Origin of the sequence: Kutzneria kofuensis, from assembly GCF_014203355.1 — a bacterium.
GTDB lineage: Bacteria > Actinomycetota > Actinomycetes > Mycobacteriales > Pseudonocardiaceae > Kutzneria > Kutzneria kofuensis.
Genome location: NZ_JACHIR010000001.1, coordinates 7,604,421 through 7,662,091 on the forward strand (window position 1 = coordinate 7,604,421; position 57,671 = coordinate 7,662,091).

45 protein-coding genes (2 of these 45 cut by a window edge) are annotated in these 57,671 nt (G+C 71.0%); 19 read left to right on the forward strand and 26 right to left on the reverse strand.

Features of this window, described 5'->3' with window-relative positions; genetic code table 11:
* The 12 genes from BJ998_RS34765 to BJ998_RS34820 form a co-directional block, all read right to left on the reverse strand.
* On the reverse strand, window positions 1-814 hold the start of the coding sequence (locus tag BJ998_RS34765) for an FUSC family protein (RefSeq protein ID WP_312890470.1). The gene continues 1,022 nt to the left of window position 1, outside the view; the window shows 814 of its 1,836 coding nt (coding positions 1-814); it begins with the start codon at window positions 812-814; its stop codon lies beyond the left edge, outside the window.
* A gap of 164 nt (window positions 815-978) precedes the next feature.
* Window positions 979-1,695: a G1 family glutamic endopeptidase gene (locus tag BJ998_RS34770; RefSeq protein WP_184867538.1), complete on the reverse strand. Its 717-nt coding sequence runs from the start codon at window positions 1,693-1,695 to the stop codon at window positions 979-981.
* Between the two features lie 127 nt (window positions 1,696-1,822).
* Window positions 1,823-2,740, reverse strand: a complete 918-nt coding sequence (locus BJ998_RS34775; RefSeq protein ID WP_184867539.1) for a hypothetical protein — start codon at window positions 2,738-2,740, stop codon at window positions 1,823-1,825.
* Between the two features lie 73 nt (window positions 2,741-2,813).
* Window positions 2,814-3,539, reverse strand: a complete 726-nt coding sequence (locus BJ998_RS49310; protein ID WP_184867540.1) for a 4'-phosphopantetheinyl transferase family protein — start codon at window positions 3,537-3,539, stop codon at window positions 2,814-2,816.
* The gene (locus BJ998_RS49315) at window positions 3,536-6,523 is read right to left on the reverse strand and encodes a S41 family peptidase (protein WP_184867541.1); all 2,988 of its coding nucleotides are present in this window, start codon (window positions 6,521-6,523) and stop codon (window positions 3,536-3,538) included. Before BJ998_RS49315 ends, BJ998_RS49310 begins: the two co-directional genes overlap by 4 nt.
* Entirely contained in the window at window positions 6,520-7,095 is a 576-nt protein-coding gene (locus BJ998_RS34790) for a GNAT family N-acetyltransferase (protein ID WP_246489813.1), read from the reverse strand. Before BJ998_RS34790 ends, BJ998_RS49315 begins: the two co-directional genes overlap by 4 nt.
* The gene (locus BJ998_RS34795; RefSeq protein WP_184867543.1) at window positions 7,092-7,538 is read right to left on the reverse strand and encodes a GNAT family N-acetyltransferase; all 447 of its coding nucleotides are present in this window, start codon (window positions 7,536-7,538) and stop codon (window positions 7,092-7,094) included. The genes BJ998_RS34790 and BJ998_RS34795 overlap by 4 nt, the downstream gene beginning before the upstream one ends.
* A complete protein-coding gene (locus tag BJ998_RS34800) occupies window positions 7,531-7,986 on the reverse strand; it encodes a GNAT family N-acetyltransferase (RefSeq protein WP_184867544.1) in 456 nt (151 codons plus the stop codon). Before BJ998_RS34800 ends, BJ998_RS34795 begins: the two co-directional genes overlap by 8 nt.
* Window positions 7,983-8,477: a hypothetical protein gene (locus BJ998_RS34805; RefSeq protein WP_184867545.1), complete on the reverse strand. Its 495-nt coding sequence runs from the start codon at window positions 8,475-8,477 to the stop codon at window positions 7,983-7,985. The genes BJ998_RS34800 and BJ998_RS34805 overlap by 4 nt, the downstream gene beginning before the upstream one ends.
* On the reverse strand, window positions 8,464-9,543 hold the full coding sequence (locus tag BJ998_RS34810) for an acyl-CoA dehydrogenase family protein (RefSeq protein WP_184867546.1): 1,080 nt from the start codon (window positions 9,541-9,543) through the stop codon (window positions 8,464-8,466). Before BJ998_RS34810 ends, BJ998_RS34805 begins: the two co-directional genes overlap by 14 nt.
* Window positions 9,540-10,097, reverse strand: coding sequence for an acyl-CoA dehydrogenase family protein (locus tag BJ998_RS34815; protein WP_184867547.1), 558 nt, complete (start codon window positions 10,095-10,097; stop codon window positions 9,540-9,542). Before BJ998_RS34815 ends, BJ998_RS34810 begins: the two co-directional genes overlap by 4 nt.
* A 125-nt stretch (window positions 10,098-10,222) precedes the next feature.
* The gene (locus BJ998_RS34820; protein WP_184867548.1) at window positions 10,223-10,366 is read right to left on the reverse strand and encodes a hypothetical protein; all 144 of its coding nucleotides are present in this window, start codon (window positions 10,364-10,366) and stop codon (window positions 10,223-10,225) included.
* 221 nt (window positions 10,367-10,587) lie between these two features.
* Here BJ998_RS34820 and BJ998_RS34825 point away from each other — a divergent pair, with 221 nt between their 5' ends.
* Genes BJ998_RS34825 through BJ998_RS34870 form a run of 10 tightly spaced genes read left to right on the forward strand, consistent with a single transcriptional unit; the run spans window position 10,588 to window position 21,199 of the window.
* Window positions 10,588-13,428, forward strand: a complete 2,841-nt coding sequence (locus BJ998_RS34825) for a condensation domain-containing protein (protein ID WP_184867549.1) — start codon at window positions 10,588-10,590, stop codon at window positions 13,426-13,428.
* Complete coding sequence (locus BJ998_RS34830) at window positions 13,425-14,702, forward strand: type III PLP-dependent enzyme (RefSeq protein WP_184867550.1); 1,278 nt, start codon at window positions 13,425-13,427, stop codon at window positions 14,700-14,702. Before BJ998_RS34825 ends, BJ998_RS34830 begins: the two co-directional genes overlap by 4 nt.
* Entirely contained in the window at window positions 14,699-14,959 is a 261-nt protein-coding gene (locus BJ998_RS34835) for an acyl carrier protein (RefSeq protein ID WP_184867551.1), read from the forward strand. Before BJ998_RS34830 ends, BJ998_RS34835 begins: the two co-directional genes overlap by 4 nt.
* A gap of 4 nt (window positions 14,960-14,963) precedes the next feature.
* Complete coding sequence (locus BJ998_RS34840; RefSeq protein ID WP_184867552.1) at window positions 14,964-15,908, forward strand: 3-oxoacyl-[acyl-carrier-protein] synthase III C-terminal domain-containing protein; 945 nt, start codon at window positions 14,964-14,966, stop codon at window positions 15,906-15,908.
* Entirely contained in the window at window positions 15,905-16,498 is a 594-nt protein-coding gene (locus BJ998_RS34845; protein ID WP_184867553.1) for an acyl-CoA dehydrogenase family protein, read from the forward strand. Before BJ998_RS34840 ends, BJ998_RS34845 begins: the two co-directional genes overlap by 4 nt.
* Window positions 16,498-17,649 (forward strand): acyl-CoA dehydrogenase family protein, encoded by a 1,152-nt coding sequence (locus BJ998_RS34850; RefSeq protein ID WP_184867554.1) that lies wholly within the window; start codon window positions 16,498-16,500, stop codon window positions 17,647-17,649. The genes BJ998_RS34845 and BJ998_RS34850 overlap by 1 nt, the downstream gene beginning before the upstream one ends.
* Window positions 17,642-18,373, forward strand: coding sequence for a hypothetical protein (locus tag BJ998_RS34855; RefSeq protein ID WP_184867555.1), 732 nt, complete (start codon window positions 17,642-17,644; stop codon window positions 18,371-18,373). Before BJ998_RS34850 ends, BJ998_RS34855 begins: the two co-directional genes overlap by 8 nt.
* A complete protein-coding gene (acpS, locus tag BJ998_RS34860) occupies window positions 18,373-18,756 on the forward strand; it encodes a holo-ACP synthase (RefSeq protein WP_184867556.1) in 384 nt (127 codons plus the stop codon). The genes BJ998_RS34855 and acpS overlap by 1 nt, the downstream gene beginning before the upstream one ends.
* Window positions 18,753-20,246 carry an AMP-binding protein gene (locus BJ998_RS34865; protein WP_184867557.1) on the forward strand — a complete coding sequence of 498 codons (1,494 nt, stop codon included), beginning with the start codon at window positions 18,753-18,755 and terminating at the stop codon, window positions 20,244-20,246. Before acpS ends, BJ998_RS34865 begins: the two co-directional genes overlap by 4 nt.
* Complete coding sequence (locus tag BJ998_RS34870; RefSeq protein ID WP_184867558.1) at window positions 20,243-21,199, forward strand: 3-oxoacyl-[acyl-carrier-protein] synthase III C-terminal domain-containing protein; 957 nt, start codon at window positions 20,243-20,245, stop codon at window positions 21,197-21,199. The genes BJ998_RS34865 and BJ998_RS34870 overlap by 4 nt, the downstream gene beginning before the upstream one ends.
* A 129-nt stretch (window positions 21,200-21,328) precedes the next feature.
* Here BJ998_RS34870 and BJ998_RS34875 read toward each other — a convergent pair whose 3' ends face one another.
* Window positions 21,329-22,027, reverse strand: a complete 699-nt coding sequence (locus BJ998_RS34875; protein WP_184867559.1) for an alpha/beta fold hydrolase — start codon at window positions 22,025-22,027, stop codon at window positions 21,329-21,331.
* A 174-nt stretch (window positions 22,028-22,201) separates the two neighbouring features.
* Complete coding sequence (locus BJ998_RS34880; protein ID WP_184867560.1) at window positions 22,202-23,206, reverse strand: helix-turn-helix transcriptional regulator; 1,005 nt, start codon at window positions 23,204-23,206, stop codon at window positions 22,202-22,204.
* A 170-nt stretch (window positions 23,207-23,376) separates the two neighbouring features.
* Between BJ998_RS34880 and BJ998_RS34885 the strand changes: the two genes are divergently transcribed.
* The 4 genes from BJ998_RS34885 to BJ998_RS34900 are packed head-to-tail and all read left to right on the forward strand — an operon-like array spanning window position 23,377 to window position 26,710.
* On the forward strand, window positions 23,377-23,637 hold the full coding sequence (locus BJ998_RS34885; RefSeq protein ID WP_184867561.1) for a phosphopantetheine-binding protein: 261 nt from the start codon (window positions 23,377-23,379) through the stop codon (window positions 23,635-23,637).
* Window positions 23,630-25,120 (forward strand): acyl-CoA ligase (AMP-forming), exosortase A system-associated, encoded by a 1,491-nt coding sequence (locus BJ998_RS34890; protein WP_184867562.1) that lies wholly within the window; start codon window positions 23,630-23,632, stop codon window positions 25,118-25,120. Before BJ998_RS34885 ends, BJ998_RS34890 begins: the two co-directional genes overlap by 8 nt.
* The gene (locus tag BJ998_RS34895; RefSeq protein WP_184867563.1) at window positions 25,114-25,947 is read left to right on the forward strand and encodes an ABC transporter ATP-binding protein; all 834 of its coding nucleotides are present in this window, start codon (window positions 25,114-25,116) and stop codon (window positions 25,945-25,947) included. The genes BJ998_RS34890 and BJ998_RS34895 overlap by 7 nt, the downstream gene beginning before the upstream one ends.
* Complete coding sequence (locus tag BJ998_RS34900; protein WP_184867564.1) at window positions 25,937-26,710, forward strand: ABC transporter permease; 774 nt, start codon at window positions 25,937-25,939, stop codon at window positions 26,708-26,710. Before BJ998_RS34895 ends, BJ998_RS34900 begins: the two co-directional genes overlap by 11 nt.
* Window positions 26,711-26,879: 169 nt before the next feature.
* On the opposite strand, the gene BJ998_RS34905 is transcribed toward BJ998_RS34900, so the two are convergent.
* Genes BJ998_RS34905 through BJ998_RS34940 form a run of 8 tightly spaced genes read right to left on the reverse strand, consistent with a single transcriptional unit; the run spans window position 26,880 to window position 47,294 of the window.
* Entirely contained in the window at window positions 26,880-27,629 is a 750-nt protein-coding gene (locus BJ998_RS34905) for a thioesterase II family protein (protein WP_184867565.1), read from the reverse strand.
* On the reverse strand, window positions 27,626-28,696 hold the full coding sequence (locus tag BJ998_RS34910) for an HAD-IIIC family phosphatase (RefSeq protein WP_312890471.1): 1,071 nt from the start codon (window positions 28,694-28,696) through the stop codon (window positions 27,626-27,628). Before BJ998_RS34910 ends, BJ998_RS34905 begins: the two co-directional genes overlap by 4 nt.
* Window positions 28,693-29,826 carry an acyl-CoA dehydrogenase family protein gene (locus BJ998_RS34915; protein ID WP_184867566.1) on the reverse strand — a complete coding sequence of 378 codons (1,134 nt, stop codon included), beginning with the start codon at window positions 29,824-29,826 and terminating at the stop codon, window positions 28,693-28,695. Before BJ998_RS34915 ends, BJ998_RS34910 begins: the two co-directional genes overlap by 4 nt.
* Before the next feature lie 13 nt (window positions 29,827-29,839).
* Window positions 29,840-30,088, reverse strand: a complete 249-nt coding sequence (locus tag BJ998_RS34920) for an acyl carrier protein (RefSeq protein WP_184867567.1) — start codon at window positions 30,086-30,088, stop codon at window positions 29,840-29,842.
* Between the two features lie 11 nt (window positions 30,089-30,099).
* Entirely contained in the window at window positions 30,100-30,945 is an 846-nt protein-coding gene (locus BJ998_RS34925; protein WP_184867568.1) for a 3-hydroxyacyl-CoA dehydrogenase family protein, read from the reverse strand.
* Window positions 30,936-35,144: a type I polyketide synthase gene (locus BJ998_RS34930; RefSeq protein ID WP_184867569.1), complete on the reverse strand. Its 4,209-nt coding sequence runs from the start codon at window positions 35,142-35,144 to the stop codon at window positions 30,936-30,938. The genes BJ998_RS34925 and BJ998_RS34930 overlap by 10 nt, the downstream gene beginning before the upstream one ends.
* A 7-nt stretch (window positions 35,145-35,151) precedes the next feature.
* A complete protein-coding gene (locus BJ998_RS34935; protein WP_184867570.1) occupies window positions 35,152-39,606 on the reverse strand; it encodes a type I polyketide synthase in 4,455 nt (1,484 codons plus the stop codon).
* An 11-nt stretch (window positions 39,607-39,617) separates the two neighbouring features.
* On the reverse strand, window positions 39,618-47,294 hold the full coding sequence (locus tag BJ998_RS34940; protein ID WP_184867571.1) for a type I polyketide synthase: 7,677 nt from the start codon (window positions 47,292-47,294) through the stop codon (window positions 39,618-39,620).
* Window positions 47,295-47,567: 273 nt separating this feature from the next.
* On the opposite strand from BJ998_RS34940, the gene BJ998_RS34945 reads away from it, so the two are divergent.
* Genes BJ998_RS34945 through BJ998_RS34955 form a run of 3 tightly spaced genes read left to right on the forward strand, consistent with a single transcriptional unit; the run spans window position 47,568 to window position 51,963 of the window.
* Window positions 47,568-48,806 (forward strand): pyridoxal-dependent decarboxylase, exosortase A system-associated, encoded by a 1,239-nt coding sequence (locus tag BJ998_RS34945; RefSeq protein ID WP_184867572.1) that lies wholly within the window; start codon window positions 47,568-47,570, stop codon window positions 48,804-48,806.
* Window positions 48,794-51,043, forward strand: a complete 2,250-nt coding sequence (locus BJ998_RS34950) for an AfsR/SARP family transcriptional regulator (RefSeq protein ID WP_184867573.1) — start codon at window positions 48,794-48,796, stop codon at window positions 51,041-51,043. The genes BJ998_RS34945 and BJ998_RS34950 overlap by 13 nt, the downstream gene beginning before the upstream one ends.
* Before the next feature lie 14 nt (window positions 51,044-51,057).
* Complete coding sequence (locus BJ998_RS34955) at window positions 51,058-51,963, forward strand: TIGR03564 family F420-dependent LLM class oxidoreductase (RefSeq protein ID WP_184867574.1); 906 nt, start codon at window positions 51,058-51,060, stop codon at window positions 51,961-51,963.
* Here the strand turns inward: BJ998_RS34955 and BJ998_RS34960 are convergent.
* Both BJ998_RS34960 and BJ998_RS34965 read right to left on the reverse strand, forming a co-directional pair.
* The gene (locus BJ998_RS34960; protein ID WP_184867575.1) at window positions 51,960-52,601 is read right to left on the reverse strand and encodes a response regulator; all 642 of its coding nucleotides are present in this window, start codon (window positions 52,599-52,601) and stop codon (window positions 51,960-51,962) included. The genes BJ998_RS34955 and BJ998_RS34960 overlap by 4 nt on opposite strands.
* Window positions 52,589-53,887 carry a sensor histidine kinase gene (locus BJ998_RS34965; protein ID WP_184867576.1) on the reverse strand — a complete coding sequence of 433 codons (1,299 nt, stop codon included), beginning with the start codon at window positions 53,885-53,887 and terminating at the stop codon, window positions 52,589-52,591. Before BJ998_RS34965 ends, BJ998_RS34960 begins: the two co-directional genes overlap by 13 nt.
* Window positions 53,888-54,048: 161 nt before the next feature.
* On the opposite strand from BJ998_RS34965, the gene BJ998_RS34970 reads away from it, so the two are divergent.
* Window positions 54,049-54,243, forward strand: coding sequence for a PLD nuclease N-terminal domain-containing protein (locus BJ998_RS34970; RefSeq protein ID WP_184867577.1), 195 nt, complete (start codon window positions 54,049-54,051; stop codon window positions 54,241-54,243).
* A 4-nt stretch (window positions 54,244-54,247) separates the two neighbouring features.
* Here the strand turns inward: BJ998_RS34970 and BJ998_RS34975 are convergent, their stop codons facing one another.
* The gene (locus BJ998_RS34975; protein WP_184867578.1) at window positions 54,248-55,912 is read right to left on the reverse strand and encodes a hypothetical protein; all 1,665 of its coding nucleotides are present in this window, start codon (window positions 55,910-55,912) and stop codon (window positions 54,248-54,250) included.
* Window positions 55,913-55,982: 70 nt separating this feature from the next.
* Window positions 55,983-56,549 carry an LOG family protein gene (locus BJ998_RS34980; protein ID WP_184867579.1) on the reverse strand — a complete coding sequence of 189 codons (567 nt, stop codon included), beginning with the start codon at window positions 56,547-56,549 and terminating at the stop codon, window positions 55,983-55,985.
* 65 nt (window positions 56,550-56,614) lie between these two features.
* On the opposite strand from BJ998_RS34980, the gene BJ998_RS34985 reads away from it, so the two are divergent.
* Window positions 56,615-57,671, forward strand: the 5' portion of a protein-coding gene (locus tag BJ998_RS34985) for a M48 family metallopeptidase (RefSeq protein WP_312890472.1). Its footprint extends 83 nt past the window's final position; the window shows 1,057 of its 1,140 coding nt (coding positions 1-1,057); the start codon lies at window positions 56,615-56,617; the stop codon falls past the right edge of the window.

Here is a 57,671-nt window from a genome sequence, read left to right on the forward strand (position 1 = left end):
CCACGAGCCGCTCGGTCGCGCCGGGCAACGCAACCTTGGGGGGCTTGCGTTCCACCGGCGGCAGATCGTCCGGAGTGGACTTCGCCTTGACGGCCTCCGCCAGCGTCGCCATCTGGTCGTTCGCCGCTTGGATGACCTCGCCCAGCGCCGCCGACTGCTCGGCCGGCAGCGCCTGCAGACGTCCTTTGAGGACACCCATGGTGGCCCCGAACCGTGCCCCGGCGCTGAGAACACGGGATTGCCACACTCGGGGCCGGTCCGCCAGCCACACCCTGGCCGCCCGCTCCGCCGCGCCGGTGGTGCCCGTGAGGGCAGCCGCCAGCGCCACCCGAGTCGGCTTGTCCGGGTCGCTCGCGCCCATCAGCATGCGCAGGATGATCACCACTGCCACCGCGATCGCCGGCGCCGCGATGATCTGCCAGCCGCTCGTGCCGCCGGTGAGCTGATAGCCGTAGCCGAAGACCGAGGCCATGCCCAGGCCGAGGCCCACCGTCACGAAGCGCGTCCCGAACACCGGCAGCAGCGCCGCGACGAACACCACGACCACCAGCGCCGCGATCGCCGCGATGTGCGACACCTCGCCCAGCAGCCTCGGCAGCGCACCGCCGATGATCACCGCCGGGGCGAACGCCGCCAGCAACTTGAGATCCGCTCGCAGCGGGCCGCCGTTGGCCGCGATGAAACAGAACAGCGCCGTCAGGCCGGCCAGGATCGTCACGCCGCCCAGCCCCAGCACGGCCCCGACACCGGCCGCGCTGCCCACGACGATCACGATCACCACGAGCATGCCCGCGCCCTGCGCCAGTGCCTTCACCCGCCGGAATCTATCGGGGCCGGTGGGTTTCCGGAGCGACGCCCCACCGGCATGGAGCCGAGGGTGTACGTGAGTGGCTCACGTCGTCGCCGGAGCGAAGCGAGCCACTCACGTACCGGCGGGGGGCGGGCGAGGGGAGGCTGGGGCGGGGGTGTTGCGGGCGGTCAGCTCGCGGCGAGCCAGGTGTTGCTGAACTGGGTGCCGCCGCTGATCGCCGACGTGGTGTCGATGGTGCGGCCGTGGCGGACCATGTTGATGGCCTGCGGGCCGGCGGTGCTGAGCGGGCGGCCGTTGACGCTGACGTTGGTGTAGGTCACCGTGCCGAAGTTGGCCAGGGCGGAGGGGCCGTTGGGGTAGATGGGCGTCTCGGTGATGACCTCGGCCGACACGTCGCCGGCGCCGGAGCAGGCCCGCTTGTCGGGCTGCTCGGTCCAGCCCTGGGTCTCGTCCCGCAGGTACAGCCGGTAGGTGCCGTTGCCGTTGTCGGTGACGGTGGCGTCGATCTTGTCGCCGGCCCGCACGGGGTGGCCGTAGTCGATGATGTTGTAGCAGGGGTAGGTCTCCCACCAGCCGGTGTGGACGGCCCTGCCGTTGCGGCACAGCACATGCGTGCCGGTCTGCTCGACGTTGTCGTTGCCGTCGCCGTCGAGGCCGACCCAGAACACGACCTCGCCGCCGGTGCGGCAGTCGACCGACGGCTCGGTCCAGCTGGCGGAGACGGTGCTGTAGGTGCTGGAGTGCGCGGAATAGCCGCTCCAGTGGTCGTTGGTGCGGGTCGCGGTGGTGCCGTCGGAGTGGCCGGCGGGCGCGCCGACGGGGCCGGCGTGCGCGGGAACGAGCAGGGACGTGCCGAGAACCAGAGCGATCAGGGGTACGCGCATGGCAGGGAACTCCGTCCAAAGATGCAGGGGACACGGACGGTAAAGGCGCGGATCGAATCAGGACAAGCGCGGCTCCCGCATTGCGGGAAACAGTGTTTCGGGCACTCGGCTATTCTGTTCGAAACTGTTAGTCCCATTCCCAGCGCAGGCCGTGGATGCCCGGCTCGACGTCGAACAACGCCAGGTGGGCGTGCGGGGCGCCGCCGAGCATGAGCTCGCGGACATCGCGCCGGGTGTTCTCGATGGTGGGCCGCGTGGTGGCGTGACAGCGAACGGGCATGGCCGCCGGATGGAATTCAATCTCCAGCAGATAACTGCGGGTCGCGTACGGCAGCCGCCGGTCGTAGTCGGTCATCGGCTCGGGTTGTCCGCCGTGCTGGAGCGCGCATTCGATGACGGCCGTGTCGCCGCGGTCGATGACGCGGTCCAGCATCACCTCGGCGACGAGGAAGCCGGCGCCCTCGTCGATGCGGACCCGCCCCGGCCAGCCGCCGCGGGCGACGGTGAGCCTCGGCGTCCGGCCCAGCTCCCGGCCCTGGAAGATCACCAGCGCCCGGTCGACCCGATCCCGTTGCGCACGAATGACCTCGGTGATCGACAGCTGGATCGGGCGGCGGTGCTCGTCCAGCTGGAACCGGTCGTGCACGGACAGCAGGCACAGGCGTTCCTCGTCCAGCGAGCCCAGCTGCGCCATCACCCGGTCCAGCCGGTGCGCCTCGTTCCACAGTCGCCCGCGATCGATGCTGACGGCCACGTGCGCGCGGCGAGGACCCCTCGGCCGCGGCGGGGCCAGCAGCGCCGTCAGCGAACCGGCCGGCATGTCGAGGATGCCCTCCAGCAGCTTCACGGCCTTGATCGACTCGGCCCGTTCCGGCTGGCTGCGGCCCCGGCTCCAGTACGACAGCGTCACCGAGCTGACCACCACGCCCCGGTCGACCAGCTCGTGCTGCACCTGCTCCAACGTCAGGCCCCGCATCCGGATCGCCGTCCGCAACCCGTGCGCGAACGACCCCGACTCCAGCGCGGCGGCCAGCTGGCGGTCCATCCGCCGACGGTAGAGCCCCCGCGCCGCCCCCGACCAGGGCCGACCGTCGGATGTCGAACTCGGCGAGTCACGCTTACAGACACACCGAATGTCGGTTTCGGGCAGACAAGATCTCCAGGTCGTCGAGGGTGGCGGAGCGGACCTCCCGCAGCGGCACCGTCGTCGCCAGGGCGGCGAGATGCCCCGAAGGGGCGTGGATGTCGTGCAGGTGCACGGCGGCAGCAGGCCACCGCGGCACGGCGGTGGCGACGACGGAGCCGCTGACGTCGAGCCGCTTGGGTGGGGCGCGGAGGCCGAGGCCGGTGAGCTTCATGGCCGCTTCCTTGCGGGTCCACGCCGACACCAGCCACGGGGCGCGTTCCGCCAACGGCAGGGCATCGAAGTGACGGCGCTCCTCGCTGGTCAGGCACGCGCGGGCGAGGCCGTCGGGATCGGGGGCGGCGCGCAGGTCCTCGATGTCGACGCCGACGAGCCCGCTGCCGGTGACGGCCATGATCACCCAGTGTTCGGTGTGGGAGACCGAGTAGTCGATGCCGGCGTCACGGAAGCGGGGGCGGCCGTGCCGGGCACCGGTGTCGCAGTGGTTGCAGGTGCGGTCGGTGACGATGTCGGCGGGCGGGATCCCGAGGTAGTGCGAGCCGACAAGTCGTTGCGTGGCCCGGGAAGTGACGAACGTGTCGCCGGCCGGCGTGCTGGCCAGCTTGGCGGCGCGCTGCCGCTCCTCCTCGTCCAGCATGGCCAGCCAGCCGGCGCGGGGACGCACCGGCACCAGCCAGACATGGACCTCGCCCGGGTTCACGGCGTCAGCTGCGGGGTCGGGACGAGTGCCGCGACGGCCGCGGTGAGCTGGCGGTCCTCGTCGTCGACGGTGACGTCCGGCAGCACGCCCCGGTTCTCCAGCACCTGCCCGTCCAGCACGTACCGGAACTCGGGCTGGGTGGTGACGGTGCCGTCGACGAGCCCGTGCCGCGGCCACGTGGCGATCACACCGCCCCAGGTCCGCCGGCCGACGATCGGGCCGAGCCCGAGGGACCGGAAGCCCTGCGCGAAGATCTCGCCGTTGGAGCCGGTGTGCTCGTTCACCAGCAGCGCCATCGGCCCTCGTGGGGCCTCCGGCGGGTACGGCGTCGGCAAGCTCCACCGGCCGGTCTCAGTGCCGAAACGCCTGCGTGCCAACCGGTCCAGCAGCAACGGTGCGATCTGGCCGCCGCCGTTGAACCGGACGTCGACGATGAGCCCCTCGCACTCCAGCTCGGTCAGGAAGCCCCGCACGAACTCGGCGTAGCCGCCGGCGTTCATGTCGGGCACGTGCACGTACCCGAGCTGGCCGCCGGACATTTCCCTGACGGCAGCGCGGTTTCCGTCGACCCAGTCCCGGTAGCGGACGGCGGCTTCGCTGGCCAGCGCCTTCACCGTCACGGAACGGCTGACGCCGTCGCGGACGAGGGTCAGCTCGACTTCGCGATCGGCTTGGCCGACAAGGAGTTCGCCCGGGTTGGTCACCGGCTGGCCGTTGATCGCGACGAGCTGGTCGCCGACCCGGATGTCGGCGCCGAGACGGTTGCACGGCGAGGTCGCGCGCGGGTTCCACGGGTCGCCGCGCAGGATGTCGCCGATGCGCCAGGCGGAATCCCAGTCCACGCCGAGGAAACCCTGACCGTGGTTGGGAGTCGGCCGGTACTCGCCGCCTCGTTCGTACGTGTGCGAGGTCCCCAGCTCCGCCTGGAGTTCCCACAGCAGGTCCGACAGCTCCGCCCGGGTGGCGACCTTGTCCAGCAGCTTCGCGTACCGGTCGTGCATGGCGTCCCAGTCGACGCCGTTCATCGCCGCGTCCCAGAATCCCTCGCGCTGCAGCCGCCACGTCTCGCGGAACATCTGCCGCCACTCGGATTCCGGCTGCACGGCGACCTTGATCCGGGACAGGTCGATCTCCTGGGCTTCGTCGTCCTCGGCGATGTCCTCGGACTTCACCAGGTGCACGGCGCCCTCGTGGCGGTAGAGCAGGGTTTCGCCGCGGGCGTCGGTGCTCAGCTCGTCGACGGGGCTGAGCACGTCCAACTCGACCTCGCCGGTGGTCAGGTCGACGAGGGTGGCGATGCCGTCCGGTGTGGCCTCGGGCTGGTCGATGTCCGGCGCGGCGAGCGGCACCGAGTGCAGCAGTACCTTGGCGGGCAGGCCGACGATCTTGACGTATCGCCCTTCCGACACGGGAAGCGGCAGCACGCGGTGGTCGATGCCGGCGAAGTCGATCTCGACCTCAGCGAGGGGTTCCCGGACAGAGTGCTCGAAGGGCGGCGGCTCCTCGGTGCGCAGCGTGATCAGGTACGGCCGGCCGGCATAGGGAAAGCCGAGGTCGAACTGCACCTGGTCGTGGTCGACAGCCAGGTCCCGCTGTCCGACGAAGTACAGGTACCGTCCGCCGGGATCGAAGGCGGGCTTCGAGTCCCGCAGTACCGGCTCGGTGACCTGGACAGTGACGCCCTGTGCCGGTTCCGCGACCTTGATCGCCGAGGTGCGGGGCGTCAGCGGGAAGGTGTACGCCAGCCAGCGCCCGTCCGGCGACCACGCCAGGTCCTCGATCCGCTCGTGCGGGCTGTGGTCGAGCAGCCGTGGCTGTTTCTCGTCGACGTCGACGACCCACAGCTGCTGGCGGTTCGTGGCGAACGCGACCATGCCGCCACCGGGGGCGGCGGCGAGTTCGGTGATGGTGCCGACGGATCCGATGTGGACGGTGGTCTCGCCACCAGCGAGCACGACCAGCCGCTCCTCTGGCTCGGAGTCGCCGGCGACCGCGACCAAGCGGCCGTCGGAGAGCCAGTCCAGGAGCCGGTAGCGCACGCCATCCGCGGTGCCGTGCTGGCGAACCGGGCCGGTCCGCGGGGCCATGGTGTACGCCTTGCCGCGTACGCCCACGGCCACGGACTTGCCGTCATGGCTGAGACGGGCGTCTTCGAGGTGGGCCGAGGCCGACACGATCCGCCGGGCGCACTGCGACCGCGAGCCGATGACCTCGACGGGAAGGCGTTCGTCCAGCAGGAAAAGCTCGGCACCGGCGTGGTGCACCAGGCGCCGGCCGTCGGACGAGAGGTTGCGGGCGTAGTACTCGCGGTGATCGGTGTGCCGGTGCAGATCCGTGCCGTCCGGGCGGCACGAGTACACGTTGCCGACGCCCTCGTGATCGCTGATGAAGAAGATCCGTTCCCCGACCCAGCACGGGTTGGCCAGGTTGCCCGGCAGCGACAGCAACGGCGTCAAAGGTCCGTCCACCGTGGAGGAGGTCCACAACTCACCGGCGAGGCCACCACGATAACGCTTCCACCGCGCCGGATCCGCTGTGTTCCGGCCGACCACGACCCGCCCGTCCGGACCGAAGGCGATGGCGTCGGCCATGCCCGGCCGCAGGAGCCGGGGCAGCCCACCAGTAGGCGACACGGCGAACAAACGGAAGCCGAAACCCGCCGGCTGCGAGGCCGTCGAGGCGTAGATGATCTCGCCGGTGGCGGGGTGCCAGCCGACCGTCACGCACCGCGCCGCCTGGTACGTCAACCGACGCGAAGGCCCGCCGGTAGCAGGCATCACGTACAGCTCGGACGGCCCGTCGTCGGCGCCGATGAACGCCACCAGCGAGCCGTCCGGCGACAGCCGGGGGCGGCTGGCCTCCGACACGCCGGCGGTCAGCCGCCGCGCGCTCCCGCCGCCGACCGGCACCGACCACAGGTCGTCCTCACAGGTGAAGACGACGGTGTCGCCGGCGATCGTCGGGAAGCGCAGGTATCCGGTCACGACAACCCCTGCACTCCCGCTCGAACCCGGTCGGCGATCTCCTGCCGGCGGGCCCACTCCCGCTCCTTGCGACTACGCACATCTTCGCGGGTCACCGTCCAGTAGCACGCCGTGCGCCACTGGCCGACCGTGTAGGAGTCGTACTCCGCCCGAACCTGCGCGTTGGCCTCCAGCTCGCTGGCGGACAACATCATCGTGTTGTGCGACAACACCTGGTTGATGATCACGTCCATGTGCAGCTGCTCGCGCAGGTACTCGTGCGCCGCCTCCACCGCCTTGAAACCGAAACCGCTGCGGTAGCGGGGAAGCACCGCGAACGACAGCTCGCAGGTCTGGCTGCGCCAGTCGATGGACGTGATCCACGAGAAGCCGACCACCTGGCCCTTCGACCCGCACATGGTGAACAGCCGCTTGGTGTGGTGCTGCTCGGCGATGGTCCGCCGCATGCCGTCGGCCAGCGCGCGGTCGTCGGCCGACATCGCGAAGTCGTTCAGGTTGGTCTGGTACTTGTTCTCCCGCAGCAACTCCGTGCGGATCGGGATGTCCGCCTCGGTGAAGTGCCGGACCGTCATGAACGGCACGAGTCCGCCCTCCCCACGTAGACCAGGACGTCCTGCCAGTCGTAGTTCTGCCAGCGGTGTCGTGGCAGCACCCCCACCTGCTCGAAGCCGCAGGCCGTGAAGCCGGCGGCGGCCACGGCGCCGTCCGGCACCATCGCCACGAACGTCGTGCACCGCTGGTAGGTGGTCAGGAACTCCAGCAACGCCCGCAGCGGTTCCGGGTCCGCCGAGGTGCTGGCCACGTAGGCCTGACGCGGCTGATCGGCGTTGGGCGCGAAGCCGACCAGCGTCTCGCCGGCGCTGAACAGCTGAGCCTCCAACGCCTCCAGCTCGGCGGTCAGCAGGGCGTCGTTCTGGGTCACGGGATCGAGGCCGAGGAAGCCGCGGGCGGAGTCGGCCGAGGCACGCAGCTCGGCGACCGCAGCATCGGGGTCGAGGCGTTGGATCTCAGTCATTGCGCACCGCTCCCCAGATCTCCCGATCCACCGGCCGGCCGTCCAGCCACGTGCCCTCCGGCACGACCGCCTCCCGCCGGAACCCGACATCGGCCAGCAAGCCGGTCGGCGGGTCGAGCACCGGCGTCACCCAGCCGTAGACGCGGCTCAGATTGAGCGTCCGGAATCCGTGCTCCACCACGGTCTTCAGCAGCACGTCCAGGCCCTCGACGCTGTGCAGGCCGAGCTCGACGCGGGCGCGGCGGTGCACCCAGTCCAACGACGTGTACCGCACGAAGCCGAGACCGGGCGCGATGCAGAGCTCCTGGCTGGGGTCGGTGGGCGGGGGCACGCGGGTGGGGGAGGCGAGCGGGGGCCAGTCGGCAAGGGGCAGCCCGAGGAGCTCGCCCGCCAACCACGGGCCGGCGAGCAGGTCGGCGTCGCCGCTTCGGTATCCACGCAGTCTCATGAGATGGGCTCCCAGATCTGGGCGAACGACACGTATCCGTAGCGACGGCCCTCGTGCACTGTGACGGCGCCGAGCGTGCCCTCCTCGCGCAAGCCGGCGGAGCGGGCGAAGGCCAGGCCACGGGAGTCGAACTCGTCGAAACGCAGCGCCAACCGCACCACCTCGCGCCGCCAGCTGTTGGCGCGCAGCAGCTCCTGGAAGGCCGACTGCCACCAGGCCAACGGAGCCGAAGCCGTCAACCGCATCTGCATGCTGTAGTGGCAGGCGTTGTTGGCCTCGGACTCGACGGCGTAGAGGCCGACAACTGAGCCGTCGGCGAGCAGGACGTGCGTGTCCTCGTCGAGCAGGGAGAGTATCTCCCACTCCGGGCGGGTGTCCGGGTCGCCGGTGCGGAAGTAGAAGTCCGGTTCGGTGTACAGCGCCAGCACGGCGTCCCGGTCGGCGTCCGAGTAGGGCCGGCTCGACCAGCGCGGCAGCTCAGTTGTCGTCATGGCCCGTCCCGATGGTGAGGCGTTGGATGTTGCTGGTGCCGTCCATGAACTCGAAGGCGTGCACGTCCCGGCACCACTTCTCCAGCAGCGGGTGCTCAAGCAGGGCACCGGGTTCGAGCGCCGACTCGGCCCAGCGCGCGGTCTCGATCGCCAGGTGTGTGGCGTGCAGCTTGCCGACGGACGGCGCACGGCGGTCGTCCGGGTTGTTGTCGACATCGTGAGCACAGTCGAGCAGCAGTTCCCGGGCGGCTTCCAGCCTCGTCGCCATCAGCGTCTTCCACTGTGGACGGAGAGCGTGCACGTAATCGCTGATCGCCAGGGCAACGCCGAGGGCCTGCGCGCCGATCTGCAGCCGCATGACGTTGAACGTCCTACTGGCGCCCCAGATCCCGCGCCGCGAGGCCGGCAGATGCGCGCCCAGCAGCGCCTCTCGGTCAAGCTCCACGCCGTCGAACGTCATCTCGCCGAGCGCCGCGCCGCGCAGGCCGAACATCGTCAGCGCGCGGCCGGTGTAGCCGGGGCTCGGGTTGCGCACGATCACCGCGCGGATCGACAGCGGGGTAGGGCCGGTGCGCGCGAAGACCACGCCGATGCCGCCGCGATGAGCGTTGGCCACGTACTTCTTACCGCCATGCAGGCGGAAGTCCTTGTCCAGCCGGGTCTGCATGGCGGTGGCGTCGCTACCGCACCCGGGCTCGGTCATGCCGAAGAACGTCCACGGCCGCTCGTCGGCCAGCACACGGTAGAACGCCTCCTGCTGCGACGGGCTGCCCAGCGCGTCGACGGCCAGGCCGGCGAGCGAGGGGGCGCGGCAGATGTTGAGCACGCCGGCGTCGCCCCGGGAGAACTCGATGTTGGCGGCCGTGCGCGCGAGGCACGTCTCCGTGTACAGCTCGGCGCATTTGGGCAGGTCGGAACCGCGGAACCGGGGCGGCGTTGCGATGTCGCGGATGACGTCCAGCGCGGGGATGTCCGGCGTCGAACCGGTGTCGACGGCCAAGGCGTGTGGGCGCAGCTCGGCCGCCAGTTCGGCGGCGAGGCCCTGGAGTTCGTCCAGCGAAGTCATGCGGCACCGACCCAGCAGTTCGCGGTGAGCCGGGACAGGTGCACGCCGAACATCGCGCCACCATCGACGAAGCCACTGGCCCCCAGTAACTTCGCGAGCTCCCAGTCCGCTGCGGTCAAGCGGTTGTGCACGTCCCGGACGGCGTCCGGACAGTCGTCGGCGACGGCCAGCGTGCGGCGGGCAGCCTCGGCGGCGACATGTGCGTCGGCCAAGGCGCCTTGCACGAGTTGCTTGCCGATGGTCGGTTCGCCGCCGACGGTGCGCCCGGACAGATGCTCGACGACCCGCCCAGCGAGCCGCCGGGTCAGCCCGAGCCGAACCCCGGCCAGCCGCGCCGCGATCGCCGTCAGCTCCGGACCCGACCGCGGCTCCGTGCGCACGAAGCTGACGCCCTGCTCCTCGCGCAGCACAGTCGCGCCCGCCGGCACGGAAACAGAAGGCACCGCGGCCACCCGGCCGGGTGCGTTGTCGAGGCCCGCGCCGCTGAGTGCGAGGCCGGCGGAAAGGCCGTCGTCGTGGCCGGCCCGTTCGCATTCCGCGATGGTGTGGCGCATCGAGTTCCTCCGGACGCGAGTATTCGGGGGAATGCGCCGGAAGTGAACCGGCGCATTCCCCCGGAAAACGAGGCGAGACTCGGCGGTGCGACGAGCGGGAATCGCACCCGCCGCACCGCCGCACATCACGACTGCTTCACGGACTCCTTGACCGACCGCTTCACGGACTGCTTGACCGACTGCTTCACGCTCTGCTTGACCGACTGCTTGACGGACTGCTTCACGCTCTGCTTGACGGACTGCTTGACCGCGGCCTTGGTGTTCGGCATCGTGTTCGCGCCTCATTCCTTGGTGTGTTGATTGATTTCCCCGGCTTCGCCATCTTGCCGCTCCGTCGGGGCCCCAAAAGATTCGCGTGCCGGACCGGTCGGTGTCAACGGATCAGGCTGACAGCTATTTCCCGGAAACAACATGACAGCGCGGAACACTGCCGCGGCGCGAATTTCGGGGTCACTATCTGGCTACTTGGACGAGCGGTTCGGAGGTCACGATGGTCGCGAAGAGCGCGGACCTGTGCTGGGGGCAGCGGCACCACGTGCTGCACTACCTCCAGACGCCGGCCGATGCCCGGCACGACATGCACATCGCGATCAATCACCCGGTGCCGCCCGGCACCACGGTCGATCACGTGCGGTCCGCGCTGACCTACCTGGTGCGCCGACACGAGATCCTGCGGACTGTATACGATCTGCTGGCGACACCATGGCCGCAGCAGGTCGTGCAGCCGCCGTCGGCGCCGACCGTGCACGTGGCGGGGGACAAGCCGGCCGAGCTGATCAAGCGGCTCACCGAGGAACCGTTCGACATCAGCAGGGAATGGCCGATCCGCGCCGGCGTGATCGCCGACGGCGACGCCGTGCGCCGGCTGCACCTGGTGTTCAACCACCTGTCGCTGGACGACGTCAGCCTCGGCACGCTGACCGCCGAGCTGGACACGGTGCTGGCCGCGCGAATCGCGCGCCGCCCGATCCAGTTGCCGCCGGTCGTTCACCAGCCGGTCGACCTGGCCCGGCACGAGGCCACACTCTCCGCGGAGAGGTCGCTCGACCACTGGCGGCGCACCGCCTCCGAGCTGCCGAAGGACATCTACGCCAACCGCCGCACCGGCGCCGAGGGCTCGCACGCGGCATCCTTCACGGTGCCGTCGCTGCTGGCCACGGCCCGCGCGATCGCCAGCGAGCACAAGGTCTGGCCGTCGGCGGTGCACCTCGCCGCGTACGCGATGACCGTCGCCGCCTACACCGGTGAGCCGCGCATCGCCTTCCGGATGTACACCAGCCAGCGGGAATCCAGCGGCTACGAGAACGTGCTCGGCTGCGCCTCCTACCCGACGCTGGTGGTCATCGACACCGCCGGCAGCTTCGCCGAAGTGCTCGAGCGGGCCGCGGAACGCGTCGAGGAGGCGATGGCGTACGCGCACGTGCCGTACGACCTGGTCGTCGAGCTCGTCGCGCAGGCCGGCGAGCCGCGCGTCGAGTCGGAGCTGAACTTCCTGAACTACGCGCCCAGGTCCTGCCGCGCCAAGCGGGACCGCTTCGTCTGGAACGCGGAACCGGTCAACTGGGCCAAGTCCGGCTCCGACACCTACTTCCGCGTCTACGAGTGGTGCGACGGCACGACGCTGGCCCTGCAGGCGATGGCGGACGTGATGGGCCGCGACGACGTGGAGCGCTTCCTGCGCGGTTACGCCGCGCTGTTGCGGACCGGGCAGGCCCCGTCCTTCTCGGAGCGGCCCGGAAAGCCCGTGAGGACAACGGAAGCCGTCCGTCCCGAGCAAGGAGCGGAACGGGCGCTGGTCGAGGCCGTCGCCGAGGTCAACGGCCTGCACGAGGTGGACCCGACCGTCAGCTACCTGGCGGCCGGCGGCCGCGCGCTGCTGCTGCCGCGAACGGCACAGGCGTTGCGGGACAAGGGATGGGACGACGTGTCGCTCGGCCGGCTCGCCAGCGCGCGCCCCCTGCGGACGATCGCCGACGAACTGAGGAGAGCGATGAATTTCGTCGAACGACTGAAGAAGGACCTGACCGGCGACGAACACGCCCGCTTCGTGTTCGTGAACAACTTCGAGGTGGAGCGGAGCTGGGCGGTCGGCGAGCCGAAGCTGCCCGGCGCCGGCATCGCGTTCGCCGGCGCGACGGTGAACCGCATGGAGGAGATGGGCGCGCTGCTGGCCGACACCGGCGACGTGGTGGTGCTCAAGGCCGCGATGGACGACGAGTTCGCCGCCTACCTCGGCCGGCTCGGCGCCGCCGCCGGCCGCACGCTGTCGGCCGAGAACAGCAACCCCGAGCTGATGGTCACCGAGGACGCGCTCAACTCCCCGCTGCTGCTGGACGAGTTGCGCAAGCTGGCCGACGGCCGCACCTACCTGATGCCGCTGGGCATCTCCGCGGCCGAGGAGGAGCTGGCCAAGGAGACCGGGCTGCCGCTGGCCGGCACCACCGCCCAGACGTGCAAGGCGGTCAACGGCAAGATCTTCAGCCGCCAGCTGGTGGAGAACATCGGCATCAGAGAGGTTCCGGGTCGGATCGTGCGCACGGTCGGCGAGCTCCGCCCGGCGCTGACCGAGCTGCTGGCCGAAGGCGGCCGCGTTGTCGTCAAGGAATCCCTTGGCGTGTCGGGACGAGGCATGGTCGTCGTCTCCGACGAGCGCGGCGCGACCCGGCTGCTGCGGCTGATCGAGCGCCGCGGCCTGGACGCGCCGGCGAACCTCGTCGTCGAGACGTGGATCGAGCACGCGCAGGACCTCAACTACCAGTTCGTGGTGTCCCGCAAAGGGAACGTGCGCTTCGAGACCGTGAAGGCGGCTGTGCTCTCCGACGGCGTGCACCAGGGCCACCGGTTCCCGGTCGAGCTGCCGCCGGTCGCCGCCGCCGAGCTCCAGGAGGCCGTGCAGAAGATCGGCCGGGCGCTGCACGAGGAGGGCTACTTCGGCCTCGTCGGCGTGGACGCGATGCTCGCCACCGACGGCACGCTCTACCCGTGCCTGGAGATCAACGCCCGGTTCAACATGTCGACCTACCAGAGCCGGATCGCCGAGCGGTTCATCCCCGACGGCGCGCACGCCATCGCTGCCACCTTCGGGCTGCGCCCGTCCCGGGTGCACACCTTCACCGAGGTCGCCGAGGCGCTCGGTGACCTGTTGCTGGACGACGGCCGCACCACCGGCGTGCTGGTCAACAACTTCGCGACGCTCAACGCCGGCGCCACCGGCGGCAACTTCCACGGCCGGCTCTACGCCATTTGCGTCGCCGACAGCGCCGAGGCCGCGCTGGAACTGCGCCAGGAAGCCGAAGCACGCCTGCAGAGAATGGTGGGGAACCAGTCATGAGGATCCAGGGCATCGAGTACGAGGAGCTGGCGCAGCGGTTCGGCACGCCGCTCTACGTCTACGACGGTGACGTGCTCACCGACACGGTCACCGGGCTGCGCGACGCTTTGCACCCCAAGCTGGAGATCTTCTACTCGCTCAAGGCCAACCCGAACGTCAGCGTGTACGCCGCGCTGCGCGCCGGCGGCGCCCGCGCCGAGGTGTCGTCTCTGGTGGAGCTGCGCACGGCGTTGCAGGCCGGCACGGCGCCGGAGGACATCATCTTCCTCGGTCCCGGCAAGAGCGAGTGCGAGCTGCGGGCCTGCGTGGAGACCGGCGTCTACGCCATCGTCTGCGAGTCCTTCGACGAGCTCGACCACATCGAGCGGATCGCCGCGCAGTGGGGCGTCTACCAGCGGGTTCTGCTGCGGATCAACCCGACCTGCGCGATCAGCGGCTCGCGGCTGACGATGGGCGGCAAGCCCCGGCAGTTCGGCATCGACGAGGCGCAGGTGCTGGCCGCCGGCGACCTCACCGCCAAGTACCTGCACGCTGACGTCGCCGGCATCCAGGTGTACATGGGAACCCGGATCCTGGACGCGGACGTGGTCGGCAAGAACACCCGCTACATCCTCGACCTGGCCGAGCGGGTCGCCGAGACGTGCAACATCCGACTGGACACCGTGGACATCGGCGGCGGCCTCGGCGTGGCCTACTTCGACGGCGAGCAGGACATCGACGCCGTGGACGTGGCCACCGAGATCAACCCGCTGCTGGACAAGTTCGTCGGCGCGCACCCGGAGACCCGGCTGATCATGGAGTCCGGCCGTTTCCTGGCCGGCCGCGCCGGCGTCTACGTGATGGGCGTGCGGTACGTGAAGGAGTCGATGGGGGAGCGCTTCGCCATCGCGGACGGCGGCACCCACCACCACATGGCCGCGGTCGGCATCGGCTCGTTCGTCAAGCGCAACTTCCCGGCGGCGCTGCTGTCCAGCCGCGAGGACGTGGGCGAGCCGGAGTCGTGGAACGTCACCGGCCCGCTGTGCACGCCCAACGACTCGGTGCTCAAGCACGCCGACCTGCCGGCCCTGCGGCCCGGCGACCTGATCGGCATCCTCAACTCGGGCGCGTACGGGCCGACGGCCTCGCCCGGCCTGTTCCTCAGCCACGGCTACCCGGCCGAGGTCCTTGTCACCGGCGGCGAAGCGCACCTGGTGCGTCGCCGCGACGAGCCGGAGGACCTGCTCCGGCACCAGATTCTGGTCAACACTCCCAGTGAAAGGCAGTCCCGATGAACCGCGAAGAGATCGTCGCGCACCTGCGCGTCGCCCTGTCGGCCGTGCTGAACAAGGAGGTCGGCGAGCTGTCGCCGTCCTCCCGCCTGTTCGAGGACCTGGCCCTGGACTCCACCAGCGTGATCGAGCTGCTGATGTCGCTGGAGGACACCATCGGCCTGGAGATCGACCCGGACGAGCTGGGCCCCGAGGTGTTCCAGACCGTCGGCAGCCTGACCGACTACATCGAGCACGGCTTCGCCAAGGCCGCGGTCTGAGAAGATGCCGCCCGCGATCGGACTGTCCAAAGTGGCCGTCCAGCTGCCGGGACGGTCCGAGCCGGTGCAGGACATCCTGCTGCGCGCCGGGCGCGACGCCATGGAGCGCAAGATGTTCGCGAAGATCCACGGCCTGCGGGAGAGCCCGACGCTGGCCGACCACGAACAGCTGGAGGACCTGTTCGTGGCGGCCGGCCGGGCCGCCCTCGGCGGTGGCACGGCCGGGCTGGTGCTCTACGGCCACACCATGCTCACCCAGGAGTTCGGGCTGCGCGGCGGGTTCCCGGACCGGGTCCGGTCCCGGCTGGGCCTGTCCGGCAGCCGGTTCTTCGGCCTGTCGCACGTGAACTGCACGTCCGTGCTGCGCTGCCTGGACTTCGCCGGGCGCTACCTGGCCCGGCACCCGAAGGACCGGGTGCTCGTGCTGGGCGGCGACCACGGCAGCGTGCACGACGTGGCCCGGGTGATCCCGGGCATCGCCATCGGCGGTGACGGGGTCGTCGGACTGACGGTCGCCGCGGGCCGGCAGCGCTACCGCTATCTGGGCGGCGTCACTGGCCGTGACCTGCGGTTCCACCGCAACATGCGGATGTCGCCGCGGGAGGCCGAGGAGTTCAGCCGGGTCTGCTGCGACGAGACGGTGAACACGCTGCTCAAGGCCGTCGCCGCCGTGGGAATGACCGTGGACGACCTGGACTGGGTGCTGCCGCACCTGTCCAACCGGATGTTCTGGGGCAGCGTGAGCCGCCGCGCCGGCATCCCGCGGGAGAAGGTGCTGCTGGACCTGATCCCGTTGTGCGGACACAACTTCGGCGCGGACGCGCTGATGGCGCTGGACCACGCCGACCGCACCGGCCGGTTGCGCCCCGGTGACCGCTGCGCCCTGGTCTCGGTGGCCCAGGGCGCGTACTTCCACACCGCGATCGTCGAAGTCGAGGAGGACTCATGAGCACTGTTCTCGAGCAGTGCGAGCGGATCGCGCGGGACGAGGGCCTGGCCGCCGGCCTGGCCGCCGCGCTGTCGGGCGCCGAGGTCACCGCCGCCGCACCCGGAAGCTACGCCGCCGTGCCCGCGTCGGACGTGCCCGACGGCGCCGAGATCCGCACGCACAGCCTGGCCGACCGCGAGGACATCGTGTTCCTGGCGTGCCCGGGCGAGCGGCCGGCCGCCGACTACACGCTGGCCGAGATCGGCCGACTGCTGGCCGCGGTGCGCATCGGCACCGTGCGGCGGCTGCTGGACGAGGCCGTGGCCTACCTGACCGAGCGCACCGTCGGCGACGAGCCGCTGATCCGCAAGCAGCTGATCACCGGCACGGTCGGGGACGTCGCCGCCGAGCTGGAGCTGGCCCGGGCCTACGCGGCCAATCCGCTCGCCCCGGAGGCGTTGGCCGACCTGCACACCAAGCTGGACGACCTGGGCTGGCAGGTGACGCAGCTGTTCGGCGCCGCCGGCTACATCGCCGACCACCCGGTGCGGGCGCTGTACGTCTCGGCGCTGGTGGCCAACACCTGGATCGACCGGAACGGAGCGGCGTGATGATCGAGCTCGACGAGCGGCTGCGGGCCGTGCGCGACGACTGCCGGGATGCCGTGGAGGACATGCGCTCCCGGGCCCTGTCCATCGACGCCGACCCGGACGACATGGAGCGGCACTTCAACTCGCCGGTGTACACCATGATCCGGCTGTCCAACACGCCGCCGGAGTACCGCGAGTCCGTGTCCGGCGGATACCGGCTGATGAAGGCGAAGTCCGTGCTGGAGGACATCGTCGGCATGGTCGAGCTGGCCCGCGGCGACATGTCCACCATGTTCGCCTGCCCCTGCCCGGCGCTGGCCGGCGTGTACGTCAGCCTGCTGGGCAACCCCGCGCAGCAGGAGAAGTTCTACACGCGGCTGCACGGCGGCCGGACCTGGACGTTCTTCGCGATGAGCGAGCCGGGACACGGCAGCGACGCGACGAACATGCAGACCAAGCTGGAGAAGGACGGCAACGGCGGTTACCTGCTGTACGGCGCCAAGCGGTACATCGGTCACGGCGCGCGCGGCGGCATCGGCCTCGTCTTCGGCCGTACGGGCCGGTCGGCGCTGTCGATCCGGGCCGCGATGGTCGAGGTCCCGGCCGAGGGCTGGCCCACAGGGGTTTGGACCGCGCGCCGGCTGGACACGGTCGGCCTGCGTGGCGCCTACCTGTCCGAGCTGCACTTCGACGGCGTGCCGGTGGCGGCGGACATGCTGCTGGGCGAGCACCTGCCGGTCACCCGGCGCGGCATCTGGGGCGCGGTCAAGACGTTGAACAACATGCGGATCCAGATCTCGGCTTCCGCCGTGGGAACCGCGATGGCCATCACGGAATACGTTGCCGAGCACCGGAAGAACGCCCCCGGCGTGGACCTGGCGCTGGCTCGCGCGGAAGCCGGCAAGCAGCTGATCTTCCAGGCGGCGGCCCGGCTCGACGCCGACCCGGAGCGCGGCTACTTCGCCAGCGCCTCCAAGCTGAGCGCGGTGCGGATGGCCCAGCAGACGGCCCAGTGGGCCATCGCGTCCATCGGGCCGGCCGGCCTGCTGGAGCACCCGCTGCTGGAGAAGTGGACGCGGGACGTGCGGGCCTTCGAGTTCATGGACGGCACCAGCAACATCCAGCGCCTGCACGTGGCCCGCGGCTACCAGTCGGGAGACGCTGATGGCTGACCTGAGCATCTCTCGACTGTGTGTTGCCGTCCGCACGCACACGGATTACCTTCCCTTGTCGACGTTTCCGGACGACCTGCTGCCGAAGCAGCGGGTGGAGGCGGCGATTCAGGAGGGCATCCCGCTGGAGCACCTGATCGTCGTCAACCCGGCGGACTCCGACCGGCCGGAGCTGAGCGACCTGGCGCTGGCCGCCGTCGGCGTGCCGGACGACGACCAGCCGCTGTTCCTGATCCGCTCCGGCCCGCTGCGCGACCCGATGGTCACGCTGCTGGCCCGGATGGTGCTGCAGTTCGGCTGGCGCGGCGACGACATCGGCATCACACACCTGGACGAGCTCGGCGGCACCGTGGGATTCGAGCTGCTGGACTGGGCGATCCCGGAAGACGTCGCCACCGTGCTGATCTGCGACGAGCCGGTGTTCGCCGACGCCCGCGTGGGCACGGGCCGGTTCGCCACCGTGGGCCTGCGGGTGCACCGGGGCGACGGTCCACTGAGGATTCTCGATGCCGGCGAAGGCGCCCCGGGCGACTTCCCGGACGTCCAGTGGCGGTTCACCGGGGCCGGGGCCTGCGACGGCTGGCTCGACGTCCACGCGGCGTTGAGCGCCGGCGACATCGCCGACGGCGACCGGATCCTGGTGCACACCAAGGGCCCGCTGCGCGAGGGCTGGCTGTTGGCGCAGGCCGTGGACGCCGCCGGCGTCGAGCTGGGCGCCGGCTGATGAAGATCGCCGTCGACCTGCTCTCGGTGTCCCGCTTCAGCAAGGTCGCCGAGCACCACCGCTACCGCCGGCTCGTGTTCACCGAGGCCGAGCTGGCCCAGGCGGGGGCGCTCGGCTCGGCGCGGCACGCCGAGCGGCTGGCCGGCCGGTTCTGCGTCAAGGAGGCCACCTGCAAGCTGCTCGGCCGCGGCTTCGGGCAGGGCCTGCGCTGGCGCGACATCGAGGTCACCACGGACGAGTGGGGAGCGCCCGGCGTGACCTTGCGCGGTGGCGCCCGCGAGCTGGCCGACCGGGCCGGCCTCGGCGACATCGCGGTCTCCATCACCCATCAAGTCGATCTTGTCGTCGCGGTGGCCGCTGCCGTGCGGAAGGGAACGTCATGACCAGGAGCATCGCCACCGAGGGCGTGCTGCACGGCTGGTTCCTGCGCAGTCTGCGCCGGAACCCGGCGGCGGTCGCGCTGCGAGTGGCCGGGGAGTCCTACACGTACCAACAGGTCCACGACCACGCGCTGGCGCTGGCCGGCGAGCTGGTCGCCCGGCTGGGCACGCGGCCGCGGCGGGTCGGCCTGCTGGCCAGCCGCAGCGAGCTGGCCTACACCGGCATCCTCGCCGCCGGCTACGCGGGCGCCGCGGTGGTGCCGCTGAACCCGGACTTCCCGGCCGAGCGGACCCGGGGCATGATCACCGCTGCCGGTATCGACGCGCTGCTCGTCGACGACAACGGCCGGCCGCTGCTGCCGGAGCTGGCGGACGAGCTCGGCAGCGCGCCGGTGATCCTGGAGACGACCGCGCCGCCGCTGGAGCACCCGTACCCGGCCGAGCCCGACGACATCGCGTACATCCTGTTCACCTCGGGTTCGACCGGACGGCCCAAGGGCGTGCCGGTGCGGCACCGCAACGTCGAGTTCTACCTGAGGTTCGTGCACGACCGATACGGCTTCGGGCCGGACGACGTGTTCTCCCAGACCGGCGAGCTGACGTTCGACCTGGCGATGTTCGACATCTTCAGCGCGTGGGGCAGCGGCGGGACGCTGGTGTGCATGCCGCCGCAGGCCTTCGTCGCCGTGCCGCAGTTCGTGCGCAAGCACGGCATCACCGTGTGGTGCTCGTCGCCGAGCGTGATCTCCCTGGTGCGGCGCATGGGGAAGCTGACGCCGGGATCCATGCCGTCCATGCGGCTGGCGGTGTTCTGCGGCGAGCCGCTGCTGCGCGACGACGCCGCCGACTGGCAGGCCGCGACCGGCGGCCTGGTGGAGAACCTGTACGGGCCCACCGAGCTGACGATCTCGTGCAGCGTGCACAAGTGGGACCCGGAGACGTCGCCGGCGTTGTGCGTCAACGACATCGTGCTGATCGGCACCATGCACCCCGGCCTGGACTACGTTCTCGTCGACTCGGAGGGGGTCGTCGGGGCGTCGTCGGGCGAGCTGTGCGTGACCGGTCCGCAGATGTTCCCCGGCTACCTGGATCCCCGTGACGACGCCGGACGGTTCCTGGAGCACGACGGCCGCCGCTGGTACCGCACCGGCGACATCGCGCGGCTGGAACCCAACGGCGAGTTGGCCTTCCTCGGCCGCCGCGACCACCAGGTCAAGATCCACGGCGTGCGCGTCGAACTGTCCGAAGTGGAGAGTGGCCTGCGTCGGCTCCGCGGCGTGACCGATGCCGTGGCCATCGCCCTGGACGGCGAGCTGTACGCGTTCTACCTGGGGGAGAAGCGGCCCGCCGCCGACCTGATGGAGGAGATGGGCACGTTCTTCCCGCGGTACCTGATCCCGCTGCACTACGAGCACATGACCGAGTTCCCGTTGAACAGCAACCGCAAGACGGATCGCCCTGTGCTCATCGCGCGGATCAGGAGCGCGTCGTGAGCGTCGGCCTGTCCCGGGTGGCGGTGCGGCTGCCGAGCTGGGTGGAACCCGTCGACGACATCATGGTGCGGGCCGGCCGGCCGCCGACCGAGCGCAAGATGTTCACCAAGGTCTACGGGCTGCGGGACATTCCGTCGCTGGCGCCCGGCGAGCTCATGGAGGACGTGCTCGTCGAGGCCGGCCGGGCCGCGCTGGCCGGCGGCACGGCGGATCTGGTCCTCTACGGGCACACGATGCTGATGGCCGAGACCGACCTCTGCGCCGAGTTCCCGGACCGGCTCCGGGCCAAGCTCGGCCTGAGCAACAGCCGGTTCTACGGCCTGTCGCACATCAACTGCGCCTCCGTGCTGCGGTGCGTCGAATATGCGCGGCGGTACCTGGACCGGCCCGGCGCCGATCCGGAGGAGCGGGTGCTGGTGCTCGGCGGCGACCAGGGCAGCGTCGGCGACGACGCCCGGGTCATCGCCGGCACGACCGTCAGCGGCGACTGCGCCGCCGGCGTCATCGTGCACGGTCCACGATCGACGGAGAAGGCCCGGTACCGCTACCTGGGCGGGGCCGGTGGCCGGGACGCGCGGTTCCACCGGAACATCCGGATGACGCCGGAGGAGAACGCTTTGTTCGCCAAGGTGTGTTCGGCGCAGGTGGTGGAGACCGTCGAGCGGGCGGTGGCGTCCGCCGGGATGACCTTGGACCAGCTCGACTGGGTGCTGCCGCACCTGAACAACAAGATGTTCTGGCGTACGTTCAGCATCCAGTCGGGGATCCCCCGGGACCGGATCTGCCTGGACCTGATGCCCGAGACCGGCCACAGCTTCGGCGCCGACGCTCTGATGGCGACGGAACACGCCGACCGCACCGGCCGGCTGCGCCCCGGCGACCGCTGCGCGCTGATCGCCATCGGCCAGGGCGCGTACTTCCAGGCCATGATCATCGAAGTCCTGCCCGACTGACCAGCCCGAAACCCCGCGAGTCACGCTCTCAGGCACACCGAATGTCAGAATCCGGCAGAACTGAGCCTCGAGGCTCGGTTCTGCCGGAAAACTGCATTCGGTGTGTCCCAGAGCGTGACTCGCCGGGGTTCAGTGGGCGGCGGTGGCGATCAGGTCGGCGACCGTCTTCGGGTGCGAGACCAGCACGGCGTGTGAGGCGTCGGGGATCTCGACGACCGTGGCGTTGGCCCGCTCGGCCATGAACTGCTGCGCGGCCGGCGGGATGTTCTTGTCGCCGGTCGGGATCAGCGACCACACGGGCACGGCGTGCCAGGCCGGGGCGCCGGAACCCTCGGTGAGCGCGGCCTCGGCGACGGGGCGCTGGGTGGCGGCCATCAGCGCGGCCTGCGACTGCGGGACGTCGGCGGCGAACTGGTTGCGGAACAGCTCCTGGCGGACGTAGAGGTCGGTGTTGCCGTCGGGCAGGGCCACCGTCTGCAGGGTCTCGCCGAGGGTGCTGCCCGGGAACTTGTTGGACAGCTCCAGCGCGCTCTCCCCCTGCTCGGGGATGAAGCCGGCGATGTAGACCAGGGCCTTCACGTTCGGCTCGTCGACGGCGGCGTTGCTGATGACCGCGCCGCCGTAGGAGTGGCCGACCAGCACGACCGGCCCCTCGACGCTCCGAACCAGGCCCTTGACGGTGGCGGCGTCGGTGCTGAGGCTGCGCAGCGGGTTCGCCGCCGCGATGACCGGGAAACCGCGGTCGGTCAGGTCGGCGATCACGCCGTTCCAGCTGGACGAGTCGGCGAACGCGCCGTGCACCAGGATCACGGTCGGCTGGGTGCTCATCTCGATGTCTCCTTCGGTCTCCGTCTGACGTGGACAACCGTAGGCGATTACATCGTGCACAATCAAGTTGTAGGCGCTGTGTCTCGGGTCACCTCGGATGTCCGTGACCACGATGTCCGGTCTGCCCGCGAATCCGTGCGGTTCCTGTCGACTCGGGGAAGGAATACTGTCCGTTCAGGCGGTCATGGTCAGGCGCGATGCGGCCAGCACACCGGCCTGGAAGCGGCTGACGGCGTCGAGGTTCTGCAGCAGGGCGGCGATGTGCCGGCGGCAGGTGCGGACCGACATGCCGAGGCGGCGGGCGACGACCTCGTCGGTCAGGCCCTGGGCCATCAGCCGGGCCACGCTCTGCTGCAGGTCGTCGATGGCGTCGGCGTAGCCGGTGTCCTCGGCGGCGAACGGGGTGGCGTTGTCCCAGAGCTGCCCGAACATGTCGAGCAGGAAGCGCACGACGTTGCGGTCCCGCACCCGGCGGGCGACGGGCAGGTCGCCGTCGAAGCTGAACATCACCGCGAGGGAGCGGTCGAAGACCACGGCCGCCTGCGGGACCTGGCTCAAGGTCCGGATCTCGGCGCCGTCGGCGATGAGGCGCTTGGCCTTGGCCCGGGAGGCGAAGCCGGCGCGGCTGCGGTGCGGGCACACCACCCGTACCGAGACCGACCGCTCCAACACCGAGTAGCACGGCGCGAGCAGCTCGTCGAGCAGCTCGTCGTCGTCGTGGCCGGGCCGCAGCACGACCATCTCGTCCCGGCAGACCTCGGCGGCCAGCTTGAACAGGCCGCGGATCTCGGCGACACCCTCCAGGCTGTCGATGGCGCCGACCGGCTCGCTCACTTCGACGGCCGGCCGGGTGATGGCGTCGATCCGGTCGCGCAGCCGGTCGGCGAGCTCCCGCCGCTGGTACATGGCCCGCTCGATGGGCGAGATCAGCAGCGTCGCCGCCACCTCGGGGTCCATCGGCAGGTACCGGCCGGTCGGCCCGTCCGTGCGCAGCAGGTGCAGCTCGACCAGCCTCGTCACGGCGGCGAACACCTCGGCGGTGGGCAGCCCGAGGTCGGCGGCGGCGCGCTCCGGCGAGCCGATCTCGCCCAGGCGCACGGCGTAGCGGTAGACGTCGGCCTCACGGTCGTCGGTCACACCGTCCACAGTGGGCAGTGGGCCGAGGGTAACCACGGACATGTCGCCTCCAAGCTCCTTGTGCTCAGCTGCGTCCACGGTGGCAAACGATCTTCTCGCGCCACTACTGCTCCGCAATCGTCCCCGTGATGGCGCGGTGATGGTGGTCTGAGGGAGGGGAGTGGTCGACTCGGCGCAGCGTCCGCCCGACCCTGCAGCCGAGTGAGGAACCCATGGACATACCGCGCTCCTTCCGCAAGACCCTGCTGGCCCACCTGCCCTACGCGGTGAACGAGGACTTCACCGCCGCCGACGACCTGGCCGCCCTCGGCCTGAACTCGATGGGCCTGGTGCAGCTGCTGACCGACCTGGAGGAGACCTTCGGCCTGGAGCTGCCGGACGAGCTGATCACGGAGGAGACCTTCGCGACGGCCGGCTCGCTGTGGGCGACGGTGTCCGAACTGGTTCCCGCCGGGCAGTTCTCCGATGCGTGAGATCCGCGTCGACCAGTTGGTCGGCCGGGGCGACCCGGACCGCCCGGCGCTGACGTTCAAGGACGTCACGTTGAGCTACCGGGAGCTGGCCGACCGGGTCGGTCGGCTGGCCGCCGGCCTGCGTGCGCTCGGGGTGCTCAGGGGCGACCGGGTCGCGGTGTACGCCGAGAAGCGCATCGACACAGTGGTCGCCCTGCTGGCGACCTCCGCGGCAGGGGCGGCCTTCGTACCGGTGAACCCGCTGTTCAAGGCCCGGCACCTGGCCCACGTCATCGAGGACTGCACGCCGCGACTCGTGATCACCACGCCCGAGCGCGCCGACACCGTCCGTGACGCCTCGGCGGACGTGCCGGTCGTGGTCTTCGGCTCCGATCAGTGGCGGACGCTGACCGAGACCGTGCCGGCCCCGGCCCCGGGCGATGTGATCGACCAGGACGTCGCCGCGATCATGTACACCAGCGGCAGCACCGGCGGCCCCAAGGGCGTCGTGCTCTCGCACCGCAACATCCTCGCCGGCGCGGAAAGCGTGGCGACCTACCTCAAGCAGCGCCCCGACGACGTCGTGCTGGCCGCGCTGCCGCTCAGCTTCGACGCCGGCTTCAGCCAGCTGACCACGTCGTTCCTGGTCGGCGCGCACGTGGTGCTGGTGAACTACCTGCTGCCCAAGGAGGTCGTGAAGCTGTGCGCGAAGCACGGCGTGACCGGGCTGACCTGCGTGCCACCGCTGTGGCTACAACTGGTCACGCAGGACTGGCCGGCCGAGTCCGTCGCCGGCCTGCGGTACTTCGCCAACACCGGCGGCCGGATGCCGCGTGCCACCCTGGCCCGGCTGCGGGAGATCTTCCCGGCCGCCGAGCCGTACCTGATGTACGGGCTGACCGAGGCGTTCCGGTCCACCTACCTGGACCCGGCCGAGGCGGACCGCCGGCCGGACTCGATCGGCAAGGCGATTCCCAACGCCGAGATCCTGGTCGTCCGCCCGGACGGCACGCCGTGCGAGCCCGGCGAGCAGGGCGAACTCGTGCACCGCGGAGCCCTTGTCGCCCAAGGCTACTGGCGCGACCCGGTGCGCACCGCCGAGCGGTTCCGGCCGCTGCCGACCAGCTACGGGACGGAGATCGCCGTCTGGTCCGGGGACACCGTCGTCAAGGACGAGGACGGCTTCCTGTACTTCGTCGGCCGCGGCGACGACATGATCAAGACCTCCGGCTACCGGGTCAGCCCCACCGAGATCGAGGAGGCCGCCTACGCCACCGGCCTCGTCGGCGAGGCGGTCGCGCTCGGCGTCGACGACGAGCGGCTCGGCCAGCACATCGTGCTCGTCGCGACGCTGCTCGGCGACGCCGGTGATCTTGCCGGGAAGCTCGCCGAGGCGCTGCCGGCGTACATGCTGCCGCACCGGATCGAGGTGCGGGACCAGCTGCCCAGGTCGGTCAACGGCAAGTTCGACCGGCACCTACTGGCCAAGGAGCTGTCGTGTTAGAAGCCATCGACCTGACCAAGTCCTACGACGAGGTGCGGGCGCTGGACGGGTTCAGCCTGACCGTCGCCGCCGGCGAGATCGTCGGGCTGGTCGGCCACAACGGCGCCGGCAAGACCACGTTCGTGGACATGGTGTCCGGACTGCTCAAGCCGGACAGCGGCACCGTGCTCGTGGACGGCGTGCCGCCGCACGAGACCCGCGGCGAGATCGGCATCTCGCCGCAGCACATCGCCCTGTACCGGCCGCTGACCGTCCGCGAGCACCTGGAGCTGTACGGCCGGCTGTCCGGCCTGCGGCGCAAGGCATTGCGGGCCGAGATCGAGGAACTGGCCACGGCCATGCAGCTCACCGGCTTCCTGGAGCGCCGCGCCGGCCTGCTTTCCGGCGGGCAGCAGCGGCGCACCCAGGCCGCGACCGCGCTGATCCACCGGCCGAAGCTGCTGCTGATGGACGAGCCGACCGCCGGCGCCGACCCGGAGACCCGGCAGGCGCTGCTGGACGTCGTCAAGCAGCGGGCCGGCGAGGGCGCGGCCGTCGTCTACACCACCCATTACCTGACCGAGCTCACCGACCTGAAGGCCAGCATCGCCGTTGCCTCGCACGGCAAGGTGATCGCCCGCGGCAGCAGCGCCGAGCTGCTCGACGGCCTGCCCGGTGAGGTCCGCGTGCGCACGACGGACCAGGAATACCACCGCTCCACCACGGATCCCACCGCCTCGCTGCTCGACGTGCTGGCCGAGGCGCGCGGCACCGTCGAGTCCGTGGAGCTGCGCCACCCCGACCTTGACGACCTCTACCGTTCCCTGGCGGTCTCCGATGTCCACTGACACCCTGCGCGTGCCCGAGCCGCTGATCCGGGCGGGCGCGCTGATCAAGTACAACTCGCTGCTGCGGCTGCGCGACCCGTCCCAGCTGATCAGCTACCTGGTCGCGCCGATGGTGTTCATGGTGATGTTCCAGCCGCTGTACACCAAGGCCCTGAGCTACGGCTCGATCCAGGCCGTCACCGGGCAGCTGATGATGTTCTCGGTGTTCGCCATGTCCATCGTCGCCAACTCGATCTTCGTCGAACGGGAGTGGCTGACCTGGGACCGGCTGCGCGCCAGCCGCGCCGCCCGGGCCGAACTCCTCATCGGCAAGGCCCTTCCGGTGTTCGTCGTGCTGCTCATCCAGCAGGCCGTGCTGATCGTCTTCGGCTGGGCCGTGGTCGGCATGCCGTTCCCCAAGTCCATCTGGCTGCTCACCCTGGCCATGTGCGTGTGGGGATTCGCCCTGCTCGGCATGGGCGCGATGCTCGCGACGATCGTGCGCAGCCGCGGCGACCTGTTCGTCGCGTGCGACGTCGGCGCGCTGCTGATCAGCTCCATCGGCGGCGCCATCCTGCCCGTCGACCTGATGCCGTCCTGGGCGCAGGCGGTCACCCTGTTCTCGCCCGGCACCTACGGCCTGTCCATGCTGCGCTCCGCCGTGCAGGGCGACGTCGGCGGGACCTTGCAGCCGGCGCTGATCTGCGTGGTCATCGGGCTGGTCTGCGGCACGGTGGCCACGTTCCGGCTGGCCCACGGCTGGGGCCGCAGCCACCTGGTGTGAGTGTCTCCAAGACCCGCAAACCCCGGCCTACCCGCCGGGGTTTGCGGCGTATCGCGTGATGGGCCGCACACCGCCGAGCCGCCGGTGGCCGGGGGTTTGTGATGATTGCGGACATGAAGCCGCCGGGTTCGGGGGTCTTGGAGACCCCCGAACCCGGCGGGGTGGCCGGTCACACCAGGTGCGGCGTCAGCGCGTCGCCGATCGCCCGCAGCGTCTCCTCGGGCTGCTCCAGCACGGCGAAGTGGCCGCCGGCCAACGGATGCAGGCGGAAGCCGCCCGTGGTCTGGGCGGCCCAGCCGCGCAGGGAGTCGAACTCGGCCTGGCGGTCCTCGGTGCCGCCGATGGCCAGGATCGGCACCTCCAGCTCGGGCCGGGGCATGTAGCGGTAGGCGACCTTGGCGGTCAGGTCGGCGCGCAGCGGCGGCATGATCATTTTCAGGATCCTCCGGTCGGTCAGGTACTGCTCGGGGGTGCCGCCGAGGTCCCGCAGCAGCGCGATGATCTCCTCGTCGGTCACGGCGTCGTCGGCGAAGTCCTCGCTCTGCGGGGCGGAGAAGCCCGACACGACCAGGTGCACGGGCATCGGGCCGCCCAGGCCGCGGATCACGTGCAGCAGCTCGAACGCCGTCAGCGCCCCGAAACTGTGGCCGTACACGGCGTACGGCGCGTCCTGGGCGTCGGCGAGCAGCGCCTCGGCCAGTTCGGCGGCGAGGTCGGGGATGCGGTCGTACGGCGTCTCCCGCAGCCGGGTCTCCCGGCCGGGATACTGCACGGGCAGCACGCTGACGCCCGGGATCCGGCCGATCCACGGCCGGAACGCGGACGCCGAGCCGCCGGCGTGCGGCAGGCAGTACAGCCGAAGGCCGCCCCCGGTGTCCGGAAAGGGCAGCCAACGGCTGTGACCGACGGTGGCGGTCACTCCACCACCTCCATCACCACGTAGCCGGGCGGCGGCTGGATCTGGCTCAGGTCGGCGGCCAGCACCACGTGCTTGCCGTCGCGGGACGCCTCGCGGAAACCGCTGAAGGCGTAGGTGATCTGCATCATCCGGTTCCGCCCGGTCTCCACGAAGTCGGCCCGCAGGCCGGCGCCGGCGGCCCGGGCCAGGCCCATGATGTGTCCAAGCAGGACGGTGCCGACGCCGCGGGACATCACCCGGCACGACATCAGCATCATGTTCAGCCGCCAGTCCGGGGATCCCTTCTCCACCAGGGCGAGCCCGATCTTCCCGTACGAGCCGAACCGGTCGGTCAGCGACGCCACCAGCAGCAGGTGGTCCGGCGACTCCCGCAGCTCGTCCAACTCGTCGTAGGAGTACGTGCGGCCGGTGGAGTTCAGCTGGTTCGTGCGCACCGTCAACTCCTCGGCGCGCTGCAGGTCCTCCCGCCGGGCCGGCGCGATGGTGAACGTCATGCCCAGGCTGGCCAGGAACTCCTCGCTGGTGCCGACGAAGTCGGACTCGATCTCGTCCCGCGCCAGCTGGCTCTGGTACATGCCCCGCCGCTGCGCCGATTCGTCCGTGACGAACCGTGGCCGGAACTCCGGGCGTCGCAACACCTCGTCCATCACGGCACTGTCCACACAGGTCACCTGCGGCAGCGCGTGCCCGACCTCGGCCAGCTCGAACTCCTGGTCGTCGACGAACGCGAACGCGTCCAGCCCCAGGTTGAGCTTGGCGGCGATGCGCTCGATCGACGAGGACTTGGCGTTCCACGAGATCTGCGGGAACAGGAACATCTCGGCCAGGCCGAGCTCGGTCAGCTTGGCCATGGCGGCCTCGTGGTCGTTCTTGCTGGCCACGGAGTTCAGCACGCCCATCGCGTCCAGCCGGTGGATGTGGTCCACAACGGACTGCCGGACGGCGACCGCGTCGTCCTCCAACAGAACGCCGTCCCACAGCGTGTTGTCGAGGTCCCACACGACACACTTGATCTTGCCCTGGGCCGGTTTGGTCCAACCCCGTTCGTCCAACGCTGCGGTGGTCACGGCTCCCACTTCCGGTAGGCCTCGGCAGCGATGGTCATCCGCTGGATCTCCGTGCTGCCCTCGATGATCTCCATGACTTTGGCGTCCCGGTAGAACCGCCCGACCGGGAACTCCGGGCTGCACCCGTTGGCGCCGTGGATCTGCACCGCCTCGGACGCGTGCCGGGCGGCGGCGGTGGACGCGAAGTACTTCGCGATCCACGTGGCCATGATCGTCGCGGCGTCGCCGCGGTCCTTGAGCCGGCCGGCCTCGGCCAGCAGCAGCCGGGCGGCGCGCACGTCGGTGACCATGTCCGACAGCTTCGCCTGGATCAGCGGCAGGTCCCGCAGCGCCGTGCCGCCGACCCGGCGCTGCGCCGCGTACGCCGAACACGCGTCGATGCAGGCCTGGATGATGCCGACCGAACCGGCGGCCACGCTGTAGCGGCCGAGGTCCAGCGTGCCGGTGAGCACCATGCCGGAGGCGAAACCACTCGGCCCCAGCAGGGCTTCCGGCCCGAGCACGACATCCGAGAACGCGATCTCGGCCAGCATCGACGACCGCGTGCCGAGCATGTCGTCGATCGGGTTCACCAACACGCCGGGGGCGTTGCTGGGCACCAGCAGCGCGATCGTGCTGGCCGGCCCCTGGGCGAACACCAGGAACAGGTCGGCCCGCTGACCGTTGGTGGTCCACTTCTTCACGCCGTTGAGCAGCCAACCGCCGTTGTGCGGCACGGCGGTCGTGGTGATCGCCGCCGTGTCGCTGCCGGCTCCCGGTTCGGACAGGCAGAACGCGCCGAGCGTCCGGCCGGTGGCCAGCTCCGGTCCCCACTGCTGGATCTGCGCGTCGGTGCCGAAGCGTTGCAGCGCCCACGACAGCATGGTGTGCACGGTGAGCAGGCTGCGCACCGACGAGCAGCCGCGGCCGACCTCCTCGTGGATCTCGCCGAGCGTCACCATGTCGATGCCGGCGCCGCCGAACTCGGGCGGCAGGAACGGGGCCCACAGGCCGGCGGCGGCGATCCGGTCCAGCAACTCCTCCGGGATCGCGCCGGCCCGGTCCCAGGCGTCCGCGTCGGGCCGGATCTCCGAGTCCACGAAGGACCGCGCGTACGCCCGGTCGATCGCGGGGGCCAACTGCTGGGTCATGTCACGCTCCTTGTCAGACGACCGCGGACCGCAGGCCGTCCACCAGTTCGGTCATCGCCTTGGCGGTGCGGAAGTTGTCGATGCGCAGCTCGTCGTTGGGGATGGTGACGGTGAACTCCTTCTCGATGAACATCACCAGCTCCATGGCGAACAGGGAGTTGATGTAGCCCAGGGAGAAGATGTCCTCGGTGTCGGTGATGTCCGCCTGCGGGAAGCGGTTGGTGATGAAGGCGAGAATCCGCGCCGTGGTGTCGTTGCTCATGTCGCTGCCCCTCAGCTGTTGTAGGTGTAGAAGCCACGGCCGCTCTTGCGTCCGTGCAGTCCGGCGTCGGTCATCTGCTTGAGCAGCGGGCACGGCCGGTACTTGCTGTCCGCGTAGTGCTCGTAGAGCACCTCGACGCTGTAGAGAATGGTGTCCACGCCGATCAGGTCGGCGGTCTCCAGCGGCCCCATCGGGTGGCCGAAGCAGCCGCGGAACACGTCGTCCACCGATTCGGCGGTGGCCACACCCTCGTGCACCAGGTACGCCGCCTCGTTGATGGTCAGCATCAGCACCCGGTTGGACACGAAGCCGGACGCGTCCTTCACGTCCACCCAGCGCTTGCCCATGCTGGTCAACAGGTCCCGGGTGCGCTGCAGGGTCTCCGGCGTGGTGTGGAAGCCGGGGATCAGCTCCACCACCGGCTTGGCCGGCACCGGGTTCATGAAGTGCACGCCGACGACCCGCTCCGGGTGGCCGCCCACGGCGGCGATCCGGGTGATCGGGATCGCGGAGGTGTTGGCCACCACCACGGTGTCGGCCGGCAGGATCCGGTCCAGCTCCGCGTGCACCTCCCGCTTGATCTCCCAGTTCTCGGTGACGTTCTCGATCACCAGCTCCGCCTTGGCCAGCGCCTCCAGGCCGACGGCGGTGGTGATGCGGGCCAGCACCTCGTCCGGGTCCAGGGTGGGGCCGCCCATCATGCGGGACAGGCGGCAGTTGCGGTAGATCGCGGTCCGGGCGTCGGCCAGGACCTCGTCGCTGGTGTCGACGAGCACGACGTCGTGCCCGCCGGTGGCCACGTTCTGCGCGACGCCGATGCCCATCACACCCGCGCCCACCACGCCGATCACTGCCATGACTGCTCCGTTTCCGTGTTGGTGTCCAGGACCTGGGCGACGAGCGCCCGCACGGTGGGCAGCTCGAACAGCGTCGCGGTGGGGACCGAGACGCCGAGGCGTTCCCTGACCAGCGCCAGCATGTGCAGCGCGATCAGCGAGTTGCCCCCGAGGTCGAAGAAGTTGTCCCGCGTCCCGACCGGTTCCACGCCGAGCACGGACGACCAGATGTCGGCCAGCGCGCGCTCGTTGTCGTCGCCGGGCGCCACAAACGGTTGCGGCAGCTCGGGTCGCGGGTATCGCTTGGTTGTCGTCTGTTGCCGGGGCAGGGTGTGGACGGCGCTCCTGACCGGCAACCGGTCGTTGAGACCGCCGGCGGCGACCACGAGCCGGCCGCCGTGCCCGACCACCCGGTCGAAGGCGTTGAGTGCCTCGGCGCGGGTCATCGCGTGCTTGGCCATGGTCGCGCCGATCCGGCCGTCCAGCCGGTCGAGCGTGCCGGGCCAGGTGTCCCAGGCCGCGCACGTCCAGTTCTCGTTGCGGGCCAAGGCGGTCAGCGCCGCGTTGGCCGCCGCGTACGCGCCGAGTGTCACGCCGCCGAGCACGGACGAGGTGGACGAGAACAGCACGCACCAGTCGGGGCGGTGCGGCTCGGGCAGTGTGGCGATGATCGTCGCCAGCACCCGTGCGCCTTCGACCTTAGCACCGAAGTGCTGCGCGACAACGGATTCGCCGCTTTGTGCCAACGGGACGAGTTCGCTCGGGCCGGCCGACGCGGCGGCGTGCACCACGCCGTCGATCCGGCCCTCCTCGAACAGCGCCCGCATGGCGTCCACGTCCGTGACGTCGATCCGACGGACCTCCGCGTTCGGCACGTCGATCTCGCCGCCGCCGCGGCTGGTGAGGATGATCCTCTTCGCCCCGGCGTCCGCGAAGTGCTGCGCCAGTTGGCGTCCGACCGTGCCGAGACCGCCGGTGACGAGATAGGTGCCGCCCGGCTTGAGCGTGGCGGCGCTCGGCGTGACGGGCTCGTAGTCGGGGGAGTAGCGGCGGTCGGCTCGGTGCGCGACCAGCACGGCGTCGGTGGGGCGGGTCAGCTCGGCGGCAAGCGCTTGCGCCGCCTCGGTGACCGTGTAGGCGGGGTCGAGATCGACGTTGCGCGCCTCCAGGTTGAGGTATTCCTGGTTGGCGACGACGGGAAGCGCCGCGATGGCCGCTTGGATCGGCGACACCGGCTCTCCGCCGACCGCCTGGCCGCCGCGCGTCACGACCAGCACGGTCAGGTCCTCGCCGGTACTGAGCGTCCGGGCCGTGCCGGTGACGGCGGTGACCTCGTCGACGGCGTCCAGAGCGGACAGATCGACGACGGTTCCGTAGAGGTCGCCGCAGCTCAGCTCGGCGTCGAAACCGGACTGGCACAGCAGTTCCGTCAACGCCTCGCCGACACCGCCGGCGTCCGGGACGATCACGAACTGTGCCGGCTCGGCGGCATCACCGGCCTGCGCCGGCCGCCAGCGCTGTGCCAGCAACTCGACGTTGTCCCTGACGACGGGCTTCGGCGCGTCAATCCAGTACCGCTCGCGCTGGAACGGATAGGTCGGCAGACCGACCCGGCCGAGCTCGCGATCGCCCTGGTAGCCGGCCCAGTCGATGGACACGCCGGCCAGCCACAGCCGGCCGGCGGCCTCGGCCAGCACCGACTCGCGGCGGTCGTCGGCGGCCGGCACGGTGGAGACGATCAGCGGCCAGCGGTCCGGCGCGCAGTCGCGGTGGCCGCGGACCATCGCGCCGAGCGACTGGCCGGGGCCGATCTCCACCAGCGCGAGGTCGCCCTGCGCCAGCACGGTGGCCACCGCGGTGTCGAACTGGACCGGGGCGCACATGTGCTCGGCCCAGTACTCCGGGGCGGGGGCTTCCGTGACCAACTGGCCGGTGACGTTGGAGACGTACGGGATGGTCGGCGCGTGCAGCGTGACGTTCGCCTTGATCCACTCGGTCAGCTCGTCCCGGATCGGGGCCAGCATGCGGGAGTGGAAGGCGTGCGTGGTGGCGAGCGGGCGGCAGGGGATCGAGTCCGCGGCCAACTTCTCCTTCAGCTCCGTGATCGATTCGCCGGATACGACCGTCAGCTCCGGGCCGTTGATCGCCGCGATGTCCACGCCGTCGAGCCGGTGCCGGAGCTCCTCGGCGGAGCGGGGGATGGCGGCCATCGCGCCGCCCGGCAGAGCGTTGATCAGCTTGGCCCGGTGGGCGACCAGCCGCAGGGCGTCTTCCAGCGACAACACGCCGGCCAGGCAGGCGGCGACGTACTCGCCGAGGCTGTATCCGACCAGCACGGACGGCTCCACGCCCCAGGACCGAACCAGCTGCGCCAGCGCGTATTCGACGGCGAACAGGGCCGGGTGCAGGCAGTCCGTGGCGTCGGCGGTCGACGTGGTGGCGCGGCCCATGAGCTGCGCCAGCCCGGTGGAGGTGGCCTTGCGCGGGGTGAGCATCTCCTGCAGCGGTTCGAGGCCGACGATCTCCATGCAGGCGTCGATGGCCATGGCGAAGACCGGCTCGGTCTCGTAGAGGTGCCGGGCCATGCCGGGGTACTGCTCGCCCGCGCCGGCGAGCAGGAAGCCGACACCGCGGTCGGTCCGGCCGTCGTGGCGGGTCAGGAAGTCGCCGTCGCGCAGCTTGCCCGCGGCTTCTTGCGCGTCGCCGGCGACGACGATCCGGCGGTGCGGGAACACGGACCGGCCGTTCTGCAACGTGTTCGCCACATCGGCCAGGGAGTCCTCCGTCGCGGCAAGGTGATCCGCGAGCCTGGCGCCCATCTCGTCGGCGGCCTTGGCGTTTCGTGCCGACCAGACGAGGAGCTCCTGCCGCGGCGACGGATCCCGGACGACTGTCGGCGCTTCCTCGACGATCACGTGTGCGTTGGTGCCGCCGATGCCGAAGGCGCTGACGCCGGCCCGGCGCTTGCGCTCGCCGCGTGGCCAGGGCTGCGTTTCCGTGACGACTTCGAGGTTGGCGCTGCCGGTCGCGAGCTGCGGGTTCGGGGTCCGCAGGTTCAGTGTCGGCGGGATCTCGTCGCGGTGCAGGGAAAGCGCCGTCTTGATCAGTCCGGTCACGCCGGCGGCCCGGTCGAGGTGGCCGACGTTCGTCTTGATGGAGCCGATGCGCAGCCGCTCGCCGTGGAAGACCCGTTGCAGGGCAGCGATTTCCGACGCGTCGCCCAGGGCCGTGCCGGTGCCGTGCGCCTCGACGTAGTCGATGTCCGACGGCTCCAGGCCGGCCGCCGCCAGCGCCTCGGCGATCACCGCGGCCTGCCCCTCGACCCCTGGTGCCGTGAAGCCGACCTTGCGGCCGGCGTCGTTGTTGACGGCCCAGCCACGCAGCACCGCGTACACGCGGTCGCCGTCGGCGAGCGCGTCTTCCAGGCGCCGCAAGGAAACCACGCCGACACCGCCGCCGAGCGGGGCGCCGAGGCCGGCCGCGTCGAAGGCCCGGCACTCGCCATCCGGCGGTGCGATGCCGCCCTCCTGGTACAGGTAGCCGACCTGGTGTGGCACCGCCAGCGACACGCCGCCGGCCAGCGCGAGGTCGCACTCGAAGTTGGCCAGGCTGCTCGCCGCCACACACACCGCCACCAGCGACGTCGAGCACGCGCTCTGGATCGCGAACGCCGGCCCGGACAGGCCGAGCAGGTGGGCGACGCGGGTGGCGAGCGTGTCCTTCTCGTTGGCCAGCGCCACCGCCATGTCGCCCATCTCGCGGGCGGCCCCGGCCGGCGCCAGGTTGTTGATCAGGTACGTGCTCCAGGCCGTGCCGGCGAAAACCCCGACCGCGCCGTCGAACCGCGCCGGGTCGCAGCCGGCGTCCTCCAGCGCGTGCCAGCAGTGCTCCAGCAGCAGGCGGTGCTGCGGGTCGAGGATCTGCGCCTCCTTCGGGTTGATGCCGAAGAAGCCGGCGTCGAACTCCTCGACGCCGTCGATCACCGCGCCCGCCTTCACGTAGGCGGGGTCGTCGATCAGCTCCGGGGACACGCCGTTGGCCAGCAGCTCCGCGTCGGTGAACCGGCGGATGCCGGACCGGCCGGCGCGGATGGTGGCCCACAGCTCGTCGACGTCGGCGGCGCCGGGGAAGCGGCCCGCCATGCCGACCAGGGCGATGTCGGTGCTCTGGATCTCGTCGCTCACTTCTGCCTCGCCGGTTTCGTCGATCTCCGCCGCCATGTCTTCCTCACCTCTGCCTCGCCCGCCGCCGGCGCTCGCCCCGCGACGCCCCGACCACCGGTTTGGGCTGGTCAGTGGCCGTCAGCTCGGTGGCGAACGCCGCGACCGTCGGGTGCGCGAACAGCACGGCGGGGGCGATCGGCCGGCCGACGACCTTCTCGATGGCGGTCACCATCGCCATCCCGACCAGCGACGTCCCGCCGAGGTCGAAGAACGGGTCGTGCACGCCGATCCGGTCGATGCCGAGGAACTCGCCCCAGATCTCGGCGATGGTCGTCTCGAGTTCCGTGCGCGGCGGGGCGTAGTCGGTGCGCAGCGGCGGCCTCGGGAACCGGGTCGACTCGGGCGCGGAGGCGGTCTCGACCAGGTCGGCGAGGTTGCTCAGCGCGGTCCATTCCCGTTGCGCCGCCGGGAGTTGCTGGCGCATCGCGACCACCGTGCCGTGCACGCCGCCGACGATCCGGTCCAGCATCGCGAGCCCGGCGGCGTCGCTGAATCCGTTGCGCCGGCGGTAGGCGGCGCGATCGGCGATGGCTTCGCTGCCGTCCTGCCATGCGTCGTACTGCCAGTGTCCCCAGGTGACCGTGACGACCTGTGTGTCCGAAGTGGACGCCAGTGCGGTGCCGTAGGCGTCGAGCACGGTGTTCGCGGCGCAGTAGTCGCCCTCGCCGAGGCCGCCGAGCACCGTCGACACGCTTGAGTAGAGGATCACCTTGCGCGGCGGCGTGTCGGAGGCGATCAGCTCGGCGATCGGCTCCAGGGCGTGGACCTTCGGCGCCAGCACGGCATGCGCCTCGTCGAGGGTCTGCCGCTGGGCGAGGCCGCTGCCCGGGACGCCGGCCGCGTGCACGATGCCGTCCAGCGATCCGAAGTGCTCCCGGGCCTGCGTGATTGCCGCACGGAACTGCTCGGGGTCGCCGACATCGGCCTTGATCACCAGGACCTCGGCGTCGATGCCGTCGACGGCGTCGCCACTGCGGCTGACCAGCGCCAACCTGCGGACGCCGTGGCCGGCGAGGTGCTTGGCCAGCCGGAGCCCCAGGCCCCGCGTGCCGCCGGTGACCAGGTACGTGCCGTCCCAGCCGGGGTCGCCGGACGGCGTGATCTCCGCGTACCCCTTGAGCCAGCGGCGGCCGTTGCGCCAGCCGATCAGCGCCGGCTCCGCGGCCGCGTCCTCGTACGACCAAGGCCCGCGCCGGAGTTCCTCGGCCAGCCTCTGGGCCGACTCCAGCGGGTCGGAGTCCGGCGCGAGGTCGATGCCGCGCCAGCTCAGGCCCGGGTACTCGGCGCGGACGCCGCGGCCGAGGCCGTGCACGATGGACCGATACGGGGTGGGCGTATCGCCGCCGACGATCTCCGCCGACCCGTCGCTGACCGTCAGCAGCCGGACGCCGTGCTCCTTGGCGGTGCCGGCAAGCGCCTGCACCGCCAGCAGCAGCGTGTCGAAGCCGTGGGCGATCGCGCTGTCCGGGGAGTCGGCGAGCAGGCTCCACAGGTGCACGACCTGGACCGGGCCGTCCGCGTTGAGGATCTCTCGGTACAGCTCCGGCACGGTCGGGTCGATCACCACGCGCCGCCCGTCCCGGCGGCGACCGGTGCCGGGCGCGACCTCGACGACGCGCATGCCGGCGGCTTCCGCGATGTCCGCGAGCCGGCCGCCGATGCCGGAGTCGTCGGCGAACACGACCAGCGTGCCGGCGAGTTCGCCCAGCTCGGGGCGGGTCGGGTCGGTGCGCCAGACGGGGCTGTAGAGCAGGCCGTTGGTCGTGGCCGCCGACTTTTCGGTGGCCTGCGGCCAGTATCGGGTGCGCTGGAACGGGTACGGCGGCAGCGACACGAGTCGGCCGCCGCGGTTCAGCGCCGCCCAGTCGAGGTCGACGCCGATCTCCCAGAGCCGGCCGCACGTCTCCAGGACGCTGACGTTCTCCTCCGGCCGGTCGACCGCCGGCCACGGGGCCGGCAGCGTGCCGAGGACCGTCGGGCGGGCGGTGGTGTTCTGCCGCACCAGGCCGCCGAGCGTCTGCCCGGGGCCGAGCTCCACGTACGCGTCGGCGACGAAGTTCTGGACACTCTCGGCGAACCGCACCGGCTGGCACAGGTGATCCGCCCAGTACTGCGGATCCGTCGCCTGCGCCTCGGTCAACACCGTCCCGGTGGCGTTGGAGATGATCGTGATGCTGGGGGCTCGGCGCTCAACGGTGGCGATCAGCGCCGCCAGTTTGTCCTGCATCGGCTGCAGCAGCGTGGAGTGGAACGGGTGCGCGCTGCGCAGCGTGCGGTTGGCGATCCCGTTGGCTCGCAGTTGTTGCGAGACAGCGTCGATGTCGGCCGGCGATCCACTGAGGACGGTCATCTGCGGGCCGTTCAACGCCGCGATGTCCACCGGCAGGTCCCCGAGCTGTTCGGGTCCGGCCGCCGCCGCGAGCATCCGGCCCGCCGGCGCCGACTCGATCAGCCTGGCCCGCTCGGTGACCACCCACAGCGCGTCCGACAGCGTGAACACGCCGGCGATGCAGGCGGCCACGTACTCGCCGAGGCTGTAGCCGACCAGCAGATCCGGCTTGACGCCGCGGTGGTCCAACAGCCGGGCCAGCGCGTATTCGACCGTGAACAGGAACGGGTGCGCGATCTCCGCGTGGTCCATCACGTCGTCCGAGGGGCCGCCGCCGAACAGCGACGGCACCTGCACCTCCGCCGGCGGCTCCGCGAAGAACACCTCACGGAGGTTCACCCCGCACCGGTCCTCAGCGATCGCCAGGCACTCGTCGACGGCTCGGGCGAACACCGGCTCCTGCTGGTAGAGCGCCTTTCCGAGGCCGCGGTACTGGTCGCCGACGCCCGGCAGCAGGAACGCCACCTTCGGCTTCTCGTGGTTGGCCCGGACCGCCGGCTCGGCGGTCGTGAATCGAGCCTTGGCATCCGCGGTGTCGGTGGCCACGATCGCCCGGCGGTACTCGTGATGCGTACGCCCGGTTTGCAGCGTGTGAGCGAGGTCCCCGAGATCGGCCGTTGTGCTGCTCAGCGCGTTGAGCCGGTTCCGGAGAGCCTCTTGCGAGGCCGCCGACACGGGCAGCAGCGCCAAGCCTTCGACCTCGGCTGCCGGCTTGGGGTCGACCGCTTCGAGGATGACGTGGGCGTTCGTGCCCGACCAGCCGAAGGAGCTGACTCCCGCGATCGCCCCACCCGGCAGCTCGGTGAGTTCCGTCGCCGGCCGCACCGCGTCGCTGGCCACGACCGCCTCGGCCGGCTCGCTCATGTTCAGGTTCGGCGGCACCACACCGTTCTCGAGGACGAGGACGGTCTTGATCAGGCCGGCGATCCCGGCGGCAGTATGCGTGTGGCCGACATTGGTCTTGACGGCGCCGACATGCAACGGGGCTTCGCGCTTCCCGAACACGTCGTTCAGTGCGCCGAGTTCGATCTCGTCCCCCAGCGCGGTGCCCGAACCGTGCGCCTCGACGAACGCCACGTCGTCGGGGGAGACCCGCGCGGCCGCGTGGGCCCGGCGAATGACGTCCACCTGCGCGCTGCGGTTCGGGGCGGTCAGGCCGTTGCTGCGGCCGTCCTGGTTGACCGCCGAGCCGCGGATGACGGCCCGCACCCGGTGCCCGTTGCGCTCCGCGTCGGCCAGCCGGGTCAGCAGCACCATGCCGCCGCCCTCACCCATCATGTAGCCGTTGGCGCCCGCGTCGAAGGTGTTGCAGCGGTCGGCCAGCAGCGCGTTGGAGCAGCTGTAGATGTACAGGAACTCGTGCAGGGCAAGGTATCCGCCGCCGACGAGCACGTAGTCGCACTCGTTGTTGCGCAGCGCCTGCACGGCCAGGTGCACGGCGACCAGCGACGACGAGCAGGCGGTGTCCAGCGAGAACGTCGGCCCGTGCAGGTCGAAGTGGTACGCGATGCGGCCGGCGACGACGCTGCCGAGGCTGCCCTGGCCCATGTACGGGTCGGTGTAGACGTCGTCGCCCTCGCGGTCGTGCTCCAACTGTCCATACTGGAATGCGTCGGAGAAGCCCAGCAGCACACCGGTTCGGCTGCCCGCAAGCGTTTTCGGTGGCGTGCCGGCGTCCTCCATCGCCTCCCACGCCAGCTCCATCAGCAGCCGCTGCTGCGGGTCCATGCGCAACGCCTCGCGCGGCGGGAAGCCGAAGAACTCCGCGTCCCAGCCGGCGACATCGGGCAGGAAGGCCCCGGTCTTGGGCTGGTACAGGGTGTTGTCCTCGGCGTTCGGGTCGTGGTCGAACCGCCCGGGCGGGAAGTCGGTGATCTCCGCCGCCCGGCCCGCGCGCAGCAGGTCCCAGTAGGACGCCACGTCCGGCGCGTCGGGGAAGCGGCAGGACATGCCGATGACGGCGACGGGCTCGTGCTCCCTCGCGTCGGCCTCCGCCAGCCGGCGGCGCGCGTTCGCCAGGTCCACGGTGACCCGCTTGAGATACTCCCGGAGCTTGTCCTCGCCGGCCATAGCAATCCCTTTCACAGCTGTGTGTCGATGAAGGCGAAGATCTCCTCGTCGGAGGAGAGATCAAGGCCGGTCTCCGGGACGAGGGTCTGCAGCGTCTCCTGCAGCACAGCGGCCAACCGGTCGCGGCCGTCCTCGTCCAGTGTGGACAGTTCGATCCGGCCGAGCGCCTCGTGCAGCAGGTCCTCGGGCGACGGCTCGGCCGGCACCAGCTCGCCGGCCAGGTACTCGGCCAGCTTGGTCACCGTGGGGTGGTTGAACACCAGCGACGCCGGCAGCCGCAGGCCCGTCTCCGCGCCGAGCTTGTTGCGCAGCTCGACCGAGGTGAGCGAGTCGAGACCCTGTTCCCGGAGCGGCTTGTCCGGATCGACCGTGGCGGCGGAGCGGTGCCCGAGCGCCACGGCGACCTTGTCCCGGACCAGCCGGAAGATCGAGTCGGTGTCGAACCGCGTCGGCGCGGCCTCGACCGTGACGGTTCGGCGCGGCTTGAAGATGGTGCGCAGCACGGCCGGCACGTCGTCGCCGTCGCGGCGCCAGCGCGCCGCCACGAGTTGGGCGTTCGGCTCGCGGATGGCCGCGTCGAAGATGTCCAGCCCCTGTTGCACGCTCAGCGGCGCCACCCAGGCGACCTTGTCCACGTGCGCGGTCATCGTGGTCGGCAGCGCCCACAGGCCCCAGGCGATCGACGTCGCCGGCAGGCCAAGGCTCTGTCGGTGCGCCGCAAGCGCGTCAAGGTAGCTGTTGGCAGCGGCGTAGTTGCCCTGGCCGGGGTTGCCGAGCACGCCGGCGACCGAGGAGAACAGCACGAACGCCTTGAGGTCCGGGATCAGTTCGTGCAGGAGCCAGGCCGCGTCGGCCTTGGGCTTGAGCACCGCGTCGAGCTTCTCGGGCGTCAGCTCCGTGACGGTCGCGTCGTCGAGGACACCGGCCGCGTGGATCACGGCGGTGATGCGCCGACCCTTGATCAGCTCGGACAGTTGGGCGCGGTCGGAGACGTCGCAGGCCACGACCTCGCCGGGCAGATCCGTTGTGCCGCCGCGCCGGGACACCAGCAGCAGGTCCGTGATGCCCTGGGAAGCCAGGTGCCGGGCGACCAGTGCGCCGAGGCCGCTCGTGCCGCCGGTGATCAGCACGGTTCCGTCGCCGAGGTCCTGAGTGGACTCGGAGTTGGCGTGCCGGACGATTCGTGGCACCAGGAACTTGCCGTCCCGGACGGCGAACTGCGGCTCGTCGGTGGTCGGGACCTCGTCCTCCGCGCAGTCGGCCAGCACGAACCGGCCGGGGTGCTCCGACTGCGCCGAACGGACCAGCCCCCAGATCTTGGCGCCGTCCAGTGTGGACGGATCGGCGAGGAACACCAGCCGCTCGTCGGTGTCCTTCTCCACCCACTGCTGCACCTGGGCCAGCACGCCGGCGAGGTCGCTCGGCTGGGCAACGGTCAGCGACGCCGTGCCGGTTGGCTCGGCCTCGACCCAGTCGACCCGGTACAGCTCCGCCGTCGCGACGCCGCCCTTCGGGGCCGGCGCCAGGGTCAGCGACTCGACGCCGCCGATCTGCGTGCCGGATTCGTCATAGAGAGCAAGGGATCCGTTGCTCAGGCGAACACGGAGCTTGTCCGCGCCGCGGCCCGTGAACCACACGCCGGACCAGGCGAACGGCAGCTGCAACTCGTCGGCGTCGAGCACGAGGATGTGCAGGGCGGCGTCCAGCAGGGCAGGGTGCACGGTGAAGTCGCCGGCATCGGGGACTTCCACCTCGACGAGAAGATCGTCCCCGTCACGCCAGGCGCTCCGCAGGCCCTGGAACGCCGGCCCGTACTCGTATCCGCTGGCCGCCAGCCGGTCGTAGGCGTCGGTGAGGTCGATCGGCGTGCCGGTCGGCCAGGTGTGCAGCCGGCCGGCGACGCGGGGGCCGTCGGCGAGGAAGCCGGACGCGTGCTTGACCCAGTCGCCGTCGGTGCGGGAGTGGATGGCCAGCGACCGCCGGCCGTTCTCCTCGCCGCCGACCGTGACCTGGAGCTGGACGGCGCCGGTCGCGGGGAGGACGAGCGGGGCGTGCAGGGTCAGGTCCTCGATCTGGTCGCCGTCGGCGGCGGTCAGTGCGAGGTCGACGAAGGCAGTGCCGGGCAACAGGACCGTGCCGTTGACGGCGTGATCGACCACCCAGGGGGCGCTGTGCCGCGACACCTTGCCGGTCAGCAGCCGGCCGCCGGTGTCCGCGACCGGGACGGCCTCGGCGAGCAACGGGTGGCTGCCGCTTTCGGCGTTGTGCAGCCAGAATCGCTGCCGGTCGAAGGCGTACGTGGGGAGATCGACGTGCTCGGTCACCGGTCCGACGATCTTCGGCCAGTCCACCGGCGCGCCCAGCGTGTACGCGGTGGCGGCGGCGATCAGGAACTGGTGCTGGCCACCCTCGTTGCGGCGCAACGTGCCCACGGCCGTGCCGTCCACGCCCTCGTCGGCGAGGATCTCCCGGACGGCGCCTGCCAGGATCGGATGCGGGCTGACCTCGATGAACAGCGGCCGCCGGTGGTCGCGGAAGGCCCGCACCGCGGTGTCGAAGCCGACCGGGTCGGCCAGGTTGCGGTACCAGTAGTCGGGGGTCATCGCCGTGCCGGGGATGAACTCGCCGTAGCAGGTGGAGCAGATCTTGGTAGTCGCCTCGGCCGGTTGGAGGCTGCCGATCTGCCGCAGCAGCTCGTCGCGGACGGCCTCGACGTGCGGGGTGTGCGCCGCGTAGGCGACGGGTGTGCGGCGAAGCTGCACGTCATCGCCCTGGGCGGCGACGAATTCGTCGATCGCGTCGAGGTCGCCGGCGATCACCGTGGCGGACGGGCCGTTGTCCACGGCCACCCACAGCTGGCCCGGCCAGGGAGCGATCCGCTCGCGAACCTCGTTCGCCGGCAGCCCGACCGCCAGCACGCCGCCCGTGCCGTCGAGCGCCCCGACGATCTGGCCGCGCAGGGCGCTGATCTTGGCGGAATCGGTCAGCGTCAGCGCCCCGGCCACGGCCGCCGCGGCGATCTCACCCTGGGAGTGCCCGACGACCGCCGCCGGCTCGACGCCGATCGACCGCCACAGCTTCGCCAGGGCCACCATCAGCGCGAACAACACGGGCTGCACGACATCGGTGCCTTCCAGCGAAGGCGTTCCCTCCGTCAGGACGTCGATCACCGACCATCCCGTGTGTGGTTCGAGCGCCTCAGCGCAGCGCTTGAGCTCCTGCGCGAACGTCTCGTTCGCACGCAGCAACTCCACCGCCATGCCCACCCACTGCGCCCCCTGACCAGGGAAGACGAACACCGGCGTGACCTCGCCGGTCGCCTCCCCGGTGACCAGCGCCGGATGCGGCTCGCCGTCGGCCAATGCCCGGAGCGCCTCCCGCAGCTCGTCACGGGAGGACGCCAGCACCACGGCTCGATGGGCGAAGGAGGGCTTGCGCGCCAGCACCTTGGCCGCTGCCTGGAGGTCGCCGGTCTCGGCGAAGGCGGCCAGCCTTGAGCCCTGCGTGCGGAGCGACTTCTCGCTCCGTGCGGAGATCACCCAGAGCAGGGGACCGTCGACCGATGCGGGCCGGGCCGGCTCAACTCCCTCCACGATGACGTGCGCGTTCGTGCCGGAGATGCCGAAGCTCGACACCGCTGCCCGCCGCGGGCCAGCGGGCCACTGCTGGGCCTCGGTCAGCACCCGGCCGTTCCCCGACTCCCACTCCACTTTGGACGTCGGCCGGTCGACGTGCAGGGTCCGCGGCAACACGCCGTGCCGCATCGCCAGCACCATCTTGATCACGCCGGCGACACCGGCGGCGGCCTGGGCGTGGCCGATGTTGGACTTCACCGAGCCGAGCCAGACCGGGCGGTCGGCGGGGCGGTTCTGGCCGTAGGTGGCGAGAATGGCGTGCGCCTCGATGGGGTCGCCGAGAGCGGTGCCGGTGCCGTGCGCCTCGACCACGTCAACGTCCGCAGTGGACAGACCGGCGTCGGCCAGCGCCTTGCGGATCACCTGCTGCTGCGCAAGGCCGTTCGGCGCGGTCAGGCCGTTGCTGGCACCGTCCTGATTGACGGCGATTCCCCGGATGACGGCCAGCACCTGGTGGCCGTTGCGCTCGGCGTCGGACAGGCGTTCCAGCAGGAGGACGCCGGCGCCCTCCGAGAACGAAGTGCCGTCGGCGTCCTCGGAGAATGCCTTGGCCCGGCCGTCGACGGACAGGCCGTTCTGGCGGGTGAACTCGACGAGGTTGCCGGGGTTGGCCATCAGCGTCGCGCCGCCGGCCAGCGCCAGCGAGCATTCCCCGCGCCGCAACGACTCCACGGCCAGCTGGATCGCCACCAGCGACGACGAGCAGGCGGTGTCGATCGTCAGCGCGGGGCCGTTGAGGCCGAAGGTGTACGCGATGCGGCCGGAGGCGACGCTCAGGGCGGTGCCAGTCATGAGGTGGCCGTCGACGACGCCGGTCGGCTGGTGCAGGCGCGGGCCGTAGTCCATGGCCATCGCGCCGACGAACACGCCGGTGGACGAGCCGCGCAGGTCGGCGGGGTCGATGCCGGCGCGTTCCAACGCCTCCCACGAGACTTCCAGCATCAGCCGCTGCTGCGGCTCCATGGCCAGCGCCTCGCGCGGGCTGAGCCCGAAGAAGGCGGCGTCGAATGTGTCGGCGTCGTGCAGGAATCCGCCGTTGCGCGTCACGCACGCGCCGTCGAACAACGCGTCCAGGTCCCAGCCGCGGTTCGACGGCAGCGGCGTGACGGCATCTTCGCCGGATGCGATGAGCCGCCAGAACTCCTCCGGCGAGTTGGCCCCGCCGGGGTAGCGGCAGCCCATCGCGATCACGGCAATCGGGTCCGACCCCGGCGCTTGTGCCGGCACCGACACCTGCTGGTGCGCCGGGTTGCCGGGCTCGCCGGCCACCTGCCGCCGCGCGACAGTGGCCGGTTCGCCCGCCATCCCTTCCGGCTCGCCGGCCGCGCGCAGCGCCTCGACCACCCGCTGAGGGTTCGGATAGTCGTAGAGCAGCGAGGTCGGCAGCTTCCGCCCAGTCTGTGCCGAGAGCTGGGCGCGGAGGCGCATCAGCGAGTTCGAGTCGAACCCGAGTTCCTTGAACGGACGTGTCACGTCGATCCCCGACGCGTCCTTGTGTCCCAAAACGTTCGCGACCGCGGCGAGGACCGTCTCCCGCAGATCACCCGTCGGCGCAACCGTTTGCGCCGCGGCGACTTCGCCGTACCAGTGGCGTTCCCGCTGGAACCGGTACGTCGGCAGGTCGACCTTGCGGCCCTTGATCGCCCAGTCCACCGGCGCGCCGCCGACGTACGCCTCGGCCAGCGCCCGGCGGATCCGCTCGGTGCCGCCCTCGTCGCGACGGAGCGTGCCGATCACCGCGACCTCGTGGCCGGCCTCGTCCGCCGTCTCGTCGATGCTGTTGAGCAGCAACGGGTGCGGGCTGCACTCGATGAACCGGCCGACGCCGTCGGCGAGGGCCCGCCGCGTCGCGTCGATGAACCGGACCGGCTGTCGCAGGTTGGCGAACCAGTACTCGGCGTCGAGTTCCCTGGTGTCCAGGGGTTCACCGGTGACCGTGGAGATGAACGTGACGTCGGTCGCTTGTGGACGGACCGCCGCGAACAGCGGCAGCAACTCGTCCCTGAGCACGTCAACCGCGGGGGAGTGGGACGCGTACGCCGCCGGCACGATCTTCGTCCGGACGTCGACCAGCTTCTCCTGCACCCCGGCCAACTCGTCCGCCGGACCGGCCAGGACAACCGACCTCGGGCCGTTCACGGCGGCGATCGTCACCCCCGGCGGCAGCACCTTGCCCACCACCGACGCCGACGCGCCCACCGACATCATGCCGCCGCCGGTCAACCTCCCCGCGATCCTGCTCCGCAGCGCGATCACCCGCGCCCCGTCTTCCAGCGACAACGCCCCGATCGCCGTTGCCGCGGCGACTTCGCCCTGCGAGTGCCCGAGCACCACATCCGGGGTGACTCCGTTGGCGCGCCACACCGCCGCCAGCGACACCATCACCGCCCACAGCGCCGGCTGCACCACATCCACCCGGCTCAGATCACCCGCGTTACGAAGCACCTCCAGCACGTCGAAGTCGACGAACGGCTCCAACGCCGCCGCGCACTCCTCCAGCCGGCTCGTGAACACCGGCGACTCGTCGAGCAACGCCTGCGCCATCTCCACCCATTGCCCGCCCTGCCCGGGGAAGACAAAGGCGGTCGAACCCGGCGAAACCTTGCCCACCACGACGTCTTCCGACTCCAGCGTCGTCAGCTCGCCGAAAACCACCGCTCGGTGCTCGAACTGGGTCCGGGTGTGCAGGAGCGAGTACGCGACATTGCCGTCCACAATGGACGAAAGCGCTTGCGCTTGGGCGCGAAGGGCCTGCGGGGAGCGCGCGGTGATGATGATGGGGCCGTCCACCTCGGCGACCGGGTGCTCTTCGCGAGGCCCCTCCGCCACCACCAAGTGGCAGTTGGTCCCGCCCACGCCGAACGAGCTCACACCCGCGACCCGCCGACCCTGCGGCCACGCCTGCTTCTCCCGCACCACATCCAGGTTCAGCTCGCCGAACGGAATGTCCGGGTTCGGCGTCTCGAAGTTCAGGCTGGCCGGCAGGACACCGTTGCGCACGGAGAGGATCACCTTGAGCAGCCCGGCAATCCCGGCCGCGCCCTCCAGGTGCCCGATGTTGGTCTTCACGGAGCCGACCAGCAGCTTCCGATCCGCCAACAACACAGCGCCGAGGGCACGGGCCTCGATGGGGTCGCCGACGCGGGTGCCGGTGCCGTGCAACTCCACGTATCCGACCTCGGCCGGCGTAACGCCGGCTTGAGCGTGGGCGAGGCGGATGACCTCCTGCTGGGCCTCCCCATGGGGCACGGTCAGCCCGTCGCCGCCGCCGTCGTTGTTGACGGCGCCGCCGAGGATGACGGCGTGGATCCGGTCGCCGTCGGCGACCGCATTGGGCAGCGGCTTGAGGACGATGACGGCCCCGCCCTCGCCACGGACATAGCCGTTGGCGCGGGCATCGAAGGTGTGGCAGCGGCCATCGGGGGACAGGGCCCCGAACTCGGCGACGGTGTCGGTGCCCTCGGGCAGCAGGTTCAGGTTGACGCCGCCGGCCAGGGCCAGCGAGCACGAACCGCGGCGCAGCTGCTCGCACGCGACCTGCACGGCGACGAGCGAAGACGACTGGCCGCTGTCCACCGCGAGGCTGGGGCCGGTCAGCCCGAGCAGGTACGAGACGCGGTTGGCGATGAGGCTGCGGTGGGTGCCGGTGAGGGAATGGGGGCCGGCCCCCACCTGGGAGTGCAGGAGCGCGTAGTCGCCGTTGATGGCTCCGATCACGACGCCGGCGGCTTCGCCGCGCAGCGAATCGGGCGCGATCCGGGCGTTCTCCAACGCCTCCCACGACAGTTCCAGCACGAGCCGCTGCTGCGGATCCATTGCCGCCGCCTCGTTCGGCGAAATGCCGAAGAAAGCGGCGTCGAAACGGTCCACGTCGGCGATGAAACCGCCACGGCGGAACTCCGTCACGCCGGGCCAGCGGCCGTCCGGCGGCTCGGTGATCGCATCCGTGCCGGCGTCGAGCAGCCGCCAGAACTGCTCCGGGTCGGCCGCGCCCGGCAGCCGGCACGCGATTCCGACCACGGCGATCGGCTCGTTCGCAGCCATGCCAGTCATTCGCTCACCGCCGTCACGAGGGGGGAAATTCGCTGCCGATCGTGCGGTGCGCGGAATGCGGCGGGCAAGGCGGTCGCGGCGGCAGGAAAAGGCCGGCAACTAGTGGACAGCGAGTGCTCACGCGCGAAATAGCGGACACCGTGCCGTCACGTCAACACTGCGCTTCCCCCACCCTGCCCCGGCGAATATGGGTACCGCCTACCCATGTGGGTACGGGCCCCCACTTGACAGAGTTCGACCGGAAGTTGAGTCGGCAAGCGATCGAGGGGTGCCATGTCGAACACGTTCCCCCGGGTGGACGGTGTGCTGACGGTGGGCGGCGTGCCGGTGGACCGGCTCGCGGCCCGTGTGGGCGGCACGCCGTTCTTCGCGTACGACCGCGACCTGCTCAGCGGGCGCGTCGCCGAGGTGCGGGCCGCGCTGCCGGCGGAGATCTCGCTGAGCTACGCGGTCAAGGCCAACCCGATGCCGGCCGTGCTGCACCACATGAGCGCCGAGGTGGACGGCTTCGACGTCGCCTCCGCGGGCGAGCTGCAGCTGGCCCTGGACACCACGATGCCGGCCGACCGGATCAGCTTCGCCGGCCCCGGCAAGACGACCGACGAGCTGGTCCAGGCCGTCGCCGCGGGCGTGACCGTCGAGCTGGAGTCGATCACCGAGCTCGCTCGCGTACGGGACGTCAGCGAGCGACTCGGCATCCGGGCGCGGGTGGCGTTGCGGGTGAACCCCGACTTCTCGGTGCGCGGCGCCGGCATGACGCTCGGCGGCGGCGCACAGCAGTTCGGCATCGACGCCGAGCAGGTGCCGGCGGTGTTGGCGCAGCTCGGTGACCTGGACTTCTACGGCTTCCACGTGTTCGCCGGCTCGCAGAACCTGCGCGCCGACAGCATCTGCGAGGCCCAGCGCGCGACCGTCGACCTGGTGCTGCGGCTGGCCGAGGTGGCGCCGGCGCCCGTTCGCTACGTCAACCTGGGCGGCGGCTTCGGGATCCCGTACTCGGCCCGCGACACCGCCCTCGATCTCGCGCCGATCGGGGAGAACCTGGCCAAGCTGGCCGACACCTCACTGCGCCAGTTGCCCGACGCGCGGGTGGTGATCGAGCTCGGCCGCTACCTCGTCGGCGAGGCCGGCGTCTACGTGACCCGGGTGGTGGACCGGAAACACTCGCGGGGCACCACGTTCCTGGTCGTGGACGGCGGTCTGCACCACCAGCTCGCCGCGTCCGGCAACTTCGGCCAGAAGATCCGGCGCAACTATCCGCTGGCAACAGCCACATCCGAGTCCACCGTGGAGACTGTCACCGTCGTCGGCTGCCTCTGTACGCCGCTGGACCTGTTGGGGGACAAGGTCGAGCTGGCGCGGGCCGAGGTCGGCGACCTGATCGCGATCTTTCAGGCCGGGGCGTACGGGCTGACCGCCAGCCCGACCGCGTTCCTCGGCCACCCGCCGCCGCGCGAGGTGCTCGTCGGCGGAAAAGCACACTCTCTGGGGGAGAACAAGTGCAGACGTTAGCTCCTTGCTTCAGGCTGCTCGGCCTGCTCCAGGTCAATTCCGTGCGGGTGACCGCCCGCCGCCAGCAGGTGGTGCTGGCCATGCTGCTGCTCAACGCCAACCGGGTGGTGCCGCTGGAGAGCCTGCTCGACGCGCTGTGGGGCAGCACGCCGCCGGCCACCGCGCGGGCGCAGATCCAGACCAGCATCTCCGCGCTGCGCCGGCTGTTCGTCACCGCCGGCGTCGGCGAGCGGATCCGGGTGCGCGGCCTCGGTTACACGATCGAACTGGCCCCTGCCGAGCTCGATCTGCACGTGTTCGAGGACCTGGTCAGCCGGGGTCGCGCCGAGCTGGCGGCGTGTCGGCCCGATGCCGCACGGGAGGCGTTCCGCTCGGCGCTGGCGCTGTGGCGGGGGGAGCCGCTGACCGGCGTCGACAGCACCATGGTGCGCGCCAACCAGGTTCGCATCGCCGAGCGGCGGGTCGAGGCGTTCGAGGACTGCTTCGACGCCGAGCTGCAGCTGGGCCTGCACCACGAGATCGTCGGTGAGATCTCCACCATGGTCGAGGAGTTCCCGCTGCGGGAGCGCTTCGTCGGCCAGCTGATGACCGCGCTGCACCGCTGCGGCCGCCGCGTCGAGGCCCTGACGGCGTACCGGACCGTGCGACAGACCTTTGTGGACGAACTCGGCCTCGAACCGGGCGAGGAGCTGCGGCGGCTGCACCAGGACATCCTCAACGGCCACGCCGAGCCGGTGTCGAAGCCCGTCGCCGCAAGCGTTTCCGTGCCGCGGATGCTACCGGCCCGGGTCCCGTACTTCACCGGTAACGGCGCTGCTCTGGCGGGCATTCAAGCACAGCTGACCGACGACCACGGGCCGCTGGTCGCCGTGATCACCGGGCGTGGCGGCGTCGGGAAGTCCGCTGTGGCCATCGAGGCGGCGCACCGGCTGGCCGCGCAGTTCCCGGACGGGCAGCTGTACGCGCGCATGACCGAGAACATCGCGGACGTGCTCGAACGGTTCCTGCTGGCGCTGGGCTTCACCGCGATCCCGGCCGATGTCGAGGGCCGCGCCGCGTTGTACCGCAGCGCGATCGCCGACCGGCGAGTGCTGACCATCGTCGAGGACGCCACCGATCTCGCGCAGATCCGGTCGCTGGTGCCGGGCACCGCGTCCAGCCGGCTGGTCATGACCACCCGTGCGCGCACGGCCCCGCTGCCCGGGTCGACCGTGTTCGAGCTGGACGTGCTGGGCGGCCAGGGCGGCATCGCGCTGCTGGCGGCGATGGTCGGGCGGGACCGGGTGTGGGCGGAGCTGGCCGAGGCCAACGAGCTCGTCGAGCTGTGCGGCGGTCTGCAACTGGCCTTGAGCGGGGCGGCATCCATGCTCGCCGCACGTCCACATTGGACCTTCGGGCACCTCGTCGCGCGGTTTCGGAACGGCCTGGACCCGCAGGTGCGGGCCAGCCTCCAGCGCAGCTTCGCCGGGCTGTCGCCGGCGTCGCGGACGTTGTTCGCCCGGCTGGGTTCGCTGGACACCGTCAGTTTCGCGTCCTGGGTGGCGGCCCCGCTGCTCGACCTGGACGCCGTGACGGCCGCCGACGCGTTGGAGGGGCTCGTCGACGCCCGACTGGTGGACGTGGTCGGCGCCGGCATCGCGACCCGCTATCGCCTGCACCGGCTCGCCCGGATCCACGCCCGCGAACTCCTTGCCGCGCAGGACAACGACGGCTACCTGGCCCGTCTCTTCGGCGCCTGGCTCGCTCTCACCGACGAGGCCCGGCTGCGGCAGGGCTTCGGCACCCGCGGCGACGCATCCCGGTGGCCGCTGGCGGATTCCGTGGTGAACGCCGTGCTCACCGACCCGGCCGGGTGGTACGCGCAGGAACGCGTCGCCCTGCTGGCCATGGTCCGGCACGCCGCCGCCATCGACGCCGTCGAGCACTGCTGGAACCTCGCCGTCGCCATCGCGGACCTTGCCGGCGCGCAACGGATGTTCGGCGACTGGCGGGACAGCAACGAATGCGCCCTGCGGGCCGCGCTGCGCGCCGGCGACCGGCTCGGCGAGGCCGCCACGCAGTACCTGCTCGGCGAACTCGACCTGAGGGAACACCGCTACGGCGAGGCGTCCGCCCGGATCAGCCTGGCCCTGGGCATGTTCGACCGGCTCGGCGAGATCGGGTGGCAGGAGCTCGCCGAGCGCTCCCTCGCCGTCGTCGACTGGGCCACCACCCCGCGCCAGGCGCTCGCCGGCTGACCACGGAGGACAGTATGACCATCGGAGCCGTGCTGCCCGCCGGAGACGCCGGGCACGCCAAGAACATCGTCGACGAGCTGATCGCGCAGACCCGCGAGGCCGCCATCGCCGGGCTGTCGTCGGTGTGGTTCACCCAGATCTTCGACCACGACGCCATCAGTCTCGCCGCCCTGGCCGGGCGGGAGGTGCCCGGCATCGAGGTCGGCACCGCCGTCGTGCCGCTGTACTCGCGGCACCCGCTGGTGATCGCCTCCCTCGCGCAGACCGCCCAGGCCGCCACCGCCGGCCGGTTCACCCTCGGCGTCGGCCTCGGCGTCCGCGGCCTGCTCGAACCCGCGTACGGGCTCGACTACCCGCCGCCGATCCGGCTGCTCCGGGAGTCCCTGGAGGTGCTCAACCAGGCCCTCGACGGCGAGCAGGTCTCCTTCGCCGGCTCCGCCGTCGTCGCCCGGCCGTCGCTGCCCACCGCCGTCCCCGGTGGCGACGGCGTGCAGCTGCTGGTCGCCGCCATGGCTCCGCAGACCCTTCGCGCCACCGCCGAGTTCGCCGACGGCACCATCCCCTTCCTCGCCGGTCCCCGTGCCCTCGAACGGCACATCGTGCCCGCCTTCGACGGCTCCTTCGAACCCCGCATCGTCGCCGCCGTGCCCGCCGTCGTCACCGACGACGTCGACGCCGTCCGGGCCATCGCCGCCGTCAGCCTCGGCTACTACGGCGACATCCCCTCCTACCGGCAGATCCTCGACGTCGAGGGCGTCGCTCACCCCGCCGACCTCGCCCTCATCGGCTCCGAGGCCGAGGTCGCCGCCGGTATCCGCCGCTACTTCGACGCCGGTGCCACCGACGTCGTCCTCATCCAGTCCGGGATGCGCTCCAGCGCCGACCGCCTCCGCACCTGGCAGCTGGCCGGCTCGCTCTAGCCCTTCAGAAAGCGCAGGACGGCCAGCACCCGGCGGTGGTCGTTGTCGGCCGGCGGCAGGTCGAGCTTGCTGAAGATGCTGTTGACGTGCTTGGCGACGGCGCTCTCGCTGATCACGAGGGCGTCGGCGACGCCGGCGTTGGAGCGGCCCTCGGCCATGAGGCGGAGGACCTCGCGCTCGCGGGGGCTGAGCCGGGTGAGGGGGTCGTTGCGCGTGCGGAGCAGGAGCTGGGCGACGGCCTCCGGGTCGAGGGCGGTGCCGCCGGCGGCGACGCGGCGCAGCGCGGAGAGGAACTCGCCGACGTCGGCGACGCGGTCCTTGAGCAGGTAGCCGACGCCGCTGGTCTCGTTGGCGAGGAGCTCGCTGGCATAGCGCTCCTCCACATACTGGGAGAGCACGAGGACCGCCATGGCGGGCCACTGGCGGCGGATGACGAGTGCGGCACGGAGTCCCTCATCGGTGTGGGTGGGTGGCATACGGACGTCGAGCAGCACGAGGTCGGGCTCGTGGGCGGAGACGGCGCGGAGCAGCTCGTCGGCGTCGCCGACGGCCTCGACGACCTGCATGCCGGCGCCCTCGAGCAGGCGGACCAGGCCCTCGCGCAGGAGCACGGAGTCCTCGGCGATCACGACACGCATGGCAACTCCGCGATGAGGACGGTGCCGGCCCCGACCGGACTGTCGATACGCAGCGAGCCGTCGATGGAGCCGACGCGTTGCGCCAGTCCACGCAGGCCGGTGCTGTCCTCCAGCCGGGCGCCGCCGCGGCCGTCGTCGGAGACGACGACGGTGACCACGCCGTCGCTGTCGTGGCTCACCCGAATGTCCACTCGGGACGCGTGGGCGTGTTTCGCGGCATTGGCAAGGGCCTCCGAGACGACGAAGTAGGCAACGGCTTCGGTTGTCCTGGACGGACGGTGGGGCAGGTCGACGGCCAGGGTGACGGGCACGGGCGACCGGGCGGAGATGCCGGACAGCGCCGCGTCCAGCCCCCGCTCGTCGAGGACGGCGGGATGCAGCCCGCGGACGAGGTCGCGCAGCTCGGTGAGCGCCAGCTTGGCCTCCTCGTGGGCGTCCTCGATCGCCTTGCGCACGTGGTCGGGCACGCCGTCGAGGTCGAGTCGGGCGATGCCGAGGTTCATGGCGAGCGAGACCAGCCGCTGCTGGGCGCCGTCGTGCAGGTCACGCTCGATGCGTCGGCGTTCGGCGTCGGCGGAGGCGATGACGTCCGAGCGGCTGTCGACCACCGTCTGCATGCGTGCGGAGAGCTCGGCGAGCTGCTGGCGGCGGCTCGGGCCGAGCAGCCAGAGCGCCATCTCGAAGTCCAGCCGGGCACACCCGATCGCCGCCCAGGGCGCCAGGTGGAACCCCACCGCGCCGACCACAGTGGACAGCAGCACAGTGGTCACCGTGCCGTGGCCCGGCAGCCACCATATGTAGAGCGGCTGCACGGCCAGCGGCGGCCCGACCAGCCACAGCGCCGCGACCAGGACGAACTCGACGGTGCCGAAAACGCCGGCGAGCAGGTGATAGGTGAGCTGACGCCAGGTGGCCGACTGCGCCGCCAGGCCCAGCAGGCGCCGCCGCGCCGGGGGACGCATTATCCCCATGCGGAGCGTCGCGGCGAACCGCCGGCGCTGCATCGCCGTGCACGGGACGGTCCACCACAGCAGCGCCGTGAACAGGGGAATGACCAGCACCCAGGTCCACGGCCGCGCAGTGGCCAGCGGTTCCAGCGGCGGCACCAGCAACCCCATCACCGCTGGGCCCAGCAGCGACGCGCAGGCGACCGTCAGTCCGGCCAGCGCGACCACGCCGGCCGTGCTCACCAGCCCCAGCGGGAGCCCCACCGCCAGGTGCGCGGTCGCCCGCCACGCCCGCGCCGTCCACGGTGCGCGCAGCAGATGCCTGGCCAGGGGTGACATGGCGACCACGGTAGTGATCGCGGGCGGACCCGGCCATGTCACCAGCACCCGCCCGCACCTGTACCTAGCACCACCCCAAAGACGGGCATCCGCACTACTGCCCTTCGCCCGCCGGCGCGCGATGCTGGCACCGTCCTCATCAGACGAAGGAGCTGAGCGACATGACCTTCACTCACCTTGCGATCGTCCTACCCATGTTCGTCCTGTACGTCGTCGCGCTCGTCGACGTGCTGCGGCTGGACATGGACGGTTCCACACGTGTCGGCTGGGTGCTCGGCATCCTGGTGCTGCCGGTCGTCGGCGCGGTGGCGTGGCTGGTGTTCGGCCGGCGGACCGTGCGCCGGGCATCGGCCTGACCGGTCACTCCTTGCTCGCGATGACCTCCAGGTCGGCGCCCTGCCCGGTGGCGGACTGGCGGGCGGAGTTGAGCATGGACTCCAGCAGGTAGAGGCGCATGAGCTCGGGGGAGCCACGACCGGCGGCCCCACGCAGGGCGTCGTAGGTGCGCTGGCTGACGTGCGGCTGCAGGATGACCACCCGCAGGTCGTCGGTGGCGATGCGGGCGTCGAGCTGGCGGAGGAACTCGCGGCGGCCGCGGACGCGCCGGCCGTCGATCCAGGAGGCAGGTCGCCGGACGGGCGGCCGGGAGAGCTGCGGACGGAGGTGGCCACGACTGACGTAGATGAGGTTCTTGACGGCCTGGCTGACCACGACCTCGTACGCGGCGGCGGAGACGTCCCGGTCGCGGGAGTGGCTCTTGGCGGCCTTGACGTGGATCAGGCTCAGCGTGCGGGCGGCGTCGATGTGCAGGAAGTCGGCGACCTCGCCGGGACCGTCGTCGCAGACCAGCCAACCGTGCGCGTAGTGCTGGGCGACCCAGTCGAACAGTGAGTTGTCGCTGCCGATGGCGTCGTGGATCTGCTGGGGCGAGTTGGCCCGGGGCTTCTCGCGGCGGATGTCCCAGCCGTGGAAGTCCTCGAACCGCCAGTTGCGAAAGGGGTACTCGGGGGCACGGGCCTGCCAGAAGCGGCCGCGGCTGTAGGAGTGGCCGGACTGGTAGTACACCGTGAGCAGGTCGGTCTCCAGGATGGGGGAGTCGCCGTCGAGCCGGACCTTGTCGCCGACGAACTCGGGAGTGACCTCGACGGTGCCGTTGAGAACGAATCCGGCGGAGTCGGGTAGGGAGGTGACGGAGGGAGGATCGTCCCGCACGGACAGTGCGAGGTCGCGGAGCTCGTCGCTGAGCGAACCCGGCGGCAGGGTGTCGGGATCCTCGACGATGACCTCGAAGGCGTCGCGCACCTCGGCGATGTCGGCCGGACTGGCCAGCATGGCGAGGAAATCGGGCCGCTCGGCGCCCCGGGCGCGTGCGTCCTCGAGCAGGTCGAGCAGCTCGGCCGCCATCGCGGTGAACGTGTCGAAGTCGGCGCGAGTGCTCAACCACACCAGGGCGTTACGCGGTGTTGTCCCGGCGTTTCCCTTGAGCAGTAAGAGATCCGGCCGCAACGGCAATGCGGCTCGAGCCGAGCCGGCGACATAGGAACCGTCCTCGTGCGGGCTGAGCGTCTGCTCGACGCTGCTGCCGCTGAGCACCTTGCCGTCGGCCTTCACGCTGGAGCGCCGGTGAATTCCCCGTAACCACAGGTTCTTCACCTCGCCCCGGATCAGCGCGCTCTCCAGCACCTCGGACGGGTAGCGGCGCAGCGACGACTGGCGGTCCAGCCAGGTCTGCAGCCGTTCCTGACTGGGCTTGTCCGTGCAGACGACGATAAAACCGCCACGCCGCAACACGATCGTGAGTTGGTGGGTGACGTCGACGAAGCCGGCATCGGTGCCGGCCCAGGTCGGCGGATCCTCCCGACGGCGCACGAACGCCAGCAGGTCCGCGGTCTCGTGCCGGGCGACGATGTCGCCGCGGCCGGAGGTCAGCAGGAAGTCGGTGAGGGCGGCGAAATCCTCGCCCTCGAGAACGACAACGGAGAAGTAGGGGCGGACGGCGGCCAGCGGGAGCTCAGGGGTGTTCATGGTGACGCACCTCCCGCCACCGATTGTCGCAGCCACCGGCCGCCGAATTACCTCATGTCACCCGGTTCGCTCAGCCCTTCTCCGACCACTTGTAGGTCGGCGGCTGGTACTCGGCGATCCGGTCCAGCAGCGCGGGCAGGTCGGCGTCGACGAGCAGCATCTCCCGGTACGGCTTGCGCAGGAAACCCTGCTCGACCATGGTGTCGGTGAACCGCAGCAGGTGCTCGTAGAAGCCGTTCACGTCGAGCAGACCGACCGGCTTCGTGTGCAGGCCGAGCTGCGCCCAGGTCCACACCTCGAACAGCTCCTCCATCGTGCCGACGCCGCCCGGCAGCGCGATGAAGGCGTCGGACAGCTCGGCCATCAGCGCCTTGCGGGCGTGCAGGCCGTCCACGATGTGCTGCTCGGTGAGGCCGTCGTGGGCGACCTCCCAGGTGACGAGGCTCTCCGGGATCACGCCGATGACCTCGCCGCCCGCGGCCAGCGCGCCGTCGGCGACCGCGCCCATGGTGCCGACCTTCGCGCCGCCGTACACCACGCCGATGCCGCGCTCCGCCAGCGTCCGGCCGACTGCCCGGGCGGCCTCCAGGTACCCGTCGCCGCCGGTGGAGGAGCCGCAGAACACGCATATCCGCATGGCCCCGATCCTAACGATCACCCGATTCGGCCACGCCCGCCGCCGACCGTGGTTACTGTGGAGGAGTGACTTCTGCGGACGACTCGACCGGTGGTGTGACCCTCAGCGAGGGTCGGGTGCGGTTCCCGGGCATCAGCCCGCGGGCGTACGAACACCCGGCGGACCGCGGCGCACTGACCACGCTGCGTTCGGTGCCGGGCTTCCCCCAGGTGCTGCGCGCGGTCAACGGCGCGTTCGGGGAGCGCAGTGAGCGGCTGTGGTCGCGGGCGTCGTCGATCCGCGTCGGCCCGCGCCAGTACCCGGCGCTGGACAAGATCCGCAACGAGTGCGCCGAGATCCTGGACGTCGACCCGGCGCCGGAGCTCTACGTCACGCGCAATCCCGTGCCCAACGCCATGACGATCGGCCTCGACCAGCCGTTCATCGTCATCACCACCGGCCTGGTGGAGGCGCTGGACACCGAGGGGCTGCGGTTCGCCATCGGCCACGAGGTCGGGCACGCGCTGTCCGGTCACGCGCTGTACCGGACCATGCTGGAGCGCCTGCTCCGGCTGCTCACCAGCATGTCGTGGATGCCGGTCGGCTACTGGGGCCTGCGGGCGATCATCGCCGCGCTCAAGGAGTGGTACCGCAAGGCCGAGCTGTCCGCCGACCGCGCCGGCCTGCTGTGCGTGCAGGAGCCGACGACCGCGCTGCGCACCCACGTGCTGCTCGCCGGCGCCGTCGATCCGTCCGAAGTGGACACCGAGGCGTTCCTGGCGCAGGCCCGGGAGTACGAGGCCGAGGGCGATGTCCGCGACAGCGTGCTCAAGCTGATGAACGTGATCGACCTGAGCCACCCGCTGGCCGTGGTTCGGGCCGCCGAGCTGCAGAAGTGGGCCGCGAGCGAGGGGTATCGGGAGATCCTCGGCGGCACCTACCCGGAGCGCAGCGACGACCCGCAGAACCAGTGGACCGAGGACGTGAAGTCGGCGGCCCGTTCCTACCGGGACGCGTTCGTGGAGACCACGGATCCGCTGGCCAAGGTGCTCAACGAGGTCGGCGGCGTGATCTCCGACGCCGCCGGCAAGGTGTGGTCGAGGTTCACCACGCGGCCCGAGCCGCCGACCGCGTCGGGGGAGC

What these genes read in the sequence shown, in the direction of transcription:
- BJ998_RS34795 (WP_184867543.1), bottom strand. Translation starts at nt 7,538, where the DNA reads ATGACTGAGATCCAACGCCTCGACCCCGATGCTGCGGTCGCCGAGCTG.
- BJ998_RS34835 (WP_184867551.1), top strand. Translation starts at nt 14,699, where the DNA reads ATGAACCGCGAAGAGATCGTCGCGCACCTGCGCGTCGCCCTGTCGGCC.
- BJ998_RS34940 (WP_184867571.1), bottom strand. Translation starts at nt 47,294, where the DNA reads ATGACTGGCATGGCTGCGAACGAGCCGATCGCCGTGGTCGGAATCGCG.
- BJ998_RS34900 (WP_184867564.1), top strand. Translation starts at nt 25,937, where the DNA reads ATGTCCACTGACACCCTGCGCGTGCCCGAGCCGCTGATCCGGGCGGGC.
- BJ998_RS34805 (WP_184867545.1), bottom strand. Translation starts at nt 8,477, where the DNA reads ATGACGACAACTGAGCTGCCGCGCTGGTCGAGCCGGCCCTACTCGGAC.
- BJ998_RS34775 (WP_184867539.1), bottom strand. Translation starts at nt 2,740, where the DNA reads ATGGACCGCCAGCTGGCCGCCGCGCTGGAGTCGGGGTCGTTCGCGCAC.
- BJ998_RS34845 (WP_184867553.1), top strand. Translation starts at nt 15,905, where the DNA reads ATGAGCACTGTTCTCGAGCAGTGCGAGCGGATCGCGCGGGACGAGGGC.
- BJ998_RS34980 (WP_184867579.1), bottom strand. Translation starts at nt 56,549, where the DNA reads ATGCGGATATGCGTGTTCTGCGGCTCCTCCACCGGCGGCGACGGGTAC.
- BJ998_RS34915 (WP_184867566.1), bottom strand. Translation starts at nt 29,826, where the DNA reads ATGACCCAGCAGTTGGCCCCCGCGATCGACCGGGCGTACGCGCGGTCC.
- BJ998_RS34810 (WP_184867546.1), bottom strand. Translation starts at nt 9,543, where the DNA reads ATGACTTCGCTGGACGAACTCCAGGGCCTCGCCGCCGAACTGGCGGCC.
- BJ998_RS34885 (WP_184867561.1), top strand. Translation starts at nt 23,377, where the DNA reads ATGGACATACCGCGCTCCTTCCGCAAGACCCTGCTGGCCCACCTGCCC.
- BJ998_RS34855 (WP_184867555.1), top strand. Translation starts at nt 17,642, where the DNA reads ATGGCTGACCTGAGCATCTCTCGACTGTGTGTTGCCGTCCGCACGCAC.
- BJ998_RS34890 (WP_184867562.1), top strand. Translation starts at nt 23,630, where the DNA reads ATGCGTGAGATCCGCGTCGACCAGTTGGTCGGCCGGGGCGACCCGGAC.
- BJ998_RS34800 (WP_184867544.1), bottom strand. Translation starts at nt 7,986, where the DNA reads ATGAGACTGCGTGGATACCGAAGCGGCGACGCCGACCTGCTCGCCGGC.
- acpS (WP_184867556.1), top strand. Translation starts at nt 18,373, where the DNA reads ATGAAGATCGCCGTCGACCTGCTCTCGGTGTCCCGCTTCAGCAAGGTC.
- BJ998_RS34840 (WP_184867552.1), top strand. Translation starts at nt 14,964, where the DNA reads ATGCCGCCCGCGATCGGACTGTCCAAAGTGGCCGTCCAGCTGCCGGGA.
- BJ998_RS34920 (WP_184867567.1), bottom strand. Translation starts at nt 30,088, where the DNA reads ATGAGCAACGACACCACGGCGCGGATTCTCGCCTTCATCACCAACCGC.
- BJ998_RS34820 (WP_184867548.1), bottom strand. Translation starts at nt 10,366, where the DNA reads ATGCCGAACACCAAGGCCGCGGTCAAGCAGTCCGTCAAGCAGAGCGTG.
- BJ998_RS34955 (WP_184867574.1), top strand. Translation starts at nt 51,058, where the DNA reads ATGACCATCGGAGCCGTGCTGCCCGCCGGAGACGCCGGGCACGCCAAG.
- BJ998_RS34880 (WP_184867560.1), bottom strand. Translation starts at nt 23,206, where the DNA reads ATGTCCGTGGTTACCCTCGGCCCACTGCCCACTGTGGACGGTGTGACC.
- BJ998_RS34790 (WP_246489813.1), bottom strand. Translation starts at nt 7,095, where the DNA reads ATGACGGTCCGGCACTTCACCGAGGCGGACATCCCGATCCGCACGGAG.
- BJ998_RS34830 (WP_184867550.1), top strand. Translation starts at nt 13,425, where the DNA reads ATGAGGATCCAGGGCATCGAGTACGAGGAGCTGGCGCAGCGGTTCGGC.
- BJ998_RS34850 (WP_184867554.1), top strand. Translation starts at nt 16,498, where the DNA reads ATGATCGAGCTCGACGAGCGGCTGCGGGCCGTGCGCGACGACTGCCGG.
- BJ998_RS34825 (WP_184867549.1), top strand. Translation starts at nt 10,588, where the DNA reads ATGGTCGCGAAGAGCGCGGACCTGTGCTGGGGGCAGCGGCACCACGTG.
- BJ998_RS34930 (WP_184867569.1), bottom strand. Translation starts at nt 35,144, where the DNA reads ATGGCGGCGGAGATCGACGAAACCGGCGAGGCAGAAGTGAGCGACGAG.
- BJ998_RS34960 (WP_184867575.1), bottom strand. Translation starts at nt 52,601, where the DNA reads ATGCGTGTCGTGATCGCCGAGGACTCCGTGCTCCTGCGCGAGGGCCTG.
- BJ998_RS34965 (WP_184867576.1), bottom strand. Translation starts at nt 53,887, where the DNA reads ATGTCACCCCTGGCCAGGCATCTGCTGCGCGCACCGTGGACGGCGCGG.
- BJ998_RS34975 (WP_184867578.1), bottom strand. Translation starts at nt 55,912, where the DNA reads ATGAACACCCCTGAGCTCCCGCTGGCCGCCGTCCGCCCCTACTTCTCC.
- BJ998_RS34935 (WP_184867570.1), bottom strand. Translation starts at nt 39,606, where the DNA reads ATGGCCGGCGAGGACAAGCTCCGGGAGTATCTCAAGCGGGTCACCGTG.
- BJ998_RS34945 (WP_184867572.1), top strand. Translation starts at nt 47,568, where the DNA reads ATGTCGAACACGTTCCCCCGGGTGGACGGTGTGCTGACGGTGGGCGGC.
- BJ998_RS34815 (WP_184867547.1), bottom strand. Translation starts at nt 10,097, where the DNA reads ATGCGCCACACCATCGCGGAATGCGAACGGGCCGGCCACGACGACGGC.
- BJ998_RS34970 (WP_184867577.1), top strand. Translation starts at nt 54,049, where the DNA reads ATGACCTTCACTCACCTTGCGATCGTCCTACCCATGTTCGTCCTGTAC.
- BJ998_RS34770 (WP_184867538.1), bottom strand. Translation starts at nt 1,695, where the DNA reads ATGCGCGTACCCCTGATCGCTCTGGTTCTCGGCACGTCCCTGCTCGTT.
- BJ998_RS34925 (WP_184867568.1), bottom strand. Translation starts at nt 30,945, where the DNA reads ATGGCAGTGATCGGCGTGGTGGGCGCGGGTGTGATGGGCATCGGCGTC.
- BJ998_RS34875 (WP_184867559.1), bottom strand. Translation starts at nt 22,027, where the DNA reads ATGAGCACCCAGCCGACCGTGATCCTGGTGCACGGCGCGTTCGCCGAC.
- BJ998_RS34865 (WP_184867557.1), top strand. Translation starts at nt 18,753, where the DNA reads ATGACCAGGAGCATCGCCACCGAGGGCGTGCTGCACGGCTGGTTCCTG.